This is a genomic window from Pseudacidovorax sp. 1753, assembly GCF_040544975.1.
Taxonomy (GTDB): Bacteria; Pseudomonadota; Gammaproteobacteria; order Burkholderiales; family Burkholderiaceae_C; genus Xenophilus.
In genome coordinates, this window is sequence record NZ_JBEPKY010000012.1 from 165,289 (window position 1) to 218,860 (window position 53,572).

A 53,572-nucleotide genomic window follows, 5' to 3' on the forward strand; every position below is an offset into this window, starting at 1 on the left:
CACCGCTGATCGGCGCGCTGCGCGCCGGTCAGCTGGTTCCGCTGTTCATGACCGGCGAGCGGCGCGACCCGGCTTTCCCCGACATTCCCACCGCCGCCGAGGCCGGCCTGCCCGAGATGACCATCCAGGGCTTCTTCGGTCTGCTGGCGCCCGCCGGCACGTCGCCGGAGATCGTGGCCCGCCTCAACGAGGCCATGCGCGCCGCCCTGGTCTCCGAGCCGGTGGCCAAGGCCTTCGGCAATCTGGGCTTCACCACCGCCTACAGCACGCCCGAGCAGATGGCCACCCGCATCGCCGACGGCCGCGCCACCTATGCGCGCATCGTCAAGGCGCGGCAGATCCGCGTCGACTGACGCCCAACCCTTACCGCCCCCTCCCATGCCTTCATCTCACACACCCTTCGTCCCGCAGCGCCGCCAGGCCCTGGCGCTGCTTGCCACGCTCGCCGCGACGGGCACCGGCCTGGCACGCGCCACCACCCTGGCCGATCGGCCGATCAACCTGGTGGTGCCCTTCGCCGCGGGCGGCGGCACCGACACCGTGGCACGGCTCATCGGCCAGAAGCTGCAGGCCGCACTGGGCGGCACGGTCGTCATCGATAACCGGCCGGGCGCCAACGGCCTGATCGCGGCGCGCGCCGTGGCCCAGGCACCGGCCGACGGCCACACGCTGATGTTCGGCAGCAACTCCACCCATGTGATTGCCGCGCTGGCGTCCAAACAGTCCGTGGTGCCGGGCAAGACCATGCAGGAGGCCTTCACCATCGTCAGCGTGATGGCCAACGCCCCGCTCGTGCTCGCGGTGCGGGCCGACAGCCCGGCCAAGGACCTGCCCGGCTTCCTGCAAAGGGCAAAGGCGAACAAGCTCAGCTACGGCAGCTTCGGCGCCGGCTCGTCGGCCCATGTCATGGGCGAGGTGCTGGCCGAGTCGGCCGGCATCGAGCTGCTGCATGTGCCCTACAAGGGCTCCTCGCCGGCCATCACCGACCTGATTGGCGGCCAGGTGGATGCGGTCTTTCTGACCGTGGCTGCGGTCGAAGCGATGGTCACGGCCGGCTCCGTGCGGCCGCTGGCGGTGACCGGCCTGCGCCGCGTGCGTTCGCTGCCGGCCGTACCCACTTTCGAAGAGCTGGGCGTGCGCGACATGGGCAATGCCGGCTGGTTCGCGGTCTTCGCGCCGTCCGGAACGTCCGCGACCGTGGTGAACACGCTGGCCACGACGCTGCAGGCCATCGCTGCCGACACCGAAGTGCAGGCCCGCATGGTGGCCCTGGGGCTGGAGCCTGTGGTGAGCACGCCCGCGCAGGCGCTGGAGACCTGGCGCCGCTCGCTGGCCGCCGCGGCGCCCATCGTCAGGAAGGCGAACATCGTCTTCTGAGCGTCGCCCGCCGGTCCTGAACTGCGCCCGCTTCCCGGCAAGACGAACCGCAATGTCGAGCGGTCGGCTACAGATGTCCGTCCGCCGACAACCGCACGCTGATCATGTGGGCCGTGCGCTGCACGAGTTCGGCGATGGCCGCGGCATCGAAGAGCGCCAGCCGCGCATCGCTGCCCAGTGCCGTGACACTGGCCACCACCAGCCGCCCGCGCCCGAAGATGGGCGCCGACACGCCCGTCTTGCCCGCATTGAGTTCGCCCGAGGTGCGGCAGTAGCCCTCGCGGCGGATGCGCTGCGCCTCCTCGTAGAAGGCCTCCCAGGGCGGCGTGTCCGGCGACTCGCTCGCCAGCTCCTGGTGCAGCCGCCGCAGCCGCGCCGCCGGCAGGAAGGCCACCAGCGCCTTGGCGCTGGCGCCGCGCGGCACGGGCACCGGCCGGCCACGGCCGTAGCGCAGGTGCGGCAGCGGGTCGTTGAATTCGGTGTGCACCGTGATGATGGAGTGGCCGTAGAGCTTGGACAGGAAGACGTCCAGCCCCGTCTGCTCGGCCAGCTCGCGCATGGGCGGTGCAGCGGCGCGGATCACGGGATCGGACTCGCGGATGCAGCGGTCCAGTTCGATGATGCGCGGCCCCAGCGTGATGCTGCGGTCCAGCCGCACCAGCAGCCCCACCTTCGACAGCTCCTGGATGTAGCGGTAAGCCGTGCTCTTGGGCACGCCCAGGCGGGTGGCGATCTCCTCGACGGTGAGCGAGGGGGTGTCGGTGGAGAACAAGCCCAGGGTGCCGAGCAGACGAGACAGGCTGGATTCGCTGGCCGCACGAGCGTTGGCAGCGTCCGCGCCTGCATCGCCGCCAGCATCGGCCGGTAAGCCGGCGCCCGCGACACCCCGGTCTGGCGCATCGAGCGCGCGAACCGTGGGATCCGCTTCTTCCTGCAGCGCCTTGCGCCGACCTTTCTGCGCCATCGAATCGACTTTCCTTGAACACCACCTGAGCGCGCGATGGTAGCCAAGGCAGAACGCTTCACATCTAGACCACCAGGTGGCGCTCGATGGCGGCGCGCCCGAGGGCTGTCATCTCACCGGAAAGCACTGCCTGACCGTGATCCAACACGAGTACATCGTCTGCGACCATCTCGACGAAACTCAGATTCTGTTCGACGACGACGAAGCTGCGACCCGTCGCCTTCAGGCCATTCACGAGGCGGGCCATGCGGTCGATGTTTTCCGGCTGGACGCCCTCGGTCGGCTCATCCAGCATGGACAGCGCTGCGCGCAGACCGAGCGTGCGAGCAAACGAGAGCAACTTGCGCTCCCCGCCGCTCAGCAGCCCGGCCCGCTGCCTCAAGCGCTCCGTCAGACGCGGAAACTCGCTCAGCACCGCCTGGTAGCGCGTGGCGTCCTGATCGGGCAGATGCAGCCACAGGTTCTCGGCCACGCTCAGTTCGCCAAACACCACGTTCTCCTGCGGTGCGTAGGCGATCCCGAGCCCCAACCGGGACCTGCTGGACAGCGGCGACATCCATCTGGCCATCGGCTTTCTCCCAGAGCTCAAGAGCTCGGGCCATACCCAACTGCTGACGGATCGCTACGTCGTCCTGATCCGCGCCGGGCATCCGATCACACAACTGCTCAAGCGCAATGCGCTTTCCCTGAAGAGGTTGCAGACGCTGGACCTGATCGCCGTGCGCTCCCACACGCAGACCGTCGAGATGTTGCGCGCAGCGAATCTTGACAAGCAGATCAAGCTGACGACCTCCACTTTTCTTGCGCTGCCGGACCTGGTCAGAACGACGGATCTGGCAGTCCTGATGCCGCAGGTCATCGCCCGCGAGTTCACGCCGGCCAGACATCTGCTGCTGATGGACACGGATCTACCTGCGAACGAGTTCACCGTGTCAGTTCACTGGAGCCGAAGGCAGGAGCACACACCCCTGATCCGGTGGGCGCGGGATCTCGTCATCCGCTTGTTCCGGTCAACATAGCCGCATCGAGCGAATACTGCGCAGTGCTGGGCGGGTGAGCCGAAGTCAGCTTTGCGGGTGCCATGCTGGCACACGAACCGCGGCTTCAACCCGCCAGCAACGGCGTGTTCGAGCGCATAAGCACGCCGGGCACTGGCGAGCATGTCTGTCGGTCCAGCATTCCGGGAGGCGGGCTTGGATCGTCCCTGACTATTTCCGCCGCACTGCTAGGCATCCTCACAGACGAAGCGTTGCACAAGGGGCCCTACACAGCATTCCCGTTGCAGGCGTGGGACGCCCAAACCCTGTGCCTGTCCTATGCGGAGCTCCCTGCGATGCAATCGCAGTCGGTGTCGAGCGGCCCTTGCGCGCCTTCGACGTTGTTTCGGGGGCGCGGCTCGCCGAATCGCTGACGAGCCAGGTTTGCGGGCATTTACAGGCGGCTCGGGCTTTTGTCCTCCAGCCGCCTCGTTCGATGACATGGACGACGATATCCCGTTCTAGGCTCACCGCCGACAGGTGCTTGGCCCAGCGGGACTTCGCTCACAAGCGGACGGTCCCACAGTGGCGCGACGCCACCAGACTTGCACAGCAGGCGCGGTGGTCAGTAGCTGTCGATCGCCAGCGCCGAGACACTCTCTGCGCCGTCGACGATGCTGTCTCGCAGGCCAGGCGCCTTGGTGAGGATGTGTTCGGCGTAGAAGCGCGCCGTGGCCACCTTGGCCTGCATGAAGGCCGCGTCCTGCGCCTGGGCCTCGGGCGTCAGCGCCACCAGCAGCGAGCGGCCCAGTTGCCAGCCAGCCACCAGGTTGCCGGCCAGCATCAGGTAGGGCACGCTGCCCGCGTACACCGCATTCGGGTCGCCCTTGGCCTGGCCGGCGATGAAGTCCACCACGTCCAGGTAGGCCTCGCGCGCGGCCTTCAGGCGCTGCGCCACGGCTTTCGCGTCGTCGCTGGGGCTGGCCAGCAGTTCGGCCTCGGTCTTCTCCACCTGCGCCGCGATGGCGCGCGCAGCCTGGCCGCCGTCACGCGCGGTCTTGCGGCCCACCAGGTCGTTGGCCTGGATGGCGGTCGTGCCTTCGTAGATGGTCAGGATCTTGGCGTCGCGGTAGTACTGGGCGGCGCCGGTCTCCTCGATGAAGCCCATGCCACCGTGCACCTGCACGCCCAAGCTGGTCACCTCCAGGCTCATCTCGGTGCTGTAGCCCTTGACCAGCGGCACCAGAAATTCGTAGAAGGCCTGGTTCTGCTTGCGCACGTCGGCGTCTTCATGATGGTGGGCCGCGTCGTAGGCCGCGGCGGCCACGGTGGCCATAGCGCGGCAGCCCTCGGTGTAGGCCCTCATGGTCATCAGCATGCGGCGCACATCGGGGTGATGGATGATCGGCGCGCTCTTCGTCATCGAACCGTCGACCGGCCGGCTCTGCACCCGCTCGCGCGCATAGGCCACCGCGTGCTGGTAGGCCCGCTCGGCCACGGCGATGCCCTGCACGCCCACGGCATAGCGGGCGGCGTTCATCATGATGAACATGTACTCCAGGCCGCGGTTCTCCTCACCGACCAGGTAGCCGATGGCACCGCCGTGGTCGCCGTACTGCAGCACGGCGGTGGGGCTGGCCTTGATGCCCAGCTTGTGCTCGATGCTGACGCAATGAACGTCGTTGCGCGCGCCCAGCGAGCCATCGTCATTGACCATGAACTTCGGCACCACGAACAGGCTGATGCCCTTGACGCCCTCGGGCGCGCCGCTCACGCGGGCCAGCACCAGGTGGACGATGTTCGGCGCCATGTCGTGCTCGCCGTAGGTGATGTAGATCTTGGTGCCGAAGACCTTGTAGCTGCCGTCGGGCTGCGGCTCGGCGCGGGTGCGCACCAGCGCCAAGTCGCTGCCTGCCTGCGGCTCCGTCAGATTCATGGTGCCGGTCCATTCGCCGCTGACCAGCTTCTCCAGGTACGTCGCCTTCAGTTGATCCGAGCCAGCCGTCAGCAATGCTTCGATGGCGCCATCGGTCAGCAGCGGGCACAGCGCGAAGCTGAGGTTGGCGCTGTTGACCATCTCGCCGCAGGCCGCGCCGATGGTCTTGGGCAGGCCCTGGCCGCCGAAGTCGACGGGATGCTGCAGGCCCTGCCAGCCGCCTTCGGCGTACTGGCGGAAGGCGTCCTTGAAGCCGGGCGTGGTGCGCACGGCACCGTCCTTGAAGGACGAGGGGTCGCGGTCGCCCGCCACGTTCAGCGGCGCGATCACGTCCTGCGTCAGCTTGGCGCATTCCTCCAGCACGGCGGCGGCGGTGTCCAGGCCGGCATCCTCGAAGCCGGGCAGCCTGGCGATCTCGTCGATTTGCGCCAGATGCTGGATGTCGAACAGCATGTCATTCAGCGGGGCGGTGTAGCTCATATCAGCGAATGGGTTGGTATGCCTGCGCCGCAGGCGTGAACGCGGCTGGCACGGCGCCGTATGCGCCGCGCCGCCCGAGGCAGTGATCGAGGGTGTCGACCCTCGGCTATTCCGGGTGCTCTTGCTGCTCCAGCTGCCGCTCCATCTTCTCGTGCGCATCGACGAGTCGCGCCAGCAGCTTCATGAAGACCTCCCGGTCTTCCGGGGGCAGCGGTTCGATCAGCAGTTCCTGCGATCGAAGAATGCTCTCCTGCAGATCGTTGATGAGCTTCAAGCCCTCCGCGGTGATGACGGACAGCCTGGAACGGCGGTCCTCGGGGTTCACGCGCGTCTCGACAAGTCCCTTGTCCGCCAGGCGCTTGAGCACCTCGGCCGTCGTCGTACGGTCCAGCGAGAGCTCCCGACCGATGGCCTTCTGATCCAGCCAAGGGTTCATCGATAGTGCCGTGAGCATGCCCACCTGGAGAGGCGTGATGCTCTCGGATTTGCACAGATCGAAGAACAGTGCTTGGCCAATCTGGGTGAGTCGGCGAATCAGGAAGCCAGGGCGACGCCACATCACCTCGCGCAGCGGATTGAAGGGCTGGGCACCCTGCCGCTTCACCGGCGCTGCCGACCCACCCTTCTTCTCTTTGGCCACGGAGGAACGCTTCGTCATGTCGAGATCGCCAATACTTACTCCATCGAGTGTATCGACTGCCTCATTGGCCAAAGCACGATGCAAGCGTTCCAACGCCGCTGCCGACGCTAGAGGAATTCAACCTCAAGATGCTCGCCCAGCAAACGGTAGAACGAATCTTCGTCGTCCCAGGGGATCATGTGCCCGGCGCCGTGCACTACGCACTGCGTCAAGCCCGGCGCCAGCACCTTGATCTCTGCCAGGTCGTCCGGGAGCACTGTGCCGCCCTTCCCCGCCGCCATCAGTAATCCGGGTGTCCTGAGGCTGGCCAGATCGCTATGGATGTCGTCGTCGTGGAAGCCGGCATGCGCCTGGGCAATCGCCTCCTCGCTGCACGTGTGCAGCCATTCGGCCCGCAGTTGCAGCTGTTCGTCGGTCCAAGTGGGCGCGTAGGGGCGCAGTTCCTCGGCCGAGATACCCTGTGCAGCCAGCCGGATGGAATTCACGTACCACGACAGCGGCACCGGATAGGGGCGGCGACCCGGGCCGGAGACTGGGGGATCGATCAGCAGCAGCCGATCGATGCGCCGAGCGTCTCGCGTGGCCGCGCGGATCGCGACGCGGGCGCCCATGGAGTGCCCGAGCAGCGTCACAGGAGCCCAACCCTGCAGCGCCATCAGCTCGACCACATCGCTTGCCATGGCGTCGAGACTCGCGTCCATGCCGGGCCCGCTGAACGACAGGCCCCGCCCCCGGAAGTCCAGGACGTGGACGTCGAAGTGGCGAGCCAGCCGCTCGGCGACGAAGCCCCAGGTGATCGCGGGACTGGTGATGCCCGGAAGCAGCAGCATGCAGGGACCCTGCCCGCCATAGCGCAGCAGGTGCAGGCGAACCCCGTTGGCACGGACTTGGTACCCATGAAGAAAGTGGCTCAATGCAGTTCCTCGGTTGTCCGCTCAGCAGCCCCGATCAGCCCGTGGCACGTCGGAGCTTGGGTCGACAGAAGTGGGCGCCGTCTTCTCTCAGGCGTGGCGACACATGACGGGGAAAGTCTCATGAGCGCGGCCCCGCTCCGAACCAGCTGCGAATCCGGTCCCACAGCACGCTCCACATCATCCCGGCCATGGACACGGTGGGGGGTGTTCCCTCAATCGGACCCGCTTGCCCGCTTAGCCGGCGCGAGATCTGGTGGCCAAAGTCGGCCACCATGCGGCGCACGAAATCCTTCACGAGGCCCGAGCGCGAGAATTGCGCGAGCGGGCCCTGCAGCGCGTAGATCATGTCCACGTGGACCCGGGTGCTGTCGGCGGACAGCGCCTCGAGCCGATAGGTGATGTCGCCCTGGGTGCGCGACTTGCTCAGGCTGTCCTGGCCTGCGCCCCTCAGGACGGCGCGCTTGGCGGCGTCATCGCGCTCCAGCCGCGCCGCGCCGGCGAACGCGGCGGACATCGGGCCGAACTTGATCGCGATGGTGCCCTTGACCCGGTCCCCCTCATGCGAGTCGACAGTCGCCCCGGGCAGGCATGACGCCACCGCAGGAAGGTCGCCCATGAACTCCCACACCCTCTCGAGCGGATGGGGCACGTCGAAGAAGACCTCGATCGCGTTGCCCTTCGCCTTGGCCTTGGCCATCGCCACGGGATCGACTTCCGCCATGTCGGCCGCGCCGGCCGGGTTGGCCGTGGCGCCCTTGCCCGGCGCGGGCGCCGACGGATCGGCAGCCACCACAGCGGCAGCACGCTGAACTGCCACTGTCCGCGGCGCCGTCAATCGGTGGCGCAGCCGCTCGAACTGCGCGTCGGGCGTGTCGCGCTGCTGCTGCAGCACATCCAGGATGGCATCCACGATGCCTTGGTAGCCCGTGCATCGGCACAAGTTACCGGACAGCTCCAGACGCACGCGCGCCTCGTCGGCATCCGGCAGCCGAAGCACGATGTCCCGCGCCGTGGCCAGCATCCCGGGCGTGCAGAAGCCGCACTGCAGCGCATGGTGTCGCGTGAACGCCTGCCGCAGCAACTGCATCGCGGCGTCCCCGTCGTAGCCCTCGATGGTGGTGACTTCATGACCTTCGCACGCCACGGCGAAGGTGATGCAGGAGCGCGTGGGCTGGCCATCCACAAGCACCGTGCAGGCGCCGCATACGCCATGTTCGCAGCCGAGGTGCGTGCCGGTGAGGCGGAGCTCATCGCGCAGGAAGTCGGCCAGATGCGTCCTGGGCTCGGCCGCCCGGCTGACGCTTCGACCGTTGACGTGAATGCTGATCGGGTCCAAGTGCTTCTACTCCGCGGGTTGTGTGCCGGCCAGGACGCCGGACTGCTCGAGTGCGCGCTCCACGCATGCGGTGAAGAGCTTCTGGTCGATGGCGTCGCGATCGGGTAGCGCAGCGCGCACGGCTGCCCGCAACGACTCGCGATCAGCGGCACTGGCGCCTCGACGCTGGATCTCGGCCGCGAGGGCATGCAAGAGGATTGGAGGACCATCCGCGGCCCCCAGGACGATCCGCGCACGCTGCAGCGAAGCGTCGACGTAGACCGCCGCGCTCGCTTCCGCGAACTCGCCCGGCTTTCGACAGACCTTGTGGTAGCCCCAGTGCGTCGCAGCGGTCTGCGCCGGCACCGCGACGGAGACGATCAGTTCATCGGGCTCGAGCACAGTCGTATAGGCGCCGAGCATGAACGCATCGACCTCGACCGTGCGTTCGCCTCGCGGCGATCGGGCCACCATCCGCGCGCCGAGTGCCGCCAGCACCACCACCCAATCGGCCGCCGGATCGGCATGCGCCAGGCTTCCGCCCAGGGTGCCTCGCGTGCGGATTGCGCGGTAGGCAATGCCGGCGGCCACCTGGCGCATGGGGTGCTCGGCCAGAGGGGTGTGTATGCCGTCCTCGATCTCCGCATGGGTGACGGCGGCGCCGATCTCGATCCAGCCAGCCTTGCGGCTGACCGTGCGCAAGCTGGCGATCTGGGCGACATCGACCACCTGCGCCGGCCGCGCCAGCCGCAGATTGAGCATGGGGCCGAGGGATTGGCTGCCGCCCATGGCCTTTGCCGTGCCCGCGCCCGCCACCAGTGCCGAGATCGCGTCGTCGATCGAGAGAACGCGCGTGTACGCAAACTTCGGTGCCTTCATTGCGTGTCCTCCTTCTCGCGCTTGGTGTTCTCGAGTGCCGCGAGCAATCGGCGTGGCGTCAGCGGCGTCATGAGCACCTCTGCAGCACCGGAGCCGCGCAGGGCGTCATTCACCGCATTGAAGATCACCGCGGGCGGTGCAATCGCCCCTCCTTCCCCCACGCCCTTGGCGCCGAACTCCGTGTGCGGCGACGGGGTTTCGAAATGGTCGATGCGAATGCGCGGCACCTCGGTCGCGCCGGGAAGGATGTAGTCCGCCAGCGTGGACGCCAGAGGCTGACCCTGTTCGTCGTACGGGCTCTCTTCGTACATCGCAGTGCCGATGCCTTGCGCAATGCCACCAATGGTCTGACCCTCCACGATCATCGGATTGACCATGGTTCCGCAGTCCTCGACGACCACGTAGTCGAGGATCTCGACCTCGCCCGTCTCGGTATCGACAGCCACCACCACGGCATGTGTGGCATACGTGAAAGTGCCAGTGTCGACGGCAGGCTTGTACGCGCGTGACACCTCCAGGCCGCCCAGATGGACGTCGGCGGGCAAGTCCTGCGGCGTCAGGTACCACGCGCCACCGACCTGCGACAGTGGAATCGACTTGTCGCCTGACACTGCGCGTCCTTCGATCAATGCAACGGTCTGCGCATCTACCCCCATGAGGTAGCCGGCGATCGACTGGATGCGCGGCAGGAGCTCCTTGCAGGCGACCGAGATGGCACCGCCCGACATGACGGTGGCGCGCGACGCGTAGGTACCCGAGGAGAACGGCGTGAGCGCGGTGTCGCCATGCACCACCCGGATCCTTCCGACCGGAATGCCAAGAACGTCATTGGCAATCTGCGCGAAGCTGGTCTCCATGCCCTGGCCATGCGAGTGCACGCCCACGCGAACCTCAAGGCCGCCGTCCGCCGTCATCCTGACGACCGCCTGGTCGAAGCCGGGCACCACGGGCAGGCCCCAGTTGGCGAACACCGTCGTGCCATGCGCCGATTGCTCGGTGTATGTGGCGGTGCCAAAACCAATGAGGCGTCCGTCCGGCTCACCACGCGCCTGGCGCTCGCGAACGGCCTTCAGGCCGATCATCTCGACCGCGCGGCGCAGGCTTGCCGGAAAGTCGCCGCTGTCGAAGTGCTTGTTGGCCACGTTGACGTAGGGCATGGCTGAGGCCGGCACCAGGTTCTCCAGCCGGACCTCCCAGGGCTCACGGCCCACCTCTCGGGCCACGGCATCCATGAGAAGTTCGATCGCGAAGCACACGCCCGTGCGCGCCACCCCACGGTAGGCCATGAACCCGGGCTTGTTGGTCGCCACGCACACGGTTTCACACCGGTAGCCCCGGAAGCTGTACGGACCGGGCAGGTTTCCGATCGCCTGGCCAGGCTCCAGTCCGACGAAGAACGGATAGTAGGAATAGGCACCGCCATCAATGGTGATGACCGCGTCGAGGGCCAGCAGCTTGCCCGTGCGGTCCGCATAGGCCGTGAGCTGGTAGTGATGCTGCCGCGTGTTGGCGCCGACGATCAGGTGCTCACGCCGATCCTCGAGGTAGCGAAATGGCGTGCGGTAGGTCTTGGCCAGCCAGGCGACACAGAGGTCTTCGGGATAGAGCTGCCCCTTGTAGCCGAAAGCACCGCCGACGTCGGGCGACACGACGCGCACCGCCTCCTCGTTCATCCCAAGGTGCTGAGCGATGCCGACGCGAAGCAGATGCGGGACCTGGGTGGCACTGACGACGACCAGCTGATCGGTCTGGAAATCCCAGTAGGCCAGGACCGACTTGCCTTCCAATGGAACGATGCACTGGCGCGACAGCTCGACCGTGCGGCTGACCTTTACCTCGGCCTGGGCGGCAAGGGCGTCGAAGTCGCGGTCAGCACGCAGCGTGAGAAAGACGTTGTCCTTCCACTCGGGATGCATGAACTCGCCCGTGGCCGCGAGGGCTGACTCGGCGCTGTAGTACACGGGCAATTCTTCGTACGAGACGTCCACCTCTTCAAGCAGGTCTTCCGCGATGGCACGCGTCGGAGCGACCGCCATGGCCACGGCCTCCCCAACGTGACGGACCTTGCCCGACGCCAGCGGTGGCAGCGCCGAGTACTGATACGTGGGCACCGAAGACGGCGATCCGATGTCCGCCGCATCCAACATCATGTCCCGCACGAACACCTTTCCCGCCAGAGCGTCGGGAATGTCGACAGCAGTGACCATCGCATGCGCCAGAGGGCTACGCAGGAACGCGACCTCCTGAAGGCCTGGCAGCACGAAATCGCCCACGAAGTTGCCCTTGCCCACCAAGTGGCGCGCATCTTCCTTTCGAGGAACCCGGGCGCCGATGCCCTCGCGCTTCAAGAGCCTCGCCGGAATGTCTGCTCGGTCCATGCAATTCCTTTTCCTTGAGTTGTTTGCTGGTGCCGGACTCCGTCGAGTCTGCCCGCCACCGGTCAAGCCCAGGCGATCGACATGCGAGAGCAAGCCTCTTCGCCATACCGCTCAGAACCCAACACTGGCTTACCCAGCACCGTCACTATATGACAGTTCACTGATCACTAGTATAGGAGCAATCCGGGATGGAGAGAGTTTGCTTCCGTCAATGCAAACCCTAAGGGTTATGCGGCCTTGATTTGGTGCATTTCACTGGTGACAACGCCCATATTTGGGGTTTTCACTGATCATTCGGGGCCTACTCTGGTGCAGTTTCCGTCAGTGCAAATCCGCACTTGAAGTCAACCGCGAATCTCAATAATATGACAGTTCACTGACTACTTTTGAGAGATCCGGAAGCCACCGGATGAAGCCATGAACTGGATCAAAGTCGCTTCGGCGCGAGAGCTGCAAAACGATGAAGCGAAGACCGTCAATGTCGCGGGCCACGGCGTCGCGCTCTTTCGTATAGACGACGAGTTCTTCGCCACGGACAGCATGTGCACGCATGCCACCGCGCTGCTGGCGGAGGGTTACATCGAGGAGGGTTGTGTCGAATGCCCGCTGCATCAGGGGCGTTTCGACATTCGCACTGGCAAGGCGATGTGCGCGCCGGTCACCGTCGACTTGCGCACGCATGCCGTCAGGCAGGATGGCGATGACATCTACGTGATGTCGCCGGATCAGAAATGACCGCGCCTGGCGTTGTCATCGTGGGTGCCGGGCAGGCTGCGGCAGTGGCTGCGCACGCGCTGCGCGAACACGGCTACCGCGGTCGCATCACGATGCTCGGGCGGGAGCCCCACAAGCCGTACGAGCGTCCCCCGTTGTCCAAAGCCGTGCTGGTGGCGTCCGAGGAGCCGAGCCTCGATGTCTTCGCCCAGGATGTCTGGGCAAGGGGCGACATCGATGTGCAGAGCAGCAGCGAGGCGATCGCCCTCGATCTCTCCGGCCGGTCGGTTCGCCTTGCCGACGGCCAGGTGCTCCCGTACGACATGTGCCTGCTTGCCACAGGCGGTGAAGCCCGCACGCTGGCCTGTGCCCCGGTGGGCAGACCGCACGTGCACTACGTGCGCACGCTCGACGATGCGCGACGACTTCGCGCCGCCCTCCAGGGCCAGCCACAGGTCGCGATCCTCGGTGGCGGCTTTCTCGGCCTCGAGATCGCCAATTCCGCGTTGGCGACCGGTGCGGCTGTGACGGTGATCGAACGCGCGCCATCCCTGCTCGATCGATTCCTTCCGCCGGAAGCGTCGGCCTGGCTCGAATCCGGTCTGCGGCAGGCAGGCGCGCAGCTCCTGCTCGGCGCCGCCCTCGAACGCATCGACATCCTGCCCCTGGGCCGCATGCGCCTGTCGACGCATGCCGGCGCGCTGGAGGCGGACGAGGTCGTCGTCGCCATCGGCCTCTCGCCCAGCGACGCCCTGGCGCGCGATGCCGGCCTGGATGTCGCCGAAGGCGGCGGCGTCCTCGTCGACGCGCAGTGCCGCACCAGCGACAAGCACGTGTTCGCGTGCGGCGACTGCACCAGCCAACAACGCCCTGGGTACGACTCGCCCATGCGCCTGGAATCCTGGCAGAACGCCAATGAGCAGGCACGCGCCGCAGCTGCCGCCATGGTCGGTGCGACCGGGCCAGCACCGGCGGTGCCGTGGTTCTGGACCGACCAGGGCCGGCACAACATCCAGATGCTGGGTCTGCCCGCCCCTGGTCTGGAGTACGTGCGCCGGGGCGATCCAGCCACCGGCAAGGTGCTGTGGATCGGCCACCGCGGCGGCGTTCCGTTGCACGGCGTGGCGATCAACGCAGGCGCCGATCTCCGCGCCATCCGGCCCCTCTTCGAGCAGGGGAAGCCGGTGCGGCTCGACGAATTCCAGCGGGACGCTGCCGATCTGCGCGCATGGGCCAAGCAGATGCGCGCCGGCACACCGTCCACCGTTCACCCCCCCCTCACAGCCTAAGGAGCATTCATGTATCAATCGCAGGCGGTCATCGGCATCACCAATGCCCGGAAGAACCCGCCCCTGGAGCAGTGCGTCTGGCCCGCGGACGCACTCAACAACATTCCGGACTGGGTCTACACCAGCCAGGCCATCTACGACCAGGAGATCGAGCGCATCTTCCGGGGCGATACCTGGAACTTCGTTGCGCTGGAAGCCGAGATACCGAACCCTGGCGACTTCAAGCGGGGCTATGTCGGTGCCACGGCAGTGGTGATCGTTCGCGCGGAAGACAACACGATCTCCGTGTTCGAGAACCGCTGCGCCCACCGCGGCGCCGAGTTCTGTCGCGCCAGCCAGGGCAACGCCAAAGAGTTCGTCTGCCCCTACCACCAGTGGTCTTACGACCTCAAGGGCAACCTGCAGGGTGTTCCGTTCAAGCGCGGCATCAATAAGGTCGGCGGCATGCCGCCCGACTTCAAGAACGCTGAGCACGGCACCCGGCAGCTCCGCGTGGCCACGCGCAACGGCGTGGTGTTCGCGACCTACTCCGACAAGACGCCGCCGCTTGAGGAGTACATGACCAAGGAGATCGTCGAGGAGTTCGACGTTCCGTTCTCGGGCAGGAAGCTCAAGATCCTGGGGTACTGCCGCAACGAGCTTCCGTGCAACTGGAAGATGTACCACGAGAACCTCAAGGATCCGTACCACGCCACGCTGCTGCATTCGTTCCTCGTGGTGTTCGGCCTTCTGGTGCCTGGCATCAAGTCGATCGTCTTTGCCGACAAGGAGCATGGCCGCCACGGCTACATGGCCTCTTCCAAGCCCGACCAGGTCTATGCCACGGTCGCCGCCGACGACAAGGCGGAAATGCGCTCGTTCAGCGACAACCTCCGGCTGCGCGACGAGCGCTTCCTGGACTACGTGCGCGAGTTCGACTCGCCCTGGTCCGCCAACATGATGACCATGTGGCCGAACCTGATCGTTCAGCGCCAGATGAACACGATGGGGGTGCGCCAGATCATTCCGAACGGCCCGAACAGCATGGTGATGCAGTGGACCATGTTCGGCTACGAAGACGACACGCCCGAAATGACACGGCATCGCCTTCGACAGGGGAACCTGATGGGCCCCTCCGGCTTCCTGGGCCTCGAAGACAACGAGGCATTGAAGTTCGTGCAGGAAGGCATCCGCAATTCGTCCACGGACAACAACGTCGTCAAGCTCGATGCGGGCCACCAGGGAACGGCGCGCAACCTGATTTCCGAGTCGTGCATCCGGTCGCTCTACGCGTACTACCGGGACGTCATGGGCATCCCCGTCGCGGAGATGGCAGCATGAGAGAGCGGCTCGCCTACACCAGATCCACGATCTCGCCGCGCCGGGCAGCCGACCTGCGCGCAGAGATCGACTCCTTTCATGTCGAGTACTGCGCCGCCCTCGATGCCAACGACATCGAGCGCTGGCCCGAGTTCTTCAGCAAGGACGCGACCTACCGGATCACCTCGCGCCAGAACGCGCTGCTGGGCATGCCCGTGGGCCTCATCTACTGCGAGGGCCTGGACATGATCACCGACCGCGCACTCGCCGTGGCGCACTCGCAGATGTTCGCCCCCCGGCACATCCTGCACGTGCTGGGAATCACGCGTGTGCTTGAGGAAACGGGCGACACGATCAGCGCGCAGACGCCCTTCATCCTGATGCAGACCCTGGTCGAGGGGCCTTCGACCGTCCATCTCTCAGGCATCTATCACGACCGCTTCGTGCGCGACGGAGAGCGGCTGCTCATCGCGAGCCGCGAGGTGGTGCACGACACAGAGATTCTGGACACGGCCCTGGCTTACCCGGCCTGAACGCATCAAGGACCCCAATGAATTCAACCCCAAAGATCGCCCTTGAAGAGCACTTCAGCGCTCCCGGATTCGACGCCTATTCCGCGAAGTACACGCGAGCGTTGCCGGTCGACTTCGTCGCCCGGCTCGACGCCCGGCTGAGCGACTTCGACGACCAGCGCCTGGCCGAGATGGACGCCGGGAACATCGAGTACGCCGTGCTGTCGCAGACGATGCCCGGCGTGCAGGCCGAGATCGATGGCGCCGCCGCCGTGCGGCGCGCACGCGAGAACAATGAGTTCCTCGCCGAGCGTGTGGCACGACATCCGAAGCGCTTCGGCGCGTTCGCGCACGTCGCGCTCCAGGACCCGGCTGCCGCAGCTCACGAGCTGGAGCGCACCGTCGCAGAGTACGGATTCAAGGGCGCGCTGATCAACGGTCACACCCTGGGCCGCTACTACGAAGGCAGGGAGTACGACGTGTTCTGGGAGCGTGCGGAAGCACTCGGCGTGCCCATCTATCTGCACCCCAACGCGTTTAGCCAGCCGCCGGCGCTGCTGGAGGGCATGCCGGTGCTGCAGGGAGCCACCTGGGGCTGGGGCGTGGAGACGGCAGGGCACGCACTGCGCCTTCTGTTCGGCGGCGTGTTCGACCGCTTCCCCCGACTCACCTTGCTGCTGGGCCACATGGGCGAGGCACTGCCGTACCAGCGCTGGCGCATCGACAGTCGCTTCGCCGCCTACCCCTCGGGCATCAAGCTGGCGCGCAAGCCCAGCGAGTACATCGGCAGCAACATCCTGATCACGACATCTGGCGTGTGCTCCGCACCGGCACTGCTGGGCGCCATCGGCGAGCTCGGTGCCCAGGCGGTGCTCTTCTCCGTGGACTACCCATACGAGTCCACCGTCGAGGCCTGCACCTTCATCGAGCAGGCACCGCTCGACGCGCACACCCGCGAGCTGGTGTGCCATGGCAATGCCCGCCGACTCTTCAAGCTGGGCAGCCCGCAGGACCTCGCACTCCTGCAGATCTGACACTTTCAAACCAAGGACGAAAAATGCCAGTCAGCGATTACCAAATGGTCAAGGCCTGGGACGCGGTTCTCAAGCTCAGCAAGGTGGAGCGCGGCCAGAAGGTCACGATCCTCTGCGGTCCCCACACCCATCCGCAGACGCTGCAAACCGCGACGATCGCGGCGCAGGCGGCGGGCGCGGTCGTCACCCGGATCGAGTTGCAGCCCATCAACGCGGAGAAGGCCACCAGCCGCGACCTGATGAACTATCTCGGGGAGACGCCCCTCACCAACAACCCGGTCGCGCTCGCGGCGATGAAGAACAGCGACATCGTCCTGGACCTGATGCTCCTGCTGTTCTCGCCCGAACAGATGGAGATTCTCGAATCGGGGACGAAGATCCTCCTGGCTGTCGAGCCACCGGAGGTGCTGGTCCGGGCAGTGCCCACCGAGGCCGATCGCGAACGCGTACTCGCCGCATCGAGGCTGCTCAAGTCAGCTACGCGAATGCATGTGACCTCGCCGGCCGGCACGGACGTGACCTTCAAGCTTGGTGAGTTTCCGACCATCTCCGAGTACGGCTTCTGCGAGGAGCCGGGGCGGTGGGACCATTGGCCCAGCGGCTTCCTCTTCACCTTCGCCAATGAAGGCGGCAGCGACGGCACCATCGTGATCGACCGCGGCGACATCCTGCTGCCGCAGAAGAACTACGTCTCAGACAAGATCACCATGCACCTGCACGAAGGCTTCGTGCGCAGCATCGAAGGTGACATCGATGCCGCCCTGCTTCGCGAGTTCATGGAAGCCTACAAGGACCCCGAGGCCTATGCCATCGCGCACATAGGCTGGGGGATGCAGCCGCGCTGCTACTGGCACACGCTGTCACTGGTGGACCGCGAAGCCACCTCGGGGCAGGACGCGCGTGCGTTCGAGGGCAACTTCCTGTTCTCGCTGGGTCCCAACAACGAGGCCGGGGGACCTCGCACCACGCCCTGCCATCTCGACATTCCCTTGCGCAACTGCACGGTGACGCTCGACGACATCGTCGTGGTTCGCGACGGCAAGGTCATTGACGAGGCCTTCCAATGAGCGCCGAGCCGGACGTCTACCAAAGGCAGGGCTTCGGCCATGCCGTCGCGCCGAAGGCGCCGTACGCCCTGCTGATCATCGACTTCATCAACGGATTCGCGGATCCGCTCACGTTCGGCGGCGGCAACATCACGGCGGCCGTCGAATGCACACGCGGCCTGCTGGATGCGGCGCGCGAGCGTGGATGGCCCGTCGTCCACACGCGCGTCGTGTACCAGGACGACGGCGCCGACGCCAACATCTTCGCGCTCAAGGTTCCGCCCATTCTGGCCCTGCGCGAGGACGCGCCGCAGAGCCAGATCGTGCCGCAACTGCAGCCGCTCAGTGGCGAGCTCGTGCTGCGCAAGATCCACCCGTCGGCCTTCTTCGGTACCTCTCTGGCGTCCTGGCTGTCTCAGCGCGGCGTGCAGACCCTGCTGATCGCTGGATGCACCACCAGCGGGTGCGTCCGTGCCAGCGTGGTGGATGCCATGTGTCACGGCTTTCGCCCTCTGGTCGTGACGGATTGCGTGGGCGACCGGTCGCTGCAGGCGCACGAGGCCAATCTTTTCGACATGGAGCAGAAGTACGCGACCTTGATGCCACGCGATGCCGCCCTGAAAGCCACCGAGGCGGCGCACGGCACCGCTGCCTGACGCCCACTGTTCCCCCACCCTCCCCACACCACCTCTCGTCGAATCCCGGGCACATGCCCGCAGAGACCCCCACTCCCTGGAGAAGAAGATGACCCCCAAACTCATTGCCGCGATTGCGGTATCGCTCGCGACGCTCGCCTTCCAAAGTCGCGCGGACGTCATCAAGGTGGGCGTGATCGCGCCCATGTCCGGACCGTTCTCGGCCGTCGGGCAGACCTGGGAAGGCGCAACCAAGGCCTACCAGAAGCTCAACGGCACCACGGCGGGCGGGCACACGATCGAGCTCGTCTACCGCGACCTACCGGAGATCAATCCGGCACAGGCCAAGGCATTGGCGCAGGAGCTCATCATCAAGGATGGCGCCCAGTACATCGCCGGCCTGTATTTCACGCCCGACACCCTGGCGGTCGCCGCGCTCGGGCAGGAGGCCAAGGTGCCGGTGGTGATCTTCAACGCCTCGACCTCTTCGCTTCTCGAGAGGTCCGAGTATCTGCTGCGAACCTCGTACACGCTGCCGCAGATGGCGGTGCCCGTGGCCAAGTACGCAATCGAGAAGAACATCAAGACCGTGGTTTCTCTCGTGAGCGACTTCGGGCCCGGCCTCGACGCCGAGAAGGCGTTCAACACGGAATTCATCGCCGGCGGCGGCAAGCTGCTCGAGGCCATCCGTGCGCCGCTGAAGACAACGGATTTCGGCCCTCTGATGCAACGCGTGAAGGCGCTCAAGCCCGATGCGCTCTACGTCTTCGGCCCCGGCGGGCCGGCGACCTACGCCATGATCAAGGCCTACAACGAGGCGGGACTGCGGGCCGCGGGTGTCCGCCTTTTGGGCACGGCTGAGACGGACGAAGACCAGTTGCGCGCGATCGGACCTGAGCTGTTGGGTATCGAGACCGGCATGTTCTATTCGGCAACGCACAACTCGCCACTGAACAATGCCGTCGTCAAGGCTCTGGCCGAGGTGGCCCCCAAGGCCATCCCGACCGTCCAGCTCGCGAATGCATTCGACGGCCTGCATGTGATCTACCACATGGTCAAGGCGACGGACGGCAAGCGCAATGGGCCCAAGGCCCTCGCCGCCGCCAAGGGCTTCTCCTGGGAAAGCCCGCGCGGCCCCGTGAAGATCGATCCGATATCCCGCGAGTTCGTGCAGAACGTCTACATGCGGGTGGTCGAGAAGGACTCCTCGGGGCGCTTCGTCAACCGTGAGTTCCGGACCTTCGAGATGCAGCCCGACTATGGGCGCATCCAGGGCGCAGCAAAGTAGCGCAGGGACCGAAGCATGTCGCTTGCTCTTTTCAGCAGCATCCTGATCGATGGCGTCACGTACGCCATGATCCTGTTCATGATCACAGTGGGCCTGTCGATGACGATGGGCCTGATGCGTGTGGTGAACCTGGCCCATGGCGCATTTGCGATGCTCGGCGGATTTCTTGCGGCGAGCATTCCTCAGCGCCTGGGCGTTCCCATCGGACTGGGCTTCGTCCTGGCGATCGCCCTGGTGGCCGTCCTCGCCGTCGTCTTCGAGCGTACGCTGCTGCGCCGCTTCTACGGGAGGGACGATCTCGACCAGATGCTGGTGACGATCGGCCTGATGTTCGTCGCAACCGCGGCGGTCAACCTGATGTTCGGATCATCAGTGACTTCCGTCGCGCTTCCGGAGGCATTCGCCGGCTCCGTCGACCTTGGCTTTCGCGCCATCCCCCGGCACCGGCTCATCGTCGTCGCCTGCGGGCTGGCGGTGGTCATTGCCCTTTGGCTGACCGTGGACCGTTCGTCCTTCGGCATCCGGGTGCGCGCCGCAGTGGACAACGCCCCCATCGCACGCGCCATCGGTATCGACACGACAAAGATCTACGCAGGCACCTTCGCCATCGGTGCCGCGCTCGCGGCGCTGGGAGGCATTGCCGGCGCCGAGATGCTGCCCATGGAGCCGACCTACGCCTCCAAGTACCTGGTGATCCTCCTGGCCGTCGTTGCCGTGGGAGGCAACGGCAATCTGTTTGGTTCGTTCTTCGCAGCATTGCTGCTTGGCATCGTGGAGACCTCGATGAAGTACATGGTTCCGCAGCTCGCATCGGCTGCGTTCTTCCTGACGATGATCATCGTCTTGCTGTTCCGGCCTCAGGGGCTGTTCGGGAGGCAGGCATGAGCACGGTGATCCCGCCCATGACGCTGGCTGCGCCACCTCGCATTCGCCCGTGGACGCACCTGCGTGCCGAAATCGTCCTGACGCTCGCGGGACTGCTGGCCTTCGTGCTGTTCCCAACGGATCTCGGATTGCTGACCAACATGGCAACGATGTCGATCTTCGCGCTTTCGCTGAGCCTCGTGCTGGGGCAGGCAGGCATCGCGACCCTGGGGCAGGCCGCGCTGTATGGCACAGGAGCCTATGTCGCGGGCTGGACAGCGCTCTACCTGACATCCGATCCGATCGTCGGGCTGCTGCTCGGTGCACTGGGCGGCGGCTTGATCGCCCTGCTCAGCGGCGCCGTCATGCTGCGTTCGACGAAGCTCACGCTGGTCATGCTCACCATCGCTGTGGCGCAACTGCTGCTCGAGCTTGCCAACTGGGCCAGATGGCTCACCGGCGGCGACGATGGACTGGCCGGCTTCGAAGTCGCTCCGCTGTTCGGCATCTGGGAGTTCAACTTCATGGGCCACACCGGCTACTTCTACGCGCTCGGTACCCTGGTGCTGGTGTACTTCCTCGTGCGCAACCTCGTGGAGTCGCCCTTCGGCCTGACGGCCAGGGCGATACGGCAGGACCCGGGCCGAGTTCAGGCGCTGGGAGGCCGCGTCTACCTGCACCTCCTGGCCGTCTATACCGTCGGTGGCGTCGTGGCAGGCCTCGCAGGCGCACTGACGGCGCAGACCAGCAAAGTGGCCAATCTCTTCATGCTGGATTTCACGACGTCGGCGGGCGTCGTCGTCATGATCGTCCTGGGCGGCACACGCCGCCTCGCGGGTGCGGTACTTGGCACTGTTGCCTACATGACCATCCACCACATCGCATCGACCTTGAATCCTTACCACTGGCTCTTCGTGATCGGCTCGATGTTGATCTTCGTCCTCGTCGTCCTGCCTGAAGGTCTGGTCGGACTTCTGGACCGGGCCGCGGCAATGGCCAAGCGTCTGCGCCGCGCCGGAGGTACCCGATGACGCCCCGGCTGCAAACCCAGAACCTCAGCCACTCCTTCGGAGGCCTGGCTGTCACGCAGAACGTCACACTCTCTCTGCCGCAGGGTGCGCGCACCGCCTTGATCGGCCCGAACGGCGCCGGCAAGACCACGCTGGTCAATCTGCTCAGCGGCGCGATACGCCCACGGTCCGGCGACATCCAACTCGACGGCCGCTCGATCGTGCAGCTGCCGCAGTACGCACGCGTGCGCAGCGGCATCGTTCGCACGTTCCAGATCAGTCGCCTGTTCAAGGAGCTGACGGTGGCGGACAACGTCAAGGTCGCCGTGCTGCAGCGGCTGCGCGCCTCCATGCAGTGGTGGCCTTCGCCGCGTCGTTCCGCCCGCGTTCACGACGAGGTTCACGAGACACTGGGCATGCTGGGCCTGCACCCCTATGCGGACCGGGTCGTCGGGCGGCTCGCACTCGGCGAACAGCGGCTTGCGGAGATTGCGCTTGCACTCGCCATGAAACCCGAGGTGCTGCTGCTGGACGAGCCAGGCGCCGGGGTGCCGCAGGGAGAAGGCGGCCGCATCATGAGCGCCATCGAGCGCCTTCCGAAAGACCTGTCGGTTTTGCTCATCGAGCACGACATGGACCTCGTGTTCCGCTTTGCGACCCACATCATCGTCCTGGTGGCCGGCGCCGTGTTGGTGGAGGGGTCGCCGCAGGAGGTCGCGGCCAATGAACAAGTCAAGCAAATCTACTTCGGACGAGACGGCCACCATGCCCAGCACCCCCATTGAACTTCGGTTCGACGACGTGACCACTGGCTACGCCGGTGTGCCCGTGGTCGAGCATCTGAGCTTCAGCGTGCGCGAAGGCGAGCGCCTGGGGCTGATCGGGCGCAACGGCGCGGGCAAGACGACCACGCTCGCGACCGCAATGGGCCTGGCCGATCTGATGAAAGGGCGCGTTCATTTCGCCGGCAAGGACATCAGCGGCGCCAGCACTTTCGCTCGGGCTCGGGCCGGCCTCGGCTACGTGCCGCAGAGCCGCGACATCTTCCCTTCGCTCACGGTGGAGGAAAACCTGCTGTCGGGCCTCCAGGGGCGCTCGGCAGGACCGGCCCTTCAAGAGGTCTATGCCTTGTTCCCACGGTTGAAGGAGCGCAGGCGCAACGGAGGCACCCAACTGTCGGGCGGCGAGCAGCAGATGCTCTCTGTGGCGCGGGCGCTCGTCGGGCAGCCGCGCATCCTGCTGCTCGACGAGCCGCTCGAGGGCCTGGCCCCGATGGTGCGCGAGGAACTGATGGATGCGATCGTCCGCATGAGCGACCAGCTGGGAGTCGGCTGCGTTCTCGTGGAGCAGCACGTCGACGTCGTCCTCGACTTCTCCACGAACGTCATCGTGCTGGAACGCGGCGTTGCCGCCTATTCCGGCTCTGCGGTGGCGCTGCGCAAGAATGAGGAACTGCTGAACCGAACCATCGGCATTCAAAAATGTTGATGTCAATCCATATGTGGGGAGAGCGGCTGCGCCTGCCATCGAGGCTCTCGGCCTCCTCAGCAGCGGCACCGGATCTGTGGAGCTGCGGCCCGCCATGCAGAACCTTCGCGCTTTTCTGAGTCCGCTGCGTGCCTTTGATGCGGTGTACCGCGCCAAGGGCGTGTCGCGGGCGGCTCAGCTGCTTCACGTCACCCCCGGAGCGGTGAGTCAGCAGATCAAGCAGCTCGAGGCGGGGCTGGGCGTGCAGCTGTTCCAGAAGTCCGGCCGCGCGATCGAGTTCACGGCGGTGGGAGAGAGGCTTGCCCACCGCGTCTGCGATGCGTTCGACCGCCTCCAGGATGCACTCAGCGACCTGGCCGACGACCAGAGGCAGAAAAAGCTGCGGCTCAAGGTGACGCCCAGCCTGGCCATTCGCTGGCTTGTGCCTCGCCTGCATGGCTTCTATGCGGAGCACCCTGACATCGCGCTGGAGATACCGACGATTGCCATCGCCGACGATGTGCGGCTCGAAGGCGCAGACTGCGCCATCCGCCACGGCATGGGCGAATGGGCCGACGTTGAGCTGGACCATCTCTTCGATGACGAGTTCGTCCCAGTTTGTGCGCCGGACCAGACCGTACAGTTGCAGACACCCAGCGACCTGCTCAAAGCCAACCTCCTGCACTCCATGATGCGGCCACAGGCGTGGCCGATCTGGTTCGATTCTGCGGGCCTTGCCGAGCCTGTTCCCGCGCGCGGCATCACCCTGGCGAACGCCGCCCTGTGCTATCAGGCTGCCGCGGACGGGCTGGGTGTCGCCATGGCCCAGCGCGCCTATGTCGCGGACGACCTGCGCACGGGTCGGCTGGTCGTTGCGGTCGACCATATGGCGCGGACGGAGCTTGGCTATTACCTCGTCTGTGATCCGGTCAAGGCCTCCACGGCGCCGGTGCAACTCTTCAGGGCCTGGATTCGAACCGTCCGCTAGGTGTCGAGTTGCAATAGGTTGTTCTCACAAAGGCGGGAGGCTGGGGGCTTGTGCCCCAGAGCGCAGTGCGGGCGCTCGCAGTTGTAGTAGCGCAGGAAAGCGGGCAACCAAGCGGTGCGCTCGGCACTGTTGGCCCAGGTGCGTCCATAGGCCCATTCGCGCAGACAGGTCTGAATGAAACGCTCGGCCTTGCCGTTGGTCTGGGGGCGGTAAGGCCGGGTGAAGGTGTGCTTGATGCCGAGCGCCTGACAGGTCTTGGCGAACAGCCGCGAGCGATACGCCGAGCCGTTGTCGGTGATCAGCCGCTTGATCTTCACACCCAACTGCTCGTAATGCGCCACTGCCGCCAGCAGGAAGCTCACCGCCGAGTCCTTGCGCTCGTCGGCATGCATCTGCACGAAGCCCAGGCGGGAATGGTCGTCGATGGCCACATGGGCGAACTCCCAGCCCGCGCCGTCCACCGAGTCACGCCGGTTGCCCGTGACGCGGTGGCTGGGTCGCACGATGCGCCCGAGCTTCTTGGTGTCGATGTGCAGAAGCTCACCGGGTGCATCGCGCTCGTAGCGCAGCGGCACGCTGACAGGATCGAGCGCCTTCAGGCTGGACAGTCCCAGGCGGGCGAGCAGCCGGCACACGGTGGGCACGCTGCGCCCGACGATGCGAGCGATCTGCCGCATGGGCATGCGACAGCGGCGAAGCTGTTCGATGCGCTCGCAAAGCTGCGCGTCCAGGCAGGAGCGCGTGCGAGCCGGGCGTGAGCTGCGGTCCAGCAGGCCGCGCTCGCCATGCTGCTCGAAGCGCTGGAGCCACTTGCGTGCGGTGCGCGGGCTGATGCCCGCAGCCTCGGCTGCGGGCATCAGCCCCTGGACAGCGATGCGTTGGACAAGCAATTTGCGCCCTTCGAAGGTCAATCTGGCATTCTTATGGCTGTTCACTCGGAAGGTCCCTCTGGTGACTGAAGCGTGGTAACTCCAGTCTCCCAGACCCTTCCGGGTGAACAACCTATTGAGACATGACAGCTAGGCGCGCCCGCCGCCTGCTAGTCAGCCTTGAAGCCCGAGGCCCTGACGACAGGCTCCCAGAATGCCCGCATCTCGCCGAACCTTGCACGTGCATCGGTGGGCGAGCTCCCTCTGTTCACGAAGCCGAGCGTGCGAATCTTCTTCGCGAACCGATCGGTCGCTGCCGCCCTTCGCACGGCGTCACTCCATTCGGCGACGACAGGAGCTGGCGTGCCAGGCGGAAGGCAGATGGCCAGCACGCCGCCAGTGGTGAGCTCCTTGCGGCCGAGTTCGGAGAAAGTCGGCACGTCCGGCAACAGCGCGGAGCGCTGGGCCGAGGTGACCGCAAGCACGCGCAGTTTGCCGGCCTCGTGGTGCTGCGCGAAGTCGCCGACCGTGGACGTGCCGGCTGCGATATTGCCCCCGGCCAGATTCACGATCATCGGGGCTGCGCCTTGGAAGGGGACGTCCTGCAGCGGCGTACCGATGATCTTGCCAATCTGCAGCCCCAGGAAATGCGTAGGACCGCCCGACGCCGCGTGACCGAAGTTGGCACTCTCGGGATGCGTGCGTGTCCATTGCGCGTATTCGCCGAAGGTCTTGATTGGCGAGGATGCGGGCACGGCCAGCGCCAGTGCGAACTCGACCACCGTCGACGCCGGAAGGATGTCGCGCTGGGGGTCGTAGTTGAGCTTGTTGAAGACGAAGGGGTAGATCGAGACAAGGAAGTCGGGACAAAGCATGGCCACGCTCCCATCTGCAGGGGCCGCGCGCATCGCGTCGATCGCGATCTTCCCGCCGGCACCTGGCTTGTTCTCCACCACCACCGTGCGGCGGAGCCCATCCTGCAGCTGATCTGCAAGCGCACGCGTCACCACGTCGAGGGTACCGCCAGGGGAGAAGCCGACCAGAATCCTGGCTGGGAGTCGGCCGGCTTGCTGGGCGCCGGCCGGCGGTGCGCCGAAGAAGGTCGCGATGGCGAGTGCGAGGCTGCAGCGCAAGAATGCCGATGGTGTCTTCACGGGATGCTTCAGGACGAGGGTGGATCGGACGCCTGCCAGGCAGATCCGGGACGCGCGAACAAGCGGCAAGGTCGCCGTCTACCGCGGTCGTACCGCGGTCGACGAACTCAGCGGCCCCGGAACACCGGAGCGCGCTTCTCGGCGAAAGCGCGGCGTCCTTCCAGCCGGTCCTCGCTGTCCCGGAGCAATCCAAAGGCCTGGCGCTCCAGCACAAGCCCACCAGCCAGTGGCAGCTCCCTTCCGGTCATCGCGAGCCGCTTGGCGGCCGTCATCGCGAGCGGGGCATTGGCCGCCATGATGCGCGCGATACGGACAGCCGTCTCCTGCAGCGCTGAAAGCGGCACGACCCTGCTGACCAGACCGATCCGCAGCGCTTCGGCGGCGTCGATGCGTTCACCCGTCAGCAGCATCCACATGGCATCGGACTGCCCCACCGCGCGGATCAGACGCTGGGTGCCGCCCGCTCCCGGGATGCTGCCAACTCGCACCTCCGGAAGACCGAACTGGGCGTTGTCCGAGCAGATGCGGATATCCGCCAGCAGGGCCAGCTCGAGTCCGCCACCCAGTGCATAGCCGTTGATTGCGGCGACGACGGGCTTGTCGGTGTGCAGCGTACCGAAGTTGAAGTGCCGGTTACCGCTTCGAAAGACTTGACGGGCGACGCCATCGGCCGAAGGCATCGTCTTCTTGAGGTCCGCACCCGTGCAGAAGGCACGCTCACCCGCACCTGTGAGCACGAGCACGCGGATGTCCTCGTTGTTGGAAACCTCATCCCAGATGCCGAGCAGTTGCTCGTTGGATTCCGGGTCGATGGAGTTCATGGCCTCAGGCCGGTTCAGGGTGACGATGGCGACGCCATCCTGGACTGTGTAGATGATGGGCATGGGTTTCGTTGTTCAGGTGAGTGAAGCGCTGGCGGGGGCCGCCGGATCGATGGCGATGGCCGACATGCCCAGCTCGGCGAGCACCTCGCGCGTGTGCTCGCCCAGCGTGGGTGCGGCGCGGCGCGCAGCCGGCCGCTCGCCCACCGCGCCGAGCACGCTGCGCGGCAACGTCAATGAGCCGGCGACGGGATGCTGGACGTTCTCTGCAAGTTCTGCCTCGACAAAGGCGTGGGACTGCGACACCTCGGCATAGTCGTTGATGGGGCCGCAGATGATGTCCACCGCGGCGAACTTCTCCAGCCAGAAGGCGCGTCGATGCGGGAGCATGTGCACCTGCAGCAAGTCCAACAGCGCCTGGCGGTGCTGCAAGCGGCTCCTGTTATCGGCGAAGCGCGGATCGCAGGCGATTTCCGGTGCACCGATGGCAGTGCACAGGGCTTGCCACCTCGCAGGGTGATAGGCCGCCACCATGATCCACCCGTCGGCGCAGCGCAGGGCCTCGTTGGGCGTCGAATACGGCGCCGCGTTGCCTTGCGGCCCGGGCACGATGCCGTCCGCGAAGTAGGACGCGAAACTTACGTGCTGCAGCGCAATGGCGCTGGCGAACATGCTGGCCTCGACATGCTGACCCTTGCCGGTGCGCAGGCGGTCTTGAAGGGCGGCCAGCACCGATATGGCTGCAAGCGATCCGGTGACCAGGTCGACGACCGGCACCGGCACCTTGCACGGATCGCCATTCGGCGCTCCAGTGACGCTCATCAGACCACTCACGGCCTGCAGCACACCATCCACGCCGGGCAGGTCCTTGCTGGCGCCCTGCTGACCGTAAGCCGAGACCGAGCAGTAGATCAGTCGCGGGTTGTCCGCAGCCACCGTGGCGTAGTCCAACCCGAACCGCGCCATGACGCCGGGCCGGAAACTCTCGACCAGGACATCGGCCTGCGCGATCAATTCCTGCGCGGCCTTCTGGTGCGACGGCTGCTTCAGGTCCAGCACGATGCCGCGTTTGTTGCGATTCAGCGCCAGGAACGGGACACCCTCACCGTTGATCCATGGCGAAAGGGCGCGGGAGAGATCGCCGGTGGGCGCCTCGACCTTCACCACATCGGCGCCAAGGTCGGCCAGACACAAGGTGCAGGTCGGACCGGCCATGACCTGGGTGAAGTCGATGACCCGCAGGCCCTCGAGAGCGTTTGCCAGCATCCTAGGATCCCATCTGGATGTTGTTGGCGCGGATGATCGGCTCCCATTTGGCCCGCTCCGATCGCAACATACGTCGATAGTCCTCCGGCGTCGCCGCCATCGGCTCCAGCCCCGCCGCAGTGAGCGACGTCCGTACCTCGCGGTCCTGGACGGCCTTGGTGATTTCGGCATGCAGGCGTTCCACAACAGGCTGTGGCACACCTCTGGCCACACAGATGTCGTACCAGTAGCTCGCGTCATACCCGGTCAGCCCGCCTTCGGCCAGCGTCGGTATGTCGGGTGCCAGCTGGGAGCGCTGCGCGCTTCCCACGCCGAGAACCTTCAACTGACCACTGCGGGCAAACTGAATTGCCGTCGACAGTCCGACGATGGCCAACGGAAGGTGCCCACCGACGACATCTTGGACGGCAGGCGCAGTGCCGCGATAGCCCACGTGCGTCATCTGCAGACCCGCCATCGAGGCGAACAGCACCCCTGCCAGATGATGTGGCGTTGCGGGACCCGGCGTTCCAAAGCTCAAGCCAGGGTGCTGCTTCACATAGGAAATGAGCTCGGCCACGCTTCCTGCAGGCACCTTGTTGCTCGCGACCAGAACGATCGGCACGCTCGCCAGCGGTGCGACCTGCACCAGCTCTGTCGCGGCGTCGAAGGGCAACTTGCGGTTGAGAAGGTTCAGCAGCGATGTCACGCCGGAGCCTGTCGTCAACACGTAGCCGTCAGCCCTGCTGCGCAGGAGCTCGATGTAAGCCAGTGCAGCCCCGCCCCCAGGCTTGTTTTCAACGACGATCGGCTGACCCAACTGCTCGCTGAGCTTCTTCATCACCACGCGCGCCGCCAGATCGGTGCCTCCACCGGCGGTATAGGGAACGAGCAATCGGAGTTGCCGGGCCGGATACTCCTGCGCAAACACTGAGGCCGCCGATGCCGGCCCCAGCGCAGCGAGAGACTGGATAAGTTTTCTGCGATTCATTCCGGCCCTGCCGATGTCGTATGGCCTCAGACGGAAGGACTGCTCAAACTACGGCCGCCGCAGACGTACAGCAGTTGACCCGTGACGTAGCCCGACCCGGGCTCCGCAAAGAAGCGCACCGCGCGGGCGATGTCCTGCGGCTGGCCGATGCGCTCCATCGGCACGGTCTTGTGCAGGCTCTGCCGCACTTCCTCGGTGAGCGTGGCGAACAGCGGCGTCTCCACGATGCCAGGCGCGATCGCGTTCACGGTGATGCCCTTGCGCGCATATTCGAGCGCGAGCGAGCGGGTCAGGCTCACCACGGCGCCCTTGGAGGCCGAGTAGGCCGCTTGGCCGCGGTTGCCCAGCCATGCGCGAGAGCCGATGTTGATGATGCGCCCGAACCGGTTCTGCGCCATCTGCGCCAGAACCGCCTTCGCGCAGATGAACTGGGAGTTCAGGTTGATCTCGATCACGCGGCTCCAGAACGCGAGGTCCATCTTGGAGACCAGCTTGTCGCCGCCGATGCCAGCGTTGTTGACGAGGATGTCGATGCGTTCGTGCGACGCCAGCAGCCGCGCCACCGCCGCCTCCACCTGGTCCACGGAACTGACGTCGACCTTGAATGTGCTCACGTCCGCGCCTTCGCTCGACAACGTCCGCTGCGCCTCCTCCAGCGCGGCATCGTCGAAGTCCCACAGGGCCAGGCGGCACCCGCCCTGTGCCAGCTCGCGCGCAATGCCGAGGCCGATGCCCTTGGCGCCACCGGTCACCACGGCGACGAGGCCGTGCAGCGAGGTGGGGGTGATGATGTCTGTCGGGTTCATGGGGAGGGCCATCACAGCGAAAGAATGTTGATCGAGCAGGCGGCGTGGTCGACGCCCCAGATACCGCCGCCGGTGACCTGCGTGAGGCCAATGCGCGCGTTCTGCACCTGCCGGGCGCCGGCACGGCCTTGCAGTTGTTCGCAGACTTCCACCACCTGTGCGACGCCTGTCGCACCTGGCGGGTGTCCCTTCGCGATCAGTCCGCCGCTGGGGTTGACCGGCACCCGACCGCCCAGAGTGGTCGCGCCGCTCTTCAGCAGGCTCGCCGCTTCGCCGCGATTGCAAAGGCCAAGGGCCTCGTAGTACAGCAGCTCGGAAATGGTGAACGCGTCGTGTACTTCAAGCAGGCTGAGGTCCCGCGGCCCGATGCCGGCCTGCTCATAGGCCAGCCTGGCGGCACGGGCGGTGATCTCGGCCTCGGTCATGTCGACCGGCGTGGTCTCGAACAGTCCCGACTGCACCACGGACGCCAGCACACGCACTGGCTTGGCGACGCCCCTGGACGGCTTGGTGGTGAGCACGAGGGCTGCGGCGCCGTCTACGACGGCGGGGCAGCACTGCAACAGCGTGAGCGGCTCGGCTACAGGGCGGGACGCCATCACCTCCTCGCGGCTTGCCAGCTTGGCAAACTTGGCAATCGGGTTCAAGGAGCCGTGCTTGCGGTTCTTCACGGAGATGTCCGCCAGTGTTTCCAACTCGAGGCCATGGTCGTGCATGTAGCGTTTGGCACGCATGGCATACAAGGCGGGCATGATCATGCCCCGCCGGTTGTTCCAATCCTTCTGGCTGAGTTGCAGTGGGCCGCCGCCCAGGCCGCTCAGGTGGTCCATGCCGAACACCACCACGGTGTCGTACTGACCGACCTTGAGTGCTTGCAGCGCAAGATTGAGCGCCGTGGCCCCGCTGGAGCAGGCGTTGTCCACGTTGTAGACCGCGCCGCCGCTGGCGTGCAGTTCACGCAGCGCGCGCTGCCCGGGAAGCATCGCGCCGAGCGCGTTTCCGCAGTAGAACGCCTGCACCTCGGACAGCTGTGTACCAGCATCGGCCAGCGCATCGAGGATGGCCGCCTGGGCCATGGCCTCTTCGGTCAGTTCGGGAAAGCGGCCGAAGTCAGTGATGCCGACGCCGGTGATCAGTGGTTGCTTCATGGCGCGTCACTCCTGGAATGCATAGTCGGGCGTGCCGTCCGGCAACGCGAAGGGCACCACCCTCAGGCGGGCACCAATGGCTGGCGGCTGCGCGCCGTACAGCAGCCGACCGAACGCACGCACGCCAGGTTCGAAATCGACCATGGCCAGGCCGTAAGGCGCCTTGTCTTTGCCGGGGTGCACGATCGTGAAGCTGTAGAGAGACCCGGCGGGCCCAAGCTCGATGACTTCGACCTCCTCATCGTTGTGGGTGAATTCGATGGGCGGGAACTGGGCTGGCTGCCCGGCCACTCGCGTGGCGACAAGCACCATGCCGCCGGGGGATTCACGGAACGGGGATTCCGTTCGCTTGATGATCTTCAAAAGTCTCTCCTGTTCGTGTGGAGTTCGTCACAGGAGGAAAAGTATGGAGATCAAGATGCGTGCGGTCATTGCACTTCTGCTGGCCACTCTTTAGTGCCGCTAAAGCATTCCAAGCGTTTAGCCCACCTCAATGAAGGCGAGCAGAACTCAAAGGACAGGCATCCGTTGCAGCCGCATACTGAGTTGATGAAAGAACAAGTTCGCGTTCCCGTCACCTTGATGCGCGGTGGCACCAGCAAGGCCGTTTTTCTGTCGCAGCATGACGTGCCGAGCGATCCGCAAGAGCGTCTTCGCTTTCTGCTGGCTCTGTTCGGAAGTCCGGATGTGCGACAGATCGATGGGCTCGGCGGCGCCGACATGTTGACCAGCAAATGCGCCATCATTGGACCGCCGTCACGCCCCGACGCGGACATCGACTACACCTTCGTGCAGGTGGGCATCGATCAGCCGACCCTCAGCTTCGAGATCGTCTGCGGCAACATCTCATCGGCCACGGGCGTCTATGCGTTGCAGGAAAAATTGATCCCCGTGCTTGAGCCCATTACCACCGTCCGGGTGCACAACACAAACACCGGAAAGATTCTGCGCATGGCCGTGCAGTGCGTCGACGGCGAGCCGCGTGTGGAAGGCGACAGTGAGGTCGACGGCGTGCCCGGCACCGGGGCGGAGGTTGCGCTGGACTATTCGGACACAAGCGGCTCCACGACCGGCAAGCTTTTGCCGACGGGGCAGGCCCGCGATTGGGTCCGCATATCGAAGCTCGGGCGCGAAATACCGGTGTCGGTTGTCGATGTCGGCACGGCTTGCGTTTTTATTCGAGCGGCGGATCTGGGCATCACCGGCACAGAGCTGCCGGGACAGCTCAGCGCAGACATCTATGAGATGGCCGAGGAAGTCAGGCGCTGGGCCGTGGAACGCTGCAACCTTCCGTCGTCAGGGTTCTTGACGCCATACCAGATCCTGATCGGCGAAGCACAGGACTACCGCACCATTGCCGGCGACCGCGTCGTGGAATCATCAGAGGTCGACTTCGTTGCTCGCATGGTGCTCAACGGTGGCGCGATGCACAAGGCGTTCCCCGGCGGCGGCTCGGTCTGCCTTTCGGTGGCTGCACAGATCGCGGGGACGATTCCCGCCGAAGCGCGAGGCACGCACGCCGGACCGACGCGCATCCGGATCGGTCATCCGAGCGGCGTGCTCAGGATCTTTGCGGACGTCGAGCATGTGGGTGGTGACGAATGGAGGGTTCGGGAGGTCCACTTCACGCGCACGGCCCGGCGGCTGTTCGATGGGACGGCCTATGTGCGGCGATCGCGCCTGGAGGCAGGCGGCCAAGAAGACAGCGGCGTGCGCACGGCTGTGGGGTCGACGTCATGAGTGGGAGAAGCCTTTTCTCGCTGCAGGGGCGCACGGCACTCATCACCGGCGGTTCGCGAGGCATCGGTCGCATGATTGCCGAGGGCTTTCTTGCACAGGGCGCTCGCGTCTACATCACCGCGCGAAAGGCGGAGGCCTGCAGTCTGGCGGCGCAGGAGCTCGCGCGCGCGGGTCATTGCGTTGCGTTGCCGCACGACGTGTCCACGCTCGCAGGCTGCCAAGCCTTGGCGGACGCCTATGGGCGCCACGAGTCGATGCTCGACATCCTGGTCAACAACGCTGGCGCGGCCTGGGGAGAAGATTTCGACGCCTTTCCCGAAGGCGGGTGGGACAAGGTGGTCGACCTGAACCTCAAGACGCCCTTCTTCCTGACCAAGGCTCTGGCCCAACCGCTTCGCGCTGCAGCCCAGGCGCGCGTGGGCAAGATCATCAACATCGCTTCCACCGACGGCATCGGGCTCAATCCCCAGGAAAACTACTCCTACGTTGCCAGCAAGGCGGGGCTGATTCACCTGACGCGGCGTATGGCGATGCGGCTGGCACAGGACAACATTGCGGTCAGCGCCATTGCGCCGGGCGCATTTCCGTCCGAGATGAACCGCAACGCTCGCGACCATGGTGAGGCGCTGTCGGAGCACATTCCCGCAAGACGCATCGGCACGCCCGACGACATCGCAGGCGCAGCCATCTTCCTGGCCTCGCGTGCCGGCGATTACGTGATAGGCGCCACCCTGGTTGTGGACGGCGGCGTGACCCACGCGCGCCCCTATCGGTAGAACTCCTGAGCCGGAACTTCGGCCGCGTGCACGCTGGCACGGCGTGCTGCCGGTCGATCAGCGCCCCTGGAGGCGTCACCCTACCGCCCCCAGCCGGTCATTGATGTACGTGGCCGGAGGCTTGCCAAACGCCTTCTTGAACATCGTGATGAAGGCCGACGGCGCCTCGTAGCCGAGGTCGTAGGCGACCTGCTGAACGGTCGCGCCGCCCGACAGCTCACGAAGCGCGACCATCATGTGCAGTTGGCGCCGCCAGCGGCCGAAGCTCAAGCCGGTCTGCGATGTGCAGAGGCGATTCAATGTCCGCTCGCTCATGCCGAGGTGACGAGCCCAATCCGCCTGAGTACGGCGGTCGGATGGATCTCGCATCATGGCTCGCGAGACCTGTCGCAGGCGGGTGTCCCCAGGCATGGGCAGTGAGACCTCTTCTGCGGGCATGGCGCAGAGCTGGTCGAGCAGCACCCGCGCCAGCCGGTCCGTCGGTCCGCCCGCCTCATAGGAAGGCGGCTGCGCTGCCAAGTACTGGATCATCTCGCTGAGCATCGGGCTGATGCGCAGGGTGCAGCAGCTGGCAGGCAAGGGGGCGGCGTCGCGCGCCACGAACAGGTAGTAGATCACCGCATTGGCAGTGCCGTGGTTGCTGTGCGGCGTTCCGCCCGGAATCCACACGCCCGCCTGGGGCGGAACCATCCACATCGCACCGGGCACGTCGCACGAAACGGCCCCGCGCAGCGCCATCACCAGTTGGCCGGAGCGATGCCTGTGAACCGGGACCTCGCGCTCACGCTCCACGACATCCACACGATGTGCCATGACTGGCACCGACGGCTCGTAGTGCAGGTCGAGGTTGGCGTGAGAGGTGGAGCGAAACGAGCGCGTCACTCGGCATGACCGAAAAGAGAAATCATTTGGCCAAGTTTACGATTTCTGCCTGGTTTGCCGATATCTAGCATCGCTACATGCAAACCATTCTCAACAACCACAGCGCCGGATCGACCCTGTCGAACCCGCTCTCCAGAGGCGCCACATGACCGCGTGGCCCGGCTTCTCAAGGCAGGAGTGGCTCTTTTCGCTCAAGAGCTTTCTGGCGGCCATGCTCGCGCTGTACCTGTCCAGCCGTTTCGGGCTGCCTCGGCCCTTCTGGTCCCTCATGACCGCGTACATCGTGGCCCATCCCCTCGCGGGCCATGTGCGCTCGAAGTCGCTGTACCGCCTGTGCGGCACTTTGCTGGGGTGCGCAGCCACGGTGGTGCTGGTCCCATCGCTGTCGGGCTCGCCGGTGCTTCTGTCGCTTGCCATGGCGCTGTGGGTTGGCGCGTGCCTCTACCTGTCGTTGATGGACCGAAGCGCGCGCTCCTATGCGTTCATGCTCGGTGGCTACTCTGCGGCCCTCATCGGCTTCCCGCTGGTGGATGCACCCGCGTCGATGTTCGACACCGCCGTCGCCCGAGCCGAGGAGATCGCGCTCGGCATCGTCTGCGCGAGCCTCGTGCACAGCATCGTGTTACCCACCAGCCTTGCGCCATCGGTCCTCGGATTGATCGACCGCACACTGGGCGACATACGCCAATGGGCCCGCGACCTCATGAGCCCGGGTGCCGACGATGAGGCTCGCGCGCGGCTGGCGCAGGACAGGCGGCGCATCGCCAGCGACATCACCCAACTGCGCCTGCTGGCCACTCACGTCCCCTTCGATACCGGCGCCCTGCGATGGACTCGCCATGCCGTAGGTGAAATGCACGACAGCCTCGCGGCAATGACGCCTTCGCTGTCGGCCTTGGAAGATCGGCTCTCCGGCTTGCGCGACGAAGCAGGCGGCTTGCCGGAGCCGGTCGCGCGGGCCATGGCGAACGCCGGCGCCCACCTCGAGGCCGACGCGTCGTCTCGTGCCTTGAATGGCGTGCTCGAGGCTGCGCGCCTGGAAAGCGTGGACCAGCGGAACTCGTCCTGGGTGCGCGCGCTGCACATCGGTGTGGCTGCCCATGTCGATGAACTGGTGGCCGGATTGCGCCGGTGCAACGGGCTTCGCGTCGACATCGCCGCCAGCCTGGCCGGCCATGCACCGCCTCCTGAGCGAGGAACGCCTTCCCGGCCTTCCGTGCTTCACGTGGACAGGGGCCTGGCGCTGCGTTCTGCGTTCACCGTCGTACTTTCCACCTGCACTGCATGCGCTGCATGGATATTGAGTGGTTGGCGGGCGGGATCGTCGATGGCCATGGCGGCGGCGGTCTTCTGCAGCTTCTTCGCTACCCTGGACGACCCCTTGCCGGGCATGCACAAGTTCCTGGTCGCGCTGCTCTGGTCGATGCCAGTGTCTGCCTTCTATATCCTCGGCGTCATGCCGCTGGCGCAGGACTTCGGCATGCTTGTGCTGTGTATCGCGCCGCTGTTCCTGGTCGTGGGCGGCTACCTCGCTCGTCCGGCAAACAGCCTCACGGCCCTGGGCATGTTCTTCGGCGTGGCCGGCACGCTGGCCCTGCACGACATCGCCAGCGCCGACTGGGTCAGCTTTCTCGAGGGCAATCTGGCGCTCTTTGCCGGCGCCCTGATTGCCGCGCGCCTCACCGCCATCGTCCGCAGCGTGAGCAGCGACTGGAGTGCGCGACGCATCCACCGGGCCACCTGGCACGACCTTGCCGGGATGGCCGGGGCGGCACGACCAAGACGCGCATGGGTGCGTGACGCATTCGCCGGCCGCATGCTGGACCGCATTGCGCTGCTGGTCCCGCGCACGGCCGGCAGCGCTGCAGACCACCGCGGTGAGGCGGCGCAGCTCGCCATGCGCGAACTTCGCTTAGGCGCAAGCATCGGCGTCCTTCAGCAGAACCGTCATCTGCTGCCCGAAGCACCTGTGCGCGAATTGCTGGCCGGCCTCGAGCGCGCCTTCCTTGCCCAAGCCTTGGAATCGCCGCCACGGCTCGACGCGCTGTTGCCGCAGATCGACCGGCTACTGGCCCTTTGCCTTGCGAGCACCGCAGGCGAGTCCGCTGTTTCGGCCCTCGTCGGGTTGCGCCGGGATCTTTTTCCTTCTGCGCCTTCGGACCTTCAAACATGATCGAAACAAGCTTTTCTGGAATCTATGTTCCTGGCCTGCTCCTGTTCGCAGGCAGCGCGATGGCATGCGCCTGGTGGGTTCGCCGCCTGCTATCGCTGCTGGGCGTCTACCGGTGGGTGTGGCATCCACCGCTCTTCGACCTGGGCCTGTACCTCCTGTCGCTCTATGCGTTGGTCCGTCTGACCGGCGCCATCTCCATCTGAACTGACGCGTTGTCCTGCTGATCGACCATGAACGCCAAATCCGTCCGTCTTCCCCAATGGCTGTCGCGCCCGGCTCCAGCCCTCTTTCGCATGCTCCTGACCGGGTTAGTCGCGGTTGCGGCCTGCTGGGCAGCCCTCCAACTCTGGGACCACTATGAGCTGGCACCCTGGACACGCAACGGCCGGGTGCGGGCCGACGTCGTTCAGGTCGCGCCCGATGTTTCCGGCATGGTGGCCGTCGTGGCGGTGCGCGACAACCAGCCGGTCGCAGCGGGCGAGTTGCTCTTCACGATCGATGAAGCCCGCTTCAAGCTCGCGCTTCAGCAAGCGGAAGCTGCATTCGCCGCGCAACGGATCGTCATCGCCAATCAGCGGCTCGCGCTGGCCCAGGCGCAGCGCGAGCGCCGCCGCAATGACGAATTGGACGGGCTTGTCGCGCAGGAGGTGCGCGAGCAGTCGCGCCTGCGCGTCGAGCAGGCCCGGGGAGCGCTGCTGGGCGCCGAGACGGCGCTACGCCAGGCGCAGGTGGCGCTCGACGTGGCACGCCTGAACTTACAGCGCGCAGAAGTGCGCGCACCCGCGGCGGGCCGTGTGACGAACCTCGATCTGCGCCAGGGCACCTATGCGACGACGGGCCACCCCGCCTTGGCGCTAGTGGCTGACAACTCGATCTACGTCGAGGGCTACTTCGAGGAAAACAAGCTCTCGCGCATCCGGCTGGGCGACAGGGTGCGAGTGACCCCCATGGACGCGCCCCCCCTTGAAGGCTCGGTTGAGAGCATTGCCGCTGGTATCGGCGATCGCGATCGAAGCACCGGCGCGAACCTGCTGTCCAGCGTGAATCCGACCTTCAACTGGGTGCGGCTCGCCCAGCGCGTTCCTGTGCGGGTGAAGCTCGACCCGTTGCCGACCCATGTTCATCTGGTCGTCGGCCAGACCGTCTCCGTCGAGGTGCTGAAGGCCCGGGTAGCGGCTACAACCGCAGCGACTCGCGTTCAGGAGCCGCGGTCATGAAGCCGCTTCATGTCCTCGCTCGAACAGCCGCTGTCGCATGCGGGATGCTGGCGGGCTGTGCCCATGTTCCCATCGGCCCCGACTACGTAGCGCCAGCAGCGCTCAGCGCAGAACAGTCCGCTTCGGCAGGGCCGTTCCTCTCGGGCGGCGCGGTCACATCAGATGAAACCATGCCCGCGCATTGGTGGCGCCTGTTCGACGAACCGCAGCTCGACGGCCTGATTGCCAGCGCGTTGGCGCACAACACCGATTTGCGCCAAGCCATGGCCAACTTGGAGCGCGCCGGGACGATCGAGGCCGAGGCGTACGGCAGCAGGAACCCGTCGCTCGCCCTCCAGGGCGGGCCGAGCTTTGGTCACGCTTCGGGCTTGTCCGTCCTGCAGCAGGATCATGCGCCGCCCAGCCGAGCCAACTACAGCGCGGGGTTGGCCGTCTCCTATCAACTGGATCTGGTTGGTCAGCTGCGCCGCGCCATCGAAGCTGCCGAGTCGGACACGGGCGCCGCGCGCGCAGCGGTGGACATGGTGCGCGTGAGCGTCGTGGGCGGCACGGCGCAGGCCTACGCTTCGGCGTGCTCCGCCGGTCTGCAGTTGCGCGTGGCGCATGCGTCGATACGCTTGCAGGAAAAGGCGCTCGCGCTCGCGCTGCGCTTGCAACGCGCCGGCAAGGCCAGCACCATGGACGCCGCGCGTACGCGCGCGCAGCTCGAAACCCTGCGCGCCGCGATTCCCCCGCTGGAGGCCCAACGCCAGCAGGCGCTGTATCAGCTTGCCGCGCTCACGGGTGCGCCGCCGCGCAACTTTCCTCATGCCGTCAGCCAGTGCGAGCAGCCTCCGCGTGTGGCCGGTTTGCTCCCGGTCGGTGATGGCACCGCGCTGCTTGCGCGTCGACCCGATGTGCGGCAAGCCGAGCGAAGCCTGGCATCGGCCACGGCACGAATCGGCGTGGCGACGGGCGATCTCTATCCCAAGGTGACACTGGGTCTGACATCGGGATCATCAGGCTTTCTCGAACGCTTCGCCAACCACGAGACCTTCAGCTACAGCGTCGGTCCGCTGATCAGTTGGACGGTTCCAAACACGGGTGTGGCCCGCGCGCGGATCGGCCAAGCCGAAGCAACGTCGCGCGGTGCGCTCGCACGATTCGACGGCACCGTTGTGAATGCGCTAAGCGAAGTCGAGACCGCACTGGACGCTTACGCGCGGGAGCTCGATCGCCATGCGGCGCTCGCCGCCGCACGGGACCAGAGCCTGATCGTGGCAGAGCAGTCTCGGGCGCTTCTGATCAGCGGGAAGATTGGCCAGCTCGATGTCCTGGATGCGCAGCGCACGCTGGCGTCCCAAGAGGCTGCGCTGGCTGTCTCGGATGCGCAGATTGCGCAGTATCAGATCGCCGTGTTCATGGCATTGGGGGGCGGGTGGGAACAAGCGCCAGACAGCGATCCTCAAACTCGGCCAGCACGACCGACGGCCGGCAAGACCTGAACAACAAGCCCCCGCGACGAGCTTCAGGGAAGCATCCGGAATTCCTCAGCATCGCATCGAGACGAGCGCACATGACGAGCCCAACATCAAAGTCCGAGATCTCGAGCATTCAGTCTAGGCACGCATCTTTCGCCAACATCTGGGACGCCAGCTCCCGACATAGTCTCCGAGGACCCCGGCTTCACTCCCACTCAATCATCAACAGGCCCTGAAACCCGCGTCGTTAAAGGGTTTGGCTCTGATCGACTCGGCTTTTATCGTCACTTTTACCGTCAAAACAGCCCATCTTTTGTTGGCGCGGGAGATGGAGCAATTTGCGCGGCGTCGACACTTTCGGCCTTATCGTCGAACAGTATGCATCTTAGCGCGCTCGAACTTGCCCTGGAACGCCCTTCTCCTCGCCTGCTTACGGCGGCATTCCACCGAGTGTTCTCGCCGCATGTTCGAGCCCGCCCAGGATGGCATCGCGGACACGCGATGAGAAGTCCTGTGGCGATTCTGCGTATTTCGGCCCATCGTGACCGCCCGTTCCGGGATCGTGACCGAGTGGTCCGGAGCCGTGACCGGCGAGGTCTGGAGGGAATGAAAGGGTTGCGTATGACTGACCCGCGGGGCCATAGGCTGCCGGCCTTTTGCCGGAGCGCCGATGGCACCGCCAACGATGGACATACGCATGATCAAGGATGTACTGCGACTGAAGCTGCACGGCGGCCTGTCGCATGAGGCAATCGCCCGGAGCCTGTCGGTCTCCAAGGGCGTGGTGGCGAAGTACGTGGCGCTGGCCGGCGCTGCGGGCCTGAACCGCTGGGAGGCTGTCGAGCCGCTGGGCCAGGCCGAGCTACAGCGGCGCCTGCTCGGCACCTCGGCCGAGCAGCGCCGCGTGGCCCAGCCCGACTTCGCCCGCGTGCACGTCGAACTGCGTCGCAAGGGCGTGACGCTCACGCTGCTGTGGGAGGAATACCGCGGCTGAAGTACCCGCAGGCCTGCATCGAGGACGTACAGGCCGGCACCGGCCGTGGCCTGTAGCGCAACGCCTTCACGCAACTGGCGCTGTCGCGCTGGGTCGAGCAGGGCATGTCCGAGCCAGAAGTTCTTCGATGATCGGCTCGGCGTTCGCTGCGTAGCCAACTATCTGCGCGGTGCTATTGAAGTGCCTGCGTTGGATGGCCTCAAGCGCGAAATGAACGCAGGCGATGCCATGGCCATGGCCGCAGGTTCATTGGAGTACGGCCCCAAAGGGTATGGCGTCCAAGCTGCGGTAGTGACCGGTCAACCAGCTCTCGCTTGGGGCAAACGCTGGGAGAGTTAGAAGGACCCAGGCGCCTACTACAACTTCAAAGTCGGAGGTGCTCGAAAGACAGTTGGTGTCTCTGCAGGCATTGCTTGGTGATCAACCACCATGAAGAAAGGCCCCAGGGAAACCGAGGGGCCTTCTTCTTGTGCGTCAGGAGCTCAACTTATTTGCCGCGAAACACCCACTGGTCTGACACCTTCTCGAACACCAAATCGTTGTCCTTCTTCGGTTCGCCATTCGTCATGACGTACTCAAACGAGCACAGGTAGTAGGTGCCCGAAGACTTGATTTCCTTGTCGGTGGCCTTGCGACAACCAGTGCTCTTGATAGTCTGGGGCTGAGAACCCCTCATTGCCAGCGCAGCGCGCAGCTGAGGCACGGTGTCTTCGTCCCGAGGACCGCCACCAGAGCACGCAACAAGCAACGCACACATGCCAAGCGCCAGCGCGCCCACCAGCTCATTCGAGTTCTTCACACAACCTCCAATAGTCAGATACGGACTATTGATTAGAGCATGCGGCGCTGCTGCCTGAGCTGTGGCAAACGCTTAGAAGCTTGCAGCGGCCTTTGCGCGGTAGCGGAGCTCTTCTTTACTCTCGCGACACCTAACCCGAATCCCGTCCTCGTAGCAACCCTTACCAGAGGTTGAAGAACTCTCAGCGCTCGATTCCTTCGGCACAACAACCTTTTCCTCGACTTGAACGCCCTTGGCATGCTGAGCAGCCATGAAGTCCCCAATCGGGTCTTGAACCTGCGCGGCAGCGGGCTTGCTCGGGTCAATGTTGAAGAGCGCGAGTAGCTGGGAGGAGCTCGGCGCCGGGCCAGCGCCAATGAGATAGTTGAACGTCTCAGGCTCGAAGAACATGGCGAGCACTTGAAGGCGGCTCTTCGTGTCCTCAATCGTGTTGTTGTTCGCCTGGACCACGTAGCGAGTACTGTCCTCGATGGCCTGGCGGTTCTTCGCACTGGGGTCTTGCGCGTAGAGCTCCACCGCTTTGGTGAGGCGCTTGTAGCGCTTGATTCCGTTGGTACCGACCTTGGACGTGAGTAGAACCAGCGCGTCCTTTTGGTTCGCAGCGAGCTTGTCGAAGCCCTTCACTTCTTCCGCAAGCACCTTCTCGTACTGGGGGCGCATAGAAGCCAGCACCTGGGCCAGCATGAAGCTCTGTTGGTCCACCTTCGCTTCAATCGCCGTGGTGCGGCTTCGAATGTCCTTGGTGTCGTCTTTGATAGACACTAGCCAGGCGTCCTGCCAGCTCTTCACCGTTGCGCTGTACCCGGCAATCACACCACCTTGTTGCGCGTGCCGGCTGCTGGCAATTGCTCCCGCACAGAAGAGGCCTGCGCACACGGCCAGGACGGAGAGCACCGCACCAGGCAGGACCACCTTGGCGGGTTTACCCAACGCCTTGGCAACGAGGAGCGCGACCAAGCACGCTGCAACCAGACTCGCGACCACAGCACCCAGCGTTGGGGCCCAGGGCTTGAGTACGTCCAGAATGGGGACAAGAACAATCGTGGTGAACACCACAACGGTGTTGATTGGCCCAATGTTGTCAACGACGAAGTTGCGGCTGGTCTTCACATGACCGCCGAGCTCGCCAAGAACAGTGCTCACCATGCTCCGCTCCGATAGTCCCTATCGAACTATTACACCATGCAGGCACTGGCTCAGGGGCGGTCTGGCGCGTTGAAGCAGGTAGATTCCGTATCTGCAGACCCACCCAGCGGACGAAGGAGTCGAATGAGTGAAGCAACAGGTAACCCTAGCAAGAACGAAATCCTTAGAGCCGCAGTGACGGAGCTCATGTTGGCCGAGGGGTTTACAGGGGTCCGACACTACGCGAAAGGCTCCACGAAGCTCTGCGAGGCAGAGTCCGCGGATAGTTCGCAATCAAGATTCTGGATCAAGAAGGATTGGATTGATGACGCAACGTCATCCGCTGCAATATCACTCGCTCATGCTGGCCAGACCAGAGCGCCAACTAGCCTCCTTTTAGCCCGGGTACGACAGGTAGGTAAAGGGATGAAGTCGCAAGGCGTGGACTACCTCCTACTCGTTTACCTCAAAGAGCGGGCTATTCAGTCCCACTATGCGCTGCCCATCGATAGCGTGGTGGAGGTTTACGCCAAGCAGCTTGAAGGGTGGCCAAGCATGGCGGTCAATGGCAGTGATGCACAGCTTTGGTTTTACCAGGAGGCCACTGAGCGCCATGCTGAATGTGTAAGGCACGTCCACGCCGCAGCAGTGCCACTGGCCACCATTTCAGGCAAGACCGATCCAAGTACCGGCGAGTCGGCAGCCGTTAAGACCGTCCTCGCTGAGATCGAGCGCCGCCTACAGCAGGAGGCCTTCAAGAACCGACTAGGCGAGAAGTACGGCTGGCGCTGCGCCGTGTCTGGCAACGAGGTTCGGGAGGTTTTGGACGTCGCGCACCTTCCGGGCAGAGACTGGAGACAGCACAACACTGTGGAAGACGGCGTCTTGCTCAGAGCCGACCTTCACCGCCTGCTAGACAGTGGCCTGGCCACCCTCCGCGACGGCAAGTTCTGCATAGAAGAAAAGGCGTTGTGCGACCACTACGTCGACTTCAACGGCCGCCCCATTCGCTAACGGCTGCCGTCGAACAAAGTCGCTACTTCAACGAATTGACCTTTAAAGAACTATCTTCCGAAAACCACAGCGTGGCTATCGAAAGCGTGAAGTCTTACGTTGATCTTTACGATATCCGAGGTAGGCAGGTTGATGAACCTATCGACACTTTTCTAAAGCCAAATTGAACAACCCTATGAAAGTAATGAATGCCGACGAGGCTGTTCCTGAAATTTTCTATATATTTGTCAATGAACTAAGCCCACTCACCAAACACAACTTCATAACTGTAGGCCAGTTTACAAGTGGGGCATTCTTAGGGCTAGGTGACTCAGAGTTTGTACTTAAGTATATAAACGGCACAGTTCGATACTTGCCCTTCGAGCCGTGTGAAATGGACGCCATGGGAATTACACCTTTCCACATGACTGCTACGTGCGACTACAGAGTTGAGTACGACGCGGAGTATTTCAGAGAGAAGCACGCCAAACTCTTTCCGTCTCGTTTTTCTGCAATCTACGCATTTGGGGACTTTGCAATTTGCGAAATGGTCAGTCGCAAGCATGGGTGGAATCTTAATTCAGTAAAACGGTTCAAGCTGCTACCCAGCCCTTTCAATAGAGTCGTGAAGGTCAACATGGAGCATGTTTCATTAGCTCGCCACGCCTATCGAAACTCTTCGTTCGGCAATACCGACGGTCTCTGGCAAGGCTACTGGTCCGGAGCCGCAAGTGCCAGCGTCACTATGCCGGGTGAAGGTTTCAAGACCGTCACTCATGAATCCGGCACGATTTGGGAGTACCTGATTGAAGGTGCTGTACAACACATAGACAGATGAGCGCTCAACATGAACGACTGATGCTCCCAGGCCTATACGCCATTGCGATAGCCTACCAGCAGCTCACCGGCCAATGCTTCGACTGAGCACCCCATGTCGACTACGTCAGCACGAACTCATGGAGCGGCCCAGAGCAGCGAACGCCTCAAGCAGTTTGATAGCGCTCAATTTACTGTTTGATAAAGGCTCTATCCACAAGCTTTAGCGTGTAAGAGACTGGCTTGCTGGGAACATGCTGGCGATCATTCGGGCCATAAGCAAGGCCTTTAATAACCAGCTGACCGTTTCCACCGCTTATGCCCGTCACAACAGCGACATCAAATTGCGGGAACTTGTAATCAAGTTGTACTGTAGGAGCAGTTGATGAAAACCCAGCCTGCTCAATCACAGTGAAATTCGGAGTTATTGTGCCGTTCCCGCCAGAACAGCCGAAGTCACCCTGCCAGTAAACCACATATATCTCTCCAAGATTATCGCCCGGAGATAAGCCAGGTTTTACCTTAACTGCTTTGTACTGATCCTTCTGTCCCGCCACATCTTCTAGTTGACACGCCACGGTTTCGCTAAACCTCTTTGCGATTCGAGACACTTCCTTTAGATCCGCTGCCTTACAGCCCACTGCAGCAAGTAGTGAAAGAACAAACACTGATAATTTTTTCATGGGTACGTAATTTCTCGGTTTTAGATTGCTGTCGCTAAATTAGATCTAAGAAGTAACGCTCATCCTCAGCTACATAGCTTGTGTCGCCAGTCCGTTGCAAGAATGCAGCTAGAACGCTGTCCTCCAGCTCAAAACTGATGATAGGCAACTGTAAGATAGTGTAAACTAAAAACTAGAAGAAAGTACTTTTATTTCACTCATCATTCAGTCTTTTTGCTTCTGGTCGAGTGGATTACTAATGAACGCTGCCATGGCAGACATGACAATGCACGCGACCATATGGCCCGCCGCCATGTAGTAGTACAAATTTCCTACGAATGACTTCTTGGCTACAACGCATGAAGTGACGGAGGTGATGCGAACAAGCCAGGGTGCTTGGTCTCCAGCTCTGCGCGCTTTGCCAAGCTTCCATGCACCCTGCTTAACGTATCAGCTGAAAGTTGCCTTACTAAAGTTGGGTAAGAGAGGTGTGTCCACCCATCCGCCCAACTTACTTCACCACTTGGAGAAATGCGAAGCAAATTGCGGTCATAGAGCCGGTGCAAGTCGGCACGAAGAAGCAGTCCGTTTTGTGGATTGCCCGGCCTGGGGTCCAACTCGAATGGAACGATATGCGCTGCATCGAGCGCAGGGGTGCCAATGAACCCTGTCAGTTCGCAAGCACAGTTCTCTGGACCGCCCGCCCTTTGGATAAGCGCTTCTCGAAATGCTTGCTGACCAGCTCGTACTAAGAGCTCAAACGTGCGGCGTTCCGGCCCACTAAAAACCATACATCTCTTAGCAGCTCCACTAGATTCAGGGTCTTCGCACAACCAGAAAGCGACGGCCTTCCAAGTTTTCGGCGAAGCCTTTTCCATCTCAATACTGCTTTCACCGAAGAGCCAGTCAGAACTGACTTGAGCGTTCTCTCCAACATGTCGCTTGTAGGACAGCGAGATTGACATGTGCGTGTTTGAGCGCAACACACCAACACACTGAGTGGTAAAGGTATAGTTCTCCGAGCTGTCGTTCTCGCTCTCCACTGTAAGGATCTCATCACCAGCTTTAAGGGTGTCGAGGTCCACCTCAAAGGCTTCCTTCGTAAGGGTCCACTGAATATAGAAAGTGGTGAGATTGCTCATTTGTCGAAGCGTTGCCTTGATGAATGAAAGGTCTACTGCTTTAGGGTGTCCCGCGCCTTACGCTCTCCGCGTCAGCCCTGAGTGCCTCTTGCTTCGATAGCTCGCGTTGATACACGTCTCGAATCTTGAAGAACTCAGTCTTGGAGTTTTCGCCGGCAGTCTTGAGAGATTGGGTGAGCTGGGGCACACGGCCGCAGTCTTTCTTGAAGCTCTGGGTGTCAATGTCTGGCGGCGTGGGCTCTTGGCATACCTTGCTGGCCGCGACGAGTAGCTCGTCGAGTCGTTGCCATTCACGCATGGAGTCTTCGTAGGCGTGCCTGACCTCGATATGGGGGTGCTGTGTCTCGTCTATCGACGTGTGGAACATGCTGGCCGTGAGCGTGCTGCGCCGACCAATCAACTCCCCTGTATCACCCCTTGCCGCCTTCACTTGAGCGAGTAGGTCTTCAAGCTTTGCAGTGGTGGCCTCATACCTGGCCGGGTAGTCCGTGTACTTTCGAAATGAGAGACTTTGCATGGCGTTGTACCGAAGAGTCGCCAAGACGATTCCCTGAAGCGCCTCAGTGCGCTTTCTCCAGCTCTTTTGTCGCTGGGCCTTTGCTTCCGCCTTCTCTTTCGCAGCAGTGGCTTGCTCGGCACCCTGCCTCAACGCTTCAAGAGCTCGGGTTTCGTCGTCTTCACCGGCTGGTCGAAGATTTGCACGAAGACCACCAGCCCCAGTCAGTTGTATGAGGCCACCAGGCATGCGCTTGCCAGAGAATGCCCGCACACCACCTTCATGCCAAGCGGCCTCTATCTTGCCGACGAACTGCTCACCACTGGCTGCGCCACTGATAGGAGCGTCGAGAGTACTGAGCTTGTTGTCCTTGCCAAGCGAGACTTGTCGAAAGCGCCCGACCACTGCACCGCCAGGCAATTCAACGAGCTGGACATACACGGTGAAGTCCTGCCCCACAGCCAGGTATGAACCCGACCAGCCCGAAGCAAAGGCCGGGGCTGCGCACACCGCCAGACACGCAAAGACACCACTCCTCATTGGGGTTTCGCGGTTCTTATGTAGCCTTGGCGGTCATTGATTCGTAGACCTGCAGGCGTCACCACGTAGTAGGCCCCATGTTTGTCTCCCACTTTCACATAAGTGTCGCCAGCGGGGGCGAGCTCATACTCACCCTTGCTTCCGTCTCCATTCACGCGCGTGAGCCAAGTCTTCCCGCCCTCTACGCGAATGGTGAAGGTGGCATTGAGGTAGCTGGGTGAACCTACGTCGTCATACCAAGAGCCAATCGTTCGGCCAGGCGGCGCCGAGGGCTTCGACTCACCCGAGTTCTTCATACACAGCGCAATCGACTGCGGTTCACCCTTTGGGTTCTCCAGCACGAACGCGGCCATGAGCAGGTTGTAGCGCTTGAGCACCGAGGAGAGCTCTGCCGTGCAGCTCTTCGTTTCCCATATCTTCGTGCGACCGTAATTGACCGCGTAGGCCGCCTTGTCCTCTTTCGCGTTGGGCAGCGACATGAGAGACGGAGAGCTTGTTGTGAACGACACGCGAAAAGTGTTGTCGCCCGTGCGCTCCACGCTCCTGAATCGAATGCCCCGCTCAGGTGTTGAGGCTTCAAGCGCTCGCGCGTAAGTGGTGAGGTCTGTCTCTACTTCAGACTGGGCCAATGCGGTCCAAGAAGCGAGCGTGGTGACGAGGGCCACTATGGCAAGGGTTCCTAATCGTCTCATGGCTCCTCCCTTGGCTTGGCAAGCGGCCGCACACCAGTCCTGAGCTCCTCCAGCACGGCCGCTGGCGTCAAGTCACGCTTCGGCCCAAAACAGACCCAAACGCCCCTTGGCCTACGACCGCCAAACTCTGACTCGTCGGCAATGCCTATCTCCTCAAGAAGCTCTGCGAGCCTTATCTCCTGGTGAATACCGTTGATCACGGCCCTGCGGTACACCTTGCCTGCCATATTCTTGAACGCCACAACGCTGTCGGACGAACCACCTGGCTTGCGCTTCGCCGAAGCGATGGCCTTCACAATCTCAGCGTCTTGAGGGTGCGTTTCGATTCCTCCGAGCAAGCCGATATCGAGCGGCTTCTTCTCAAGCTTCTTTCGCGGTGCGGTCGGTGTAGGCATGCTCAGTTTCCGTTGTACCCATGTACGCGAGTCAGCAACACCCTCTTCCAATGGGCCTCGCGCGCCAACACTTCTTCTGGCTTCGTGTGGGTGTCAGCAATCTCCAGCACCGAAAAGTGAAAGCTCTCTGCTCTCGCCGGTCCTGCTTCGTCTATGAGCTGTCGAAGTCTCACGTTGTCGCCATGCCCGCCCAGATAGGCACACCAACGCGACCAAAACCCGCCCTCACCGGTCGCGCTGCCTACATAGAGCTTGCCGTCTTTGTGGTCCGATATCAGGTACACGCCCGCAACGCTTTCCAATGCGGCGCGCCACGAAGGAATGGCCTGGCGAACGATGACGCCAAGCTCACCGAACGAGATGTCGATGTTCTTGAAGCCTGGGAAGTCCGCGAGCTGAAGACGTTCGCTCTTGACCTCGTGAATGACACACGAGGGCGCCACAGTCTCGCCTAGAAGGTACGAGTTGCGGCTAGGCCGTCGATACTGACAGACCGCCCGTCCTGCCAGGCCCTGCGTGTTCGGCATGGGGCTCAGGTCATACTCAACGTGGTCGTCAAACTTCTCGCTGCCACCGCGAGAGTAGCTCCCCACATAGAGCCAGCGGTTGGGCTCTTTGAGCTGAATGAGCGAGACAACGTACTCACGCTCGAAGTTGCGCTTCGACTGCCAGCTCTGCCAAGAATCGAACTTCCCTTTGACATACACGTCGAGGGGGTCTTCGTAGCCGTTCCAACCGGCCAAGTGGACCTTGCAGCGGTCGGGCTGGAGCTCTGGTGATTCAAGTTTCAACAGGTCAAAGAGCAACACGTCATTCGCCTTGTTCAATCTTCTTGGCTTCAGCCAGCACCAACCCACGCCACCCAGCCATGTCTGGGTCCACTTGGTATCGGGCACGTACTCTCTCCTTGGCTTGGCGCTCAACGTCAGCGCTCAACACAGTTCCGAGCATTCGGCTTTCACCACGACTACGCCCCGTCCCAACAACACTTCCTTTGGCGGCCAATGCGGCCTTGAGAGCAGCGAGCTTGGATTCGGTTGCAGCGCGTAGCTGAGCTTGCTCAGCCTTGAGCTTGGCAAGAAGCTCCGCAGTGTTGTGAAGAAGTTGCTCCCGCTCTTCGTCGGTGAGCCGTCTTTCGCCGCTCGTGTGTGTGGCCCCTTGAGTCTTCGATGTCCAGCCAAACAGCTTCTTGCAGCACTCCGAGCCGTACAGCTTGAACTCACCCTCCACGCTCAAGAGGTGAACAGCTTTGTAGACGGCATGGTTGCAACCTGGCGCCTGGCAGCGCAGTCGCTTTTCTTTGTCTACCTCAAAGACACCCAGGAGCTCAGGCACGAGCGTTCCTGTACGCCAAGCGCGCGGCGTTGTCGGCTTCGATGGCGTCCAGTACAGGCGCCGCCGCAGCCTTCAGCTGCTTATCGTTGATGGCTCTGGGAAGAACGTATGTCCAGCGGGCATTCAGTGCCTTCGAAGCCTCACGCCCGACGCCTACCCCCAGGTACACCAATGTGTCAGGTTGAAGTGCCCGCACGAGAGGCGCTGCCACGAGCTCAAGCGACCTCTTCCGGGTGGACGAAGACAGTGATTCGTCGTTTCGCGTGCGGAATGGGCAAGCGTTGAAAAACGCCACGTCGTCCAAGGTCTCATCGAGCCGAGCGAGCACGCGTCTCAGGAGCACACCCATGCCGATTGTCGGTAGCTGGGCATGGAAGGCGCGAGTCACGCCTTCGAGCAGTTCAACAGGTGAGGTTTCCTGTTCGTCCCGAAGCGCGTAGAGACGACGCTGAACGTCAAGGTCTAGCGCCGTTGGTGCGACCTGGCTGTCACCGCCCCCACCGGGATTCTTGGCTACGAGGACAGTGCCGCCCCGAAAGTTGCGGCCCACCCAACCGACGTACGGCGTGTTCGCCGAGCCGGCGAGCGACACGGGCATTCCCTTGTCTCCCCTGAAGAGCTGATCACGTCTCACCCAAGCTGCGGCGCGAAACGCCTGCGCAATTGATTCCCTGCTGAAATCCATTTGTCTCCTGCAAGCTGAACCAGAGCTGAATGTAAGATAGTGTAAGCACACTCTAGCAGGAGGCGGCCATGTTTCGACTCGTCCTTTTGGTTGTACTGGGCCTTGCGGCATGGAAGGGGTATGAGCACTACCAAGGAAAGAGGACGGCTACGACTGTTGCGCCGGCACCAGAGCTCGCGGTCCAGGCGCCCAGCCAGCCCGCACAGCTCTTCCGGTGCGACGGCCGCAAGTACTGTTCGCAAATGACCTCCTGCGCAGAGGCGACCTACTTCTTGAAGAACTGTCCCGACGTGAAAATGGACGGCAACGGCGATGGCGTGCCCTGCGAACAGCAGTGGTGCCGCCCCTGAGGAGACCCTCCGTGTGCAACGCTTGGAATCACCCACCAGGTTGCTCATGTGGCTGGGGCGGCGGCTGGCGCGGCTCGGGAAGCTTTACGCACCGAATTCAGTCGGTCACGTATGAGACCTTCACAAGGCCTACTGGCTGTCCCGTTTGTGGCGCTCCGGTGTTTTTCTACCAGTCGCCGGTGGGGGGAAGAGTTTTCTTCGACTCACTAGGCCCGCCATGGCTCAAACACCCTTGCACAGACAATGGGCGCCCTGTGCTGCTTAGCACAGCACACCCCGTCTATCAGTCAGACAAAACGAGTGGCAATCAAAAGCCGTTTCTTTTTCCCTGGCAACGAGAGGGCTGGCAACCATTCATTGTTAGCTTTGTCCTTGACTTTCACCCACAACTTCTTCGAGTTAGTGCTAGCGTTCAAGGACGAGAAGTTGAAGTCTACATAGTGAAAAGGAGCTTGAAGCAAGCCACAAGCCCGAGCGACTTCATTCTTGGTTCAGTAATTCAGTGCAAGCTCAAAAGTCAAGGCGACTACGAGCTGTCACTTTTTGGAACAGCCTTGAGGCCCCTCCAGCTCACAGGCTATGCTTCTTCTATTAACGCGCTGAATGCCGCGCCTCAAGGCTACTCTGGTGCAAGAAGACGAAAAAGCGCGTCCAGGCCCAGTCGATAAGGCAAGAGCCTAGTGCCAAGGCGCCGTAAAGGTTTCCTCAGAGTACATGCTAGAACTTGCAATGAGAGGGATAAATAGAGATACGAACAATGTGGTTGACATTAAGCTCGAATGGAGAAATGTGCGCTGCATGGAACGCAGGAGTGATGGCAAGTCCAGTCAGCGCACAAACGCTGTATGCTGGACCGCTCGCCCTGTCGATATGCGCTTGTCGAAACGTTTACTGGCCAGTTTGCCCTATAAGAACGAACGTGTGGCCCTCCGGCCGAAGAAAGACTTTGCAATGTCGCGTCCGCTAGACTTTTCTTTTCGCTAAATAAAAAGGCTACGGCCTTTCTGGTTTTAGAATGGTCTCTCAATCTCAATACTGCCCACACATAAAATCCAGTGTAAACTAGCTCTTTTTGCTTGGCTGGCGCAAAAGCTTTTTTTCAATATCTTGGCGCACTTCTACCGGTACGATTGCCCCAACGTCGGGTTGCTCAAGCCGCTCTATAACCTCATTCCACAAAAGAAGGCCAAAATCTCTAACTTCAGCGGGCAAACCTCCATTATTAAGCAATTTTGACTCTTTTGCAAGCTTATAAAGCGATTTCAATTCTGAATTCCTTTCAATTTAATATCTATCGTCATCTACATAGTTCATCTATGGCCTGCCCTTTTCAGGGTCGAAGTACTGCTCAAAAGCTCCACGCTCGTCTCGACACGACATGACTATAGAGCGGCCCATCGCGATTCCAAACAGTTGAGCAGTGTTAACCCGCAGGCGGTGTACCCTTCGACCGGATGGTTCAAATGGCAAGAGGTGTACTGGCAATGAGCATGACAAAGTGGTGGAAGTGTGACCTGCAGGTGGCGACGCCGGCGTGGGACTTCACGTTCCCTGCAGGGTCCAACTACCGTCTCAAAGACGCCGATGCGACGCTGGCCGCGAACGAGCGAGCGCGGTTTTTGGACGATTACATGAAGGCGCTTCAAGCGCAAGGTGTTGAAGTCATAGCTCTCGCTGACCACAACACAGGGGACTGGATTGACGATGCAAAGGCCGCAGGTCGACGGCACGGCGTTATCGTCTTCCCTGGTTGCGAACTGACGACCAGCTCTGGCAAAGACGGAGCACACCTGATAGTCATTGGTGACCGCGACAAGACGACCAGAGACTTCGACCGACTTGTATACGGAGCTTTCGGCTATGACCAGGCCGGCAATCAACCCTATCGCATGATTGGCGGCAAGCTTGAGCCGGCGCCTTCGTCGAAGTCAATCTGCCAGTTGCTTGACGACCTCCCCGATGGGTACCTAGCAATTGGGCCCCATGCCCTCTCTGACAACGGCTTGGCTTCGAGCAAGACGGTTAAGGGCGACCTGCGCTACAAGGCTCTTCACCACGAAAGGCTTGTTGCCATTGATCCAGGAGACGGCAACAAGACCGGTGCTGCGAACGCCAATGTGTTCAACCGTCACCACATTGCCGACCTGCCCAGGCTCAGGACGATTGCTTTCGTCTCGACCTCCGACGCGTACAGCCTTGATCGGCTCGGCAAGCGCTTCACTTGGATACGCATGGCGGAGCCAACCATTGAGGCCTTGCGCCAGGCGTTTTTGGACCATGAGTCGCGCATTCTGTGTGATTGGTCTCCCAGGCTCGCAAGCTTCAAGGACCGCAACCCGAACAATGTGCGCCACGCGTGGATCTCGTCGCTCACACTGGGTGGGACGCTTGGCAACTCCAATGAAGCTCTGTCTCTTGATCTACACCCCGGCCTCAATGTCATTGTGGGCGGTCGCGGCAGTGGCAAATCGTCTGTGGTCGCGGCGCTTCGACAGCTCTACTCCAACACAAGCAGCCTTCCCTATCGGCTCAAACAAGAAGCCGACGATTTTGCGCAGACGGTGTTCAAGGAAGCAGCGCTCGAAGCAACTCACCGTCTGCAGGAATCGCAGGCTGAGCAGAAGGTGCGTTGGACACTCGGGACAGGTAGCCAAACCCAGGCCGAAGGCCAGTTCGTCCCCACCTCGTTCAGCGCCACTGTGATAGGTCAGAAAGAGCTCTTCGAACGTGCAGCCGGGGACAAGAACGATCCAGAGCTCACTTCAAGGAGCCTCCTTTCGCTTGTCGATAGCGGTCTGGGCCAGCCTTACAGCTGGCACCAAGCTTGGGATGCGCCTGAACTGACGGCGACCTCTGTAAGCCAGACATTCGAAGAACTACTTGAAGACGCCAGAGCCCACTGGATGGCTCAACGACGCTCCCTTGAGCGTTTGACCGCTGACGTTGAACAGCTGCCAGCTCTTCGCGCCCAAATGGCAGTGTTGGCGGAACAGGTAGCTGCCTTCTCCGCTCCTGAGGTCAAGTCCAGACTCTCAATCATTGAGATGCGAAGCAGCGAGAAGACAAGGCTGCACGAGCAGCGTAAGTCGATAGAGGACGCCCTCACGCAGCTCGGTAGTGTCATGAGGCGCTTAGCAGGTAATGGGATAGCTACTGGCGATGAGGTGACCTGCCCCAAGAACCCGTACCAGTCGATTTGAGGAATCCGCTGGGTTGAAGGAGATTACTCCTGGTTTTGCTGCGGCGCCGGCACGGCGCCG

Annotated in this window: 55 protein-coding genes (1 of these 55 cut by a window edge); 27 read left to right on the top strand and 28 right to left on the bottom strand. The window is 63.4% G+C overall.

Going from position 1 to position 53,572, the window contains the following annotated elements; translation table 11 throughout:
* Together ABIC63_RS16750 and ABIC63_RS16755 are read left to right on the top strand one after the other, a co-directional pair.
* On the top strand, positions 1–353 hold the 3' portion of the coding sequence (locus ABIC63_RS16750) for a Bug family tripartite tricarboxylate transporter substrate binding protein (protein WP_354320580.1). Its footprint begins 634 nt before the window's first position; the window shows 353 of its 987 coding nt (coding positions 635–987); its start codon lies off the left edge, out of view; its stop codon occupies positions 351–353.
* A gap of 25 nt (positions 354–378) precedes the next feature.
* Positions 379–1,377 carry a Bug family tripartite tricarboxylate transporter substrate binding protein gene (locus tag ABIC63_RS16755; RefSeq protein WP_354320581.1) on the top strand — a complete coding sequence of 333 codons (999 nt, stop codon included), beginning with the start codon at positions 379–381 and terminating at the stop codon, positions 1,375–1,377.
* A gap of 67 nt (positions 1,378–1,444) precedes the next feature.
* Here the strand turns inward: ABIC63_RS16755 and ABIC63_RS16760 are convergent, their stop codons facing one another.
* Together ABIC63_RS16760 and ABIC63_RS16765 are read right to left on the bottom strand one after the other, a co-directional pair.
* The gene (locus tag ABIC63_RS16760) at positions 1,445–2,341 is read right to left on the bottom strand and encodes an IclR family transcriptional regulator (protein WP_354320582.1); all 897 of its coding nucleotides are present in this window, start codon (positions 2,339–2,341) and stop codon (positions 1,445–1,447) included.
* Positions 2,342–2,405: 64 nt separating this feature from the next.
* Positions 2,406–2,897, bottom strand: coding sequence for an ATP-binding cassette domain-containing protein (locus ABIC63_RS16765; protein WP_354320583.1), 492 nt, complete (start codon positions 2,895–2,897; stop codon positions 2,406–2,408).
* A gap of 10 nt (positions 2,898–2,907) precedes the next feature.
* Here ABIC63_RS16765 and ABIC63_RS16770 point away from each other — a divergent pair, with 10 nt between their 5' ends.
* Complete coding sequence (locus ABIC63_RS16770) at positions 2,908–3,360, top strand: LysR substrate-binding domain-containing protein (protein WP_354320637.1); 453 nt, start codon at positions 2,908–2,910, stop codon at positions 3,358–3,360.
* A 583-nt stretch (positions 3,361–3,943) separates the two neighbouring features.
* Here the strand turns inward: ABIC63_RS16770 and ABIC63_RS16775 are convergent.
* The 6 genes from ABIC63_RS16775 to ABIC63_RS16800 all read right to left on the bottom strand — a co-directional run bounded on the left by ABIC63_RS16775 (position 3,944) and on the right by ABIC63_RS16800 (position 11,860).
* Positions 3,944–5,734 carry an acyl-CoA dehydrogenase gene (locus tag ABIC63_RS16775; protein WP_354320584.1) on the bottom strand — a complete coding sequence of 597 codons (1,791 nt, stop codon included), beginning with the start codon at positions 5,732–5,734 and terminating at the stop codon, positions 3,944–3,946.
* A gap of 106 nt (positions 5,735–5,840) precedes the next feature.
* A complete protein-coding gene (locus tag ABIC63_RS16780) occupies positions 5,841–6,392 on the bottom strand; it encodes a MarR family winged helix-turn-helix transcriptional regulator (protein ID WP_354320585.1) in 552 nt (183 codons plus the stop codon).
* A gap of 89 nt (positions 6,393–6,481) precedes the next feature.
* Positions 6,482–7,288 (bottom strand): alpha/beta fold hydrolase, encoded by an 807-nt coding sequence (locus ABIC63_RS16785; RefSeq protein WP_354320586.1) that lies wholly within the window; start codon positions 7,286–7,288, stop codon positions 6,482–6,484.
* 118 nt (positions 7,289–7,406) lie between these two features.
* The gene (locus ABIC63_RS16790) at positions 7,407–8,624 is read right to left on the bottom strand and encodes a xanthine dehydrogenase family Fe-S subunit (RefSeq protein WP_354320587.1); all 1,218 of its coding nucleotides are present in this window, start codon (positions 8,622–8,624) and stop codon (positions 7,407–7,409) included.
* Between the two features lie 6 nt (positions 8,625–8,630).
* Positions 8,631–9,482, bottom strand: a complete 852-nt coding sequence (locus tag ABIC63_RS16795; protein WP_354320588.1) for an FAD binding domain-containing protein — start codon at positions 9,480–9,482, stop codon at positions 8,631–8,633.
* Positions 9,479–11,860 carry a xanthine dehydrogenase family protein molybdopterin-binding subunit gene (locus tag ABIC63_RS16800; RefSeq protein ID WP_354320589.1) on the bottom strand — a complete coding sequence of 794 codons (2,382 nt, stop codon included), beginning with the start codon at positions 11,858–11,860 and terminating at the stop codon, positions 9,479–9,481. The genes ABIC63_RS16795 and ABIC63_RS16800 overlap by 4 nt, the downstream gene beginning before the upstream one ends.
* Before the next feature lie 417 nt (positions 11,861–12,277).
* On the opposite strand from ABIC63_RS16800, the gene ABIC63_RS16805 reads away from it, so the two are divergent.
* From ABIC63_RS16805 to ABIC63_RS16865, 13 genes are all read left to right on the top strand, one after another.
* Positions 12,278–12,595, top strand: coding sequence for a non-heme iron oxygenase ferredoxin subunit (locus tag ABIC63_RS16805; RefSeq protein WP_354320590.1), 318 nt, complete (start codon positions 12,278–12,280; stop codon positions 12,593–12,595).
* Positions 12,592–13,863, top strand: a complete 1,272-nt coding sequence (locus ABIC63_RS16810) for an NAD(P)/FAD-dependent oxidoreductase (protein ID WP_354320591.1) — start codon at positions 12,592–12,594, stop codon at positions 13,861–13,863. The genes ABIC63_RS16805 and ABIC63_RS16810 overlap by 4 nt, the downstream gene beginning before the upstream one ends.
* 9 nt (positions 13,864–13,872) lie before the next feature.
* Entirely contained in the window at positions 13,873–15,183 is a 1,311-nt protein-coding gene (locus ABIC63_RS16815; protein ID WP_354320592.1) for an aromatic ring-hydroxylating oxygenase subunit alpha, read from the top strand.
* On the top strand, positions 15,180–15,695 hold the full coding sequence (locus tag ABIC63_RS16820; protein WP_354320593.1) for an aromatic-ring-hydroxylating dioxygenase subunit beta: 516 nt from the start codon (positions 15,180–15,182) through the stop codon (positions 15,693–15,695). Before ABIC63_RS16815 ends, ABIC63_RS16820 begins: the two co-directional genes overlap by 4 nt.
* Positions 15,696–15,712: 17 nt before the next feature.
* A complete protein-coding gene (locus ABIC63_RS16825; protein ID WP_354320594.1) occupies positions 15,713–16,708 on the top strand; it encodes an amidohydrolase family protein in 996 nt (331 codons plus the stop codon).
* 23 nt (positions 16,709–16,731) lie between these two features.
* A complete protein-coding gene (locus ABIC63_RS16830) occupies positions 16,732–17,775 on the top strand; it encodes a 2,5-dihydroxypyridine 5,6-dioxygenase NicX family protein (RefSeq protein ID WP_354320595.1) in 1,044 nt (347 codons plus the stop codon).
* Positions 17,772–18,410: an isochorismatase family protein gene (locus tag ABIC63_RS16835; RefSeq protein WP_354320596.1), complete on the top strand. Its 639-nt coding sequence runs from the start codon at positions 17,772–17,774 to the stop codon at positions 18,408–18,410. The genes ABIC63_RS16830 and ABIC63_RS16835 overlap by 4 nt, the downstream gene beginning before the upstream one ends.
* 88 nt (positions 18,411–18,498) lie before the next feature.
* A complete protein-coding gene (locus ABIC63_RS16840; protein ID WP_354320597.1) occupies positions 18,499–19,677 on the top strand; it encodes an ABC transporter substrate-binding protein in 1,179 nt (392 codons plus the stop codon).
* 15 nt (positions 19,678–19,692) lie between these two features.
* Positions 19,693–20,562: a branched-chain amino acid ABC transporter permease gene (locus tag ABIC63_RS16845; protein WP_354320598.1), complete on the top strand. Its 870-nt coding sequence runs from the start codon at positions 19,693–19,695 to the stop codon at positions 20,560–20,562.
* On the top strand, positions 20,559–21,572 hold the full coding sequence (locus ABIC63_RS16850; RefSeq protein ID WP_354320599.1) for a branched-chain amino acid ABC transporter permease: 1,014 nt from the start codon (positions 20,559–20,561) through the stop codon (positions 21,570–21,572). Before ABIC63_RS16845 ends, ABIC63_RS16850 begins: the two co-directional genes overlap by 4 nt.
* Positions 21,569–22,336, top strand: a complete 768-nt coding sequence (locus tag ABIC63_RS16855; RefSeq protein ID WP_354320600.1) for an ABC transporter ATP-binding protein — start codon at positions 21,569–21,571, stop codon at positions 22,334–22,336. The genes ABIC63_RS16850 and ABIC63_RS16855 overlap by 4 nt, the downstream gene beginning before the upstream one ends.
* Entirely contained in the window at positions 22,317–23,039 is a 723-nt protein-coding gene (locus ABIC63_RS16860) for an ABC transporter ATP-binding protein (protein ID WP_354320601.1), read from the top strand. Before ABIC63_RS16855 ends, ABIC63_RS16860 begins: the two co-directional genes overlap by 20 nt.
* A 94-nt stretch (positions 23,040–23,133) precedes the next feature.
* Positions 23,134–24,006: a LysR substrate-binding domain-containing protein gene (locus ABIC63_RS16865; RefSeq protein WP_354320602.1), complete on the top strand. Its 873-nt coding sequence runs from the start codon at positions 23,134–23,136 to the stop codon at positions 24,004–24,006.
* On the opposite strand, the gene ABIC63_RS16870 is transcribed toward ABIC63_RS16865, so the two are convergent.
* From ABIC63_RS16870 to ABIC63_RS16905, 8 genes are all read right to left on the bottom strand, one after another.
* Positions 24,003–24,941 carry an IS481 family transposase gene (locus ABIC63_RS16870; protein WP_354320603.1) on the bottom strand — a complete coding sequence of 313 codons (939 nt, stop codon included), beginning with the start codon at positions 24,939–24,941 and terminating at the stop codon, positions 24,003–24,005. The genes ABIC63_RS16865 and ABIC63_RS16870 overlap by 4 nt on opposite strands.
* A 104-nt stretch (positions 24,942–25,045) precedes the next feature.
* Positions 25,046–26,029, bottom strand: a complete 984-nt coding sequence (locus ABIC63_RS16875; RefSeq protein ID WP_354320604.1) for a Bug family tripartite tricarboxylate transporter substrate binding protein — start codon at positions 26,027–26,029, stop codon at positions 25,046–25,048.
* A gap of 107 nt (positions 26,030–26,136) precedes the next feature.
* Complete coding sequence (locus ABIC63_RS16880) at positions 26,137–26,913, bottom strand: enoyl-CoA hydratase/isomerase family protein (RefSeq protein WP_354320605.1); 777 nt, start codon at positions 26,911–26,913, stop codon at positions 26,137–26,139.
* Between the two features lie 12 nt (positions 26,914–26,925).
* Complete coding sequence (locus ABIC63_RS16885) at positions 26,926–28,116, bottom strand: CaiB/BaiF CoA transferase family protein (protein WP_354320606.1); 1,191 nt, start codon at positions 28,114–28,116, stop codon at positions 26,926–26,928.
* A gap of 1 nt (position 28,117) precedes the next feature.
* Entirely contained in the window at positions 28,118–29,086 is a 969-nt protein-coding gene (locus ABIC63_RS16890; RefSeq protein ID WP_354320607.1) for a Bug family tripartite tricarboxylate transporter substrate binding protein, read from the bottom strand.
* Between the two features lie 26 nt (positions 29,087–29,112).
* A complete protein-coding gene (locus tag ABIC63_RS16895; protein ID WP_354320608.1) occupies positions 29,113–29,892 on the bottom strand; it encodes an SDR family NAD(P)-dependent oxidoreductase in 780 nt (259 codons plus the stop codon).
* A gap of 11 nt (positions 29,893–29,903) precedes the next feature.
* Complete coding sequence (locus ABIC63_RS16900) at positions 29,904–31,040, bottom strand: thiolase family protein (RefSeq protein ID WP_354320609.1); 1,137 nt, start codon at positions 31,038–31,040, stop codon at positions 29,904–29,906.
* A 6-nt stretch (positions 31,041–31,046) separates the two neighbouring features.
* The gene (locus tag ABIC63_RS16905) at positions 31,047–31,403 is read right to left on the bottom strand and encodes a Zn-ribbon domain-containing OB-fold protein (protein ID WP_354320610.1); all 357 of its coding nucleotides are present in this window, start codon (positions 31,401–31,403) and stop codon (positions 31,047–31,049) included.
* A gap of 186 nt (positions 31,404–31,589) precedes the next feature.
* On the opposite strand from ABIC63_RS16905, the gene ABIC63_RS16910 reads away from it, so the two are divergent.
* Both ABIC63_RS16910 and ABIC63_RS16915 read left to right on the top strand, forming a co-directional pair.
* Positions 31,590–32,780 (top strand): PrpF domain-containing protein, encoded by a 1,191-nt coding sequence (locus ABIC63_RS16910; RefSeq protein WP_354320611.1) that lies wholly within the window; start codon positions 31,590–31,592, stop codon positions 32,778–32,780.
* On the top strand, positions 32,777–33,556 hold the full coding sequence (locus tag ABIC63_RS16915; protein WP_354320612.1) for an SDR family oxidoreductase: 780 nt from the start codon (positions 32,777–32,779) through the stop codon (positions 33,554–33,556). The genes ABIC63_RS16910 and ABIC63_RS16915 overlap by 4 nt, the downstream gene beginning before the upstream one ends.
* A gap of 75 nt (positions 33,557–33,631) precedes the next feature.
* Here the strand turns inward: ABIC63_RS16915 and ABIC63_RS16920 are convergent, their stop codons facing one another.
* Positions 33,632–34,438, bottom strand: a complete 807-nt coding sequence (locus ABIC63_RS16920) for a helix-turn-helix domain-containing protein (protein ID WP_354320613.1) — start codon at positions 34,436–34,438, stop codon at positions 33,632–33,634.
* Between the two features lie 145 nt (positions 34,439–34,583).
* Here ABIC63_RS16920 and ABIC63_RS16925 point away from each other — a divergent pair, with 145 nt between their 5' ends.
* The 5 genes from ABIC63_RS16925 to ABIC63_RS16945 all read left to right on the top strand — a co-directional run bounded on the left by ABIC63_RS16925 (position 34,584) and on the right by ABIC63_RS16945 (position 40,282).
* A complete protein-coding gene (locus ABIC63_RS16925; protein WP_354320614.1) occupies positions 34,584–36,611 on the top strand; it encodes an FUSC family protein in 2,028 nt (675 codons plus the stop codon).
* Positions 36,608–36,814: a DUF1656 domain-containing protein gene (locus ABIC63_RS16930; RefSeq protein ID WP_354320615.1), complete on the top strand. Its 207-nt coding sequence runs from the start codon at positions 36,608–36,610 to the stop codon at positions 36,812–36,814. Before ABIC63_RS16925 ends, ABIC63_RS16930 begins: the two co-directional genes overlap by 4 nt.
* A 27-nt stretch (positions 36,815–36,841) precedes the next feature.
* The gene (locus tag ABIC63_RS16935; RefSeq protein ID WP_354320616.1) at positions 36,842–37,828 is read left to right on the top strand and encodes an HlyD family secretion protein; all 987 of its coding nucleotides are present in this window, start codon (positions 36,842–36,844) and stop codon (positions 37,826–37,828) included.
* Entirely contained in the window at positions 37,825–39,312 is a 1,488-nt protein-coding gene (locus ABIC63_RS16940; RefSeq protein WP_354320617.1) for an efflux transporter outer membrane subunit, read from the top strand. The genes ABIC63_RS16935 and ABIC63_RS16940 overlap by 4 nt, the downstream gene beginning before the upstream one ends.
* 673 nt (positions 39,313–39,985) lie before the next feature.
* On the top strand, positions 39,986–40,282 hold the full coding sequence (locus ABIC63_RS16945) for a hypothetical protein (RefSeq protein ID WP_354320618.1): 297 nt from the start codon (positions 39,986–39,988) through the stop codon (positions 40,280–40,282).
* Positions 40,283–40,769: 487 nt separating this feature from the next.
* Here the strand turns inward: ABIC63_RS16945 and ABIC63_RS16950 are convergent, their stop codons facing one another.
* Positions 40,770–41,081 carry a hypothetical protein gene (locus tag ABIC63_RS16950; RefSeq protein WP_354320619.1) on the bottom strand — a complete coding sequence of 104 codons (312 nt, stop codon included), beginning with the start codon at positions 41,079–41,081 and terminating at the stop codon, positions 40,770–40,772.
* A gap of 72 nt (positions 41,082–41,153) precedes the next feature.
* A complete protein-coding gene (locus ABIC63_RS16955) occupies positions 41,154–42,227 on the bottom strand; it encodes a hypothetical protein (RefSeq protein ID WP_354320620.1) in 1,074 nt (357 codons plus the stop codon).
* A 123-nt stretch (positions 42,228–42,350) separates the two neighbouring features.
* On the opposite strand from ABIC63_RS16955, the gene ABIC63_RS16960 reads away from it, so the two are divergent.
* Both ABIC63_RS16960 and ABIC63_RS16965 read left to right on the top strand, forming a co-directional pair.
* Positions 42,351–43,220 (top strand): HNH endonuclease signature motif containing protein, encoded by an 870-nt coding sequence (locus tag ABIC63_RS16960; RefSeq protein WP_354320621.1) that lies wholly within the window; start codon positions 42,351–42,353, stop codon positions 43,218–43,220.
* 175 nt (positions 43,221–43,395) lie between these two features.
* On the top strand, positions 43,396–44,037 hold the full coding sequence (locus ABIC63_RS16965; RefSeq protein WP_354320622.1) for a hypothetical protein: 642 nt from the start codon (positions 43,396–43,398) through the stop codon (positions 44,035–44,037).
* A gap of 169 nt (positions 44,038–44,206) precedes the next feature.
* Here ABIC63_RS16965 and ABIC63_RS16970 read toward each other — a convergent pair whose 3' ends face one another.
* The 8 genes from ABIC63_RS16970 to ABIC63_RS17005 all read right to left on the bottom strand — a co-directional run bounded on the left by ABIC63_RS16970 (position 44,207) and on the right by ABIC63_RS17005 (position 49,962).
* The gene (locus ABIC63_RS16970; RefSeq protein WP_354320623.1) at positions 44,207–44,698 is read right to left on the bottom strand and encodes a hypothetical protein; all 492 of its coding nucleotides are present in this window, start codon (positions 44,696–44,698) and stop codon (positions 44,207–44,209) included.
* 329 nt (positions 44,699–45,027) lie between these two features.
* Positions 45,028–45,819 (bottom strand): HNH endonuclease, encoded by a 792-nt coding sequence (locus tag ABIC63_RS16975; protein ID WP_354320624.1) that lies wholly within the window; start codon positions 45,817–45,819, stop codon positions 45,028–45,030.
* A 40-nt stretch (positions 45,820–45,859) separates the two neighbouring features.
* Positions 45,860–46,756, bottom strand: coding sequence for a hypothetical protein (locus ABIC63_RS16980; RefSeq protein ID WP_354320625.1), 897 nt, complete (start codon positions 46,754–46,756; stop codon positions 45,860–45,862).
* Positions 46,757–46,851: 95 nt separating this feature from the next.
* Positions 46,852–47,520, bottom strand: coding sequence for a hypothetical protein (locus tag ABIC63_RS16985; RefSeq protein ID WP_354320626.1), 669 nt, complete (start codon positions 47,518–47,520; stop codon positions 46,852–46,854).
* Positions 47,521–47,543: 23 nt separating this feature from the next.
* Positions 47,544–47,942 carry a hypothetical protein gene (locus ABIC63_RS16990; protein WP_354320627.1) on the bottom strand — a complete coding sequence of 133 codons (399 nt, stop codon included), beginning with the start codon at positions 47,940–47,942 and terminating at the stop codon, positions 47,544–47,546.
* A gap of 2 nt (positions 47,943–47,944) precedes the next feature.
* Complete coding sequence (locus tag ABIC63_RS16995; RefSeq protein ID WP_354320628.1) at positions 47,945–48,838, bottom strand: GIY-YIG nuclease family protein; 894 nt, start codon at positions 48,836–48,838, stop codon at positions 47,945–47,947.
* Positions 48,753–49,277: a hypothetical protein gene (locus tag ABIC63_RS17000; protein WP_354320629.1), complete on the bottom strand. Its 525-nt coding sequence runs from the start codon at positions 49,275–49,277 to the stop codon at positions 48,753–48,755. Before ABIC63_RS17000 ends, ABIC63_RS16995 begins: the two co-directional genes overlap by 86 nt.
* A complete protein-coding gene (locus tag ABIC63_RS17005; RefSeq protein WP_354320630.1) occupies positions 49,270–49,962 on the bottom strand; it encodes a hypothetical protein in 693 nt (230 codons plus the stop codon). The genes ABIC63_RS17000 and ABIC63_RS17005 overlap by 8 nt, the downstream gene beginning before the upstream one ends.
* 68 nt (positions 49,963–50,030) lie before the next feature.
* On the opposite strand from ABIC63_RS17005, the gene ABIC63_RS17010 reads away from it, so the two are divergent.
* Positions 50,031–50,312, top strand: a complete 282-nt coding sequence (locus ABIC63_RS17010) for an excalibur calcium-binding domain-containing protein (protein WP_354320631.1) — start codon at positions 50,031–50,033, stop codon at positions 50,310–50,312.
* Positions 50,313–51,374: 1,062 nt separating this feature from the next.
* Here ABIC63_RS17010 and ABIC63_RS17015 read toward each other — a convergent pair.
* Complete coding sequence (locus ABIC63_RS17015) at positions 51,375–51,578, bottom strand: hypothetical protein (protein WP_354320632.1); 204 nt, start codon at positions 51,576–51,578, stop codon at positions 51,375–51,377.
* Positions 51,579–51,796: 218 nt separating this feature from the next.
* On the opposite strand from ABIC63_RS17015, the gene ABIC63_RS17020 reads away from it, so the two are divergent.
* The gene (locus tag ABIC63_RS17020) at positions 51,797–53,512 is read left to right on the top strand and encodes a hypothetical protein (RefSeq protein WP_354320633.1); all 1,716 of its coding nucleotides are present in this window, start codon (positions 51,797–51,799) and stop codon (positions 53,510–53,512) included.
* The last annotated feature ends 60 nt before the right edge of the window (positions 53,513–53,572 follow it).

Bases quoted from the DNA above. Each gene is read 5' to 3' on its own strand.
- ABIC63_RS16755 (WP_354320581.1), top strand. From the start codon at position 379: ATGCCTTCATCTCACACACCCTTCGTCCCGCAGCGCCGCCAGGCCCTG.
- ABIC63_RS16760 (WP_354320582.1), bottom strand. From the start codon at position 2,341: ATGGCGCAGAAAGGTCGGCGCAAGGCGCTGCAGGAAGAAGCGGATCCC.
- ABIC63_RS16765 (WP_354320583.1), bottom strand. From the start codon at position 2,897: ATGTCGCCGCTGTCCAGCAGGTCCCGGTTGGGGCTCGGGATCGCCTAC.
- ABIC63_RS16775 (WP_354320584.1), bottom strand. From the start codon at position 5,734: ATGAGCTACACCGCCCCGCTGAATGACATGCTGTTCGACATCCAGCAT.
- ABIC63_RS16780 (WP_354320585.1), bottom strand. From the start codon at position 6,392: ATGACGAAGCGTTCCTCCGTGGCCAAAGAGAAGAAGGGTGGGTCGGCA.
- ABIC63_RS16795 (WP_354320588.1), bottom strand. From the start codon at position 9,482: ATGAAGGCACCGAAGTTTGCGTACACGCGCGTTCTCTCGATCGACGAC.
- ABIC63_RS16800 (WP_354320589.1), bottom strand. From the start codon at position 11,860: ATGGACCGAGCAGACATTCCGGCGAGGCTCTTGAAGCGCGAGGGCATC.
- ABIC63_RS16805 (WP_354320590.1), top strand. From the start codon at position 12,278: ATGAACTGGATCAAAGTCGCTTCGGCGCGAGAGCTGCAAAACGATGAA.
- ABIC63_RS16810 (WP_354320591.1), top strand. From the start codon at position 12,592: ATGACCGCGCCTGGCGTTGTCATCGTGGGTGCCGGGCAGGCTGCGGCA.
- ABIC63_RS16815 (WP_354320592.1), top strand. From the start codon at position 13,873: ATGTATCAATCGCAGGCGGTCATCGGCATCACCAATGCCCGGAAGAAC.
- ABIC63_RS16820 (WP_354320593.1), top strand. From the start codon at position 15,180: ATGAGAGAGCGGCTCGCCTACACCAGATCCACGATCTCGCCGCGCCGG.
- ABIC63_RS16825 (WP_354320594.1), top strand. From the start codon at position 15,713: ATGAATTCAACCCCAAAGATCGCCCTTGAAGAGCACTTCAGCGCTCCC.
- ABIC63_RS16830 (WP_354320595.1), top strand. From the start codon at position 16,732: ATGCCAGTCAGCGATTACCAAATGGTCAAGGCCTGGGACGCGGTTCTC.
- ABIC63_RS16835 (WP_354320596.1), top strand. From the start codon at position 17,772: ATGAGCGCCGAGCCGGACGTCTACCAAAGGCAGGGCTTCGGCCATGCC.
- ABIC63_RS16840 (WP_354320597.1), top strand. From the start codon at position 18,499: ATGACCCCCAAACTCATTGCCGCGATTGCGGTATCGCTCGCGACGCTC.
- ABIC63_RS16845 (WP_354320598.1), top strand. From the start codon at position 19,693: ATGTCGCTTGCTCTTTTCAGCAGCATCCTGATCGATGGCGTCACGTAC.
- ABIC63_RS16850 (WP_354320599.1), top strand. From the start codon at position 20,559: ATGAGCACGGTGATCCCGCCCATGACGCTGGCTGCGCCACCTCGCATT.
- ABIC63_RS16855 (WP_354320600.1), top strand. From the start codon at position 21,569: ATGACGCCCCGGCTGCAAACCCAGAACCTCAGCCACTCCTTCGGAGGC.
- ABIC63_RS16860 (WP_354320601.1), top strand. From the start codon at position 22,317: ATGCCCAGCACCCCCATTGAACTTCGGTTCGACGACGTGACCACTGGC.
- ABIC63_RS16865 (WP_354320602.1), top strand. From the start codon at position 23,134: ATGCAGAACCTTCGCGCTTTTCTGAGTCCGCTGCGTGCCTTTGATGCG.
- ABIC63_RS16880 (WP_354320605.1), bottom strand. From the start codon at position 26,913: ATGCCCATCATCTACACAGTCCAGGATGGCGTCGCCATCGTCACCCTG.
- ABIC63_RS16885 (WP_354320606.1), bottom strand. From the start codon at position 28,116: ATGCTGGCAAACGCTCTCGAGGGCCTGCGGGTCATCGACTTCACCCAG.
- ABIC63_RS16890 (WP_354320607.1), bottom strand. From the start codon at position 29,086: ATGAATCGCAGAAAACTTATCCAGTCTCTCGCTGCGCTGGGGCCGGCA.
- ABIC63_RS16895 (WP_354320608.1), bottom strand. From the start codon at position 29,892: ATGAACCCGACAGACATCATCACCCCCACCTCGCTGCACGGCCTCGTC.
- ABIC63_RS16900 (WP_354320609.1), bottom strand. From the start codon at position 31,040: ATGAAGCAACCACTGATCACCGGCGTCGGCATCACTGACTTCGGCCGC.
- ABIC63_RS16910 (WP_354320611.1), top strand. From the start codon at position 31,590: ATGAAAGAACAAGTTCGCGTTCCCGTCACCTTGATGCGCGGTGGCACC.
- ABIC63_RS16915 (WP_354320612.1), top strand. From the start codon at position 32,777: ATGAGTGGGAGAAGCCTTTTCTCGCTGCAGGGGCGCACGGCACTCATC.
- ABIC63_RS16925 (WP_354320614.1), top strand. From the start codon at position 34,584: ATGACCGCGTGGCCCGGCTTCTCAAGGCAGGAGTGGCTCTTTTCGCTC.
- ABIC63_RS16930 (WP_354320615.1), top strand. From the start codon at position 36,608: ATGATCGAAACAAGCTTTTCTGGAATCTATGTTCCTGGCCTGCTCCTG.
- ABIC63_RS16935 (WP_354320616.1), top strand. From the start codon at position 36,842: ATGAACGCCAAATCCGTCCGTCTTCCCCAATGGCTGTCGCGCCCGGCT.
- ABIC63_RS16940 (WP_354320617.1), top strand. From the start codon at position 37,825: ATGAAGCCGCTTCATGTCCTCGCTCGAACAGCCGCTGTCGCATGCGGG.
- ABIC63_RS16945 (WP_354320618.1), top strand. From the start codon at position 39,986: ATGATCAAGGATGTACTGCGACTGAAGCTGCACGGCGGCCTGTCGCAT.
- ABIC63_RS16955 (WP_354320620.1), bottom strand. From the start codon at position 42,227: ATGGTGAGCACTGTTCTTGGCGAGCTCGGCGGTCATGTGAAGACCAGC.
- ABIC63_RS16960 (WP_354320621.1), top strand. From the start codon at position 42,351: ATGAGTGAAGCAACAGGTAACCCTAGCAAGAACGAAATCCTTAGAGCC.
- ABIC63_RS16965 (WP_354320622.1), top strand. From the start codon at position 43,396: ATGAAAGTAATGAATGCCGACGAGGCTGTTCCTGAAATTTTCTATATA.
- ABIC63_RS16970 (WP_354320623.1), bottom strand. From the start codon at position 44,698: ATGAAAAAATTATCAGTGTTTGTTCTTTCACTACTTGCTGCAGTGGGC.
- ABIC63_RS16975 (WP_354320624.1), bottom strand. From the start codon at position 45,819: ATGAGCAATCTCACCACTTTCTATATTCAGTGGACCCTTACGAAGGAA.
- ABIC63_RS16990 (WP_354320627.1), bottom strand. From the start codon at position 47,942: ATGCCTACACCGACCGCACCGCGAAAGAAGCTTGAGAAGAAGCCGCTC.
- ABIC63_RS17005 (WP_354320630.1), bottom strand. From the start codon at position 49,962: ATGGATTTCAGCAGGGAATCAATTGCGCAGGCGTTTCGCGCCGCAGCT.
- ABIC63_RS17010 (WP_354320631.1), top strand. From the start codon at position 50,031: ATGTTTCGACTCGTCCTTTTGGTTGTACTGGGCCTTGCGGCATGGAAG.
- ABIC63_RS17020 (WP_354320633.1), top strand. From the start codon at position 51,797: ATGAGCATGACAAAGTGGTGGAAGTGTGACCTGCAGGTGGCGACGCCG.